This is a genomic window from Marinobacter sp. ST-43, assembly GCF_030541085.1.
GTDB classification, from domain to species: Bacteria; Pseudomonadota; Gammaproteobacteria; order Pseudomonadales; family Oleiphilaceae; genus Marinobacter; species Marinobacter nauticus.
Genome location: NZ_JASSVO010000001.1, coordinates 803,001 through 860,671, shown reverse-complemented (window position 1 = coordinate 860,671; position 57,671 = coordinate 803,001). Strand labels below are relative to the sequence as shown.

Sequence of the window (57,671 nt, the reverse complement as noted above, 5' to 3'; positions counted from 1 at the left end):
CAATTTACCAGGTGTCCAGGAATTACAATCTGTACGGCGATACCAAGGCACTAAACGTGGGTGACGTGCTCACGGTATTGCTGCAGGAATCCACCAGCGCCAGCAAGAACGCTGAAACCTCCATTACCAAGGATCAGGAACTGAGCATTCCTGAACCGAGCATCTTTGGAAAGACAAATATCGGCCTGAACGCTTCTGCCAATTTTGAGCGGGACTTTGAAGGCTCCGCCGAAGCAGACCAGAGCAACAGCCTGGCTGGCAGTATTACCGTAACAGTCACCGAGGTTCTGCCTAATGGTGTGCTTCGTGTCCGCGGCGAGAAGTGGTTGTCTCTCACCAATGGGGATGAATACATCCGGTTGACCGGTCTGGTTCGGCCACAGGATATCCAGCCGGATAATACCGTCGCCTCCAATCGTGTTGCAGATGCCCGGTTTGCCTACGGCGGTACCGGTGATTTTGACCAGGCCAACCAGATGGGCTGGCTGGCTCGCTTCTTTAACAGTGAGTGGTGGCCGCTATGATCCGCAAACTGATTGCTGTTTTTGCCCTTACGGCCCTGTGTGTGGCGCCGGTGATGGCTGACCGCCTGAAAGACCTGGCCAAGGTGAAAGGTGTGCGCAATAACCAGTTGATTGGTTATGGCCTGGTGGTCGGTCTTGACGGTACCGGCGACAAAGCGCCGTTTACCAACCAGACCTTCCGCAACATGATGAACCAGTTCGGAATAACCTTGCCGGATGGTGTGAACCCGAAACTGGCCAATGTGGCGGCCGTAACCGTAAGCGCGACTTTGCCGGCCTTTGCCAAGGCCGGGCAGGAGCTGGACATCACGGTTTCATCCATCGGAAATGCCGATAGCCTGCGTGGTGGAACCTTGTTGATGACACCGTTGAAAGGCGCAGACGGTCAGGTTTATGCCATGGCGCAGGGCAGCCTGGTGGTGGGCGGTTTTGGCGCCCAGGGCCAGGATGGTTCCCGGATTACCGTGAACGTACCCAGCGTCGGCAGAATTCCCAACGGCGCTACCATTGAGCGAGAGGTGGAATCGCCGTTCAACCGGGGCGATACCATCACCTTCAATCTGCTGCGTTCCGACTTTACCACGGCCCGCCGTGTGGTTGAGGCGATTAATGGTCGTCTGGGCCCGGACATGGCTTATGCACACGATGCCACTTCTATATCGGTGCGGGCACCCAGGGACCCATCACAGAGAGTCAGTTTTCTGTCCATTCTGGAGAACATTGAGGTAGATCCGGCTCAGGAAGCCGCAAGAGTGGTGATCAATAGCCGCACCGGTACCATCGTGGTCGGCCAGAATGTAAAAGTGAGCCCGGCTGCCATTACCCATGGCAACCTGACCGTGACTATTCAGGAAAACCCCGAGGTAGTGCAGCCCAATCCTCTGGCTCAGGGTGATACAGCCGTTCAGCAGAATACCCAGATCGCTGTGACGGAAGACCCGGCACGGATGTTCCAGTTCGGCCCGGCAACAACGCTTAACGAAATTGTTCAGGCTGTAAACCAGGTAGGGGCGGCGCCAGGCGATGTGATGGCGGTGCTTGAAGCACTCAAACAGGCTGGCGCGCTTCGTGCCGAATTGATTGTGATCTAGGTATCGCCATGCAGGATCCAAGACTACAGCAAGCCCAGGTCTACACCGATTTCAGTGGTCTGAATGCACTGAAGACCCAGGCTCGAACTGACAAACAGGCTGCACTGGAGCAGGTTGCAAAGCAGTTCGAGAGCCTGTTCCTGTCAGAGATGCTTAAATCCATGCGCAAGGCAGGCGAGGTGTTTGCCGAAGGAAACTACCTGAACAGCAATGAAAGCCAGATGTACCGGGATATGTTCGACAGCCAGATAAGCTTGAGTATGGCCGGTGGCACCGGTACCGGGCTGGCGGAAGCGCTGGTCCGGCAACTGAGTCAACAGATCCCTGGGCTCGGTGAGGATGGAGAGAAACTGGCGGGTCACAAGGGCGCCATTACCGATTACGACCGCAGTATGCCGGCGATTTCCAGGGAGTTGCCGGAGCGAATGGCAGAGGTGGCGGATGTAGCTGCGAAGGTAAAAGCAGAGCCAGCAGAGAACCCCGGCAAGTTGCCGGAGGTATTTGAGTCGCCAGAGCATTTTGTTGAGCAGCTCATGCCGTTCGCAGAGCAGATCGGAAAGGAGACCGGCATTGATCCGCGCCTGATGATTGCCCAGGCGGCGCTCGAAACCGGTTGGGGCAAACACATGATCAAAGGCGATGGTTCGCAGCCGAGTTTCAATCTGTTTGGCATCAAGGCAGACAGTCGTTGGGGCGGTGACGCTGTGAGCATTACCACTACCGAATTCCGGGGTGGCGTGGCGATGAAAGAGCGGGCAGATTTCCGGGCCTATCCGGACTACGAAGCCAGCTTCCGGGACTACGTTGACTTCCTGCAAAACAATCCCCGTTACCGCGATGTTCTGTCATCGGCAGATGAGCCAGAAGTCTTTGCTGAGAAGCTGCAGGAAGCGGGTTATGCAACCGATCCGGAATACGGAGCCAAGATCCGTCGGATCATGAATCGTGATTCTCTGATGACACTGTCGATGAGCAGTGACAGAGTAAAGGAGTAACAGATCATGGCGGGCTTGATCGGTATTGGTCTGAGTGGGGTATTGGGGCACCAGGCGGCGCTCAACACCACTGCAAATAACATAACCAACGCAAATACGCCGGGTTACAGTCGCCAGGAGGTCCAGTTCGAGACCCAGGAAGGTCGGCGTACAGGTGCAGGGACCATCGGCAGTGGCGTATCCGTCGCTAATATCCGCCGGCTGGCAGATGCCTATCTGAGTCAGCAGTTACGTGAGGACAGCACACTGTTTGGCGAGCAGAATGCTTTCAACGCCGAACTCACGCGGCTGGATAACCTGTTAGGCGGCGAAGACACCGGTCTGAACAAAGCTCTGAACAACTTTTTCTCGGCTATGCAGAATGCCGCGGAAGACCCGACGTCGTTGCCCCAACGCCAGCTCGTGCTCAGTGAAGCCCAACAACTGGTGAATCGCTTTCAGGGATTGAACCAGGAGTTCATCCAGCAGCGCGAATCGGTAAAAACCCAGATGCAGCAGGGCGTGAAAGATGCCAATACTCTGCTGAAGAGTATCGCTGAACTGAACCTGGCTATTTCTGAATCTCCGGGCCTGGCCCAGGGCAAGGAGCCCCTGGAGCTGATGGATAAGCGGGACGAGAAGTTGCGCCAGTTGTCTGAGCTGGTGAGCATTCGGGTAACGGAGGTTGAAGGCAGCCAGGTGAATGTGTCCCTGTCTAACGGTCTGGCTTTGGTTACCGGCGCCAACGCCGCAGAATTTGCGACCCGAAGCAGTGCGGAAGATCCCACGCGGCTGGAATTTACGCTCTCCAGTGGTGGGCGCACCCTGCTGGTGGATGAACAGATTCAGGGCGGAAAACTGGGTGGCTTGCGTGCCTTTGATGAAATGGCCCTGAAGCCCGCCTTCGATGAGCTCGGCCGGCTGGCGATTGCCATCTCCTCGGCCATAAACCATCAGCATGAGATCGGGATGGACCTGGAGGGCGATCTGGGGAGCAATTTCTTTACCGATGTAAATGCTCTGGAACTTCAGCGCAGTCGGGTGATTCCAAACGCCAATAATGCAGAGCCCCAGAATGGCCGTTTGGCGGTTGAAATCACTGACAGCAGCAATCTACCTGCCGGTACCTGGTCACTTCAGTTCAGTGGTGACGGTCGCAATTTTGAGTTGATCAATACTGCGACAGGGGACACTGTCAACCAGGGGCGATTGCCGGACCCGGTGCAATCCGAAATCACAATGCCGGGATTTAATATCCGCATTGACGGAGGAGAATTCAATGCCGGTGACAAGTACCTGATTCAGCCCAGCAGAAATGCGGCGGAGAACATCAAGCTGAATGTTCGGCGTGAGGAAGATCTTGCTTTTGCCAGTCCGATCAGGGCAAGCGGCAGTGACGACAACCTAGGCACTGCCGAGATTGGCCAGGGCAATATGCTGAATGTTCGTAACCCGAATACGGGAGCCTTGTTGCCAGGGTTTCAGAGTCGGGGGGAGCTGAGCAATGGCCCCCTGAATATCGAGTTCACGAATTACGATGCGGCAACGGGCACTTACGATTACGAGATCACGGATACCCCGGGTAATAACGTTCTCGAAACCGGCAATTATGATCCGAAAAAGGTCAACGTGTTTTTTAGTGATGACCCCAGCGATGGCAGCCGCTACCAGGGCTTTCAGTTCGAAATGACTGGAGAGCCTGCAGTTGGCGATGAGTTTACCATCGATTTCAATAAGAACGGCGTTTCAGACAACCGCAACGCTGAGCTTCTGGCCGCGCTGGGTACAAAAAATACGCTCAATGGCGGTTCCCAGAACTTTACCGAGGGCTACGCTGGCCTGGTCGAGGATATCGGCGTGAAAACCCGCCAGAGCCAGCTGGATAAAGACGCCGGGGCAACGCTGCTGGAGCAGTCTACCAATCAGCGGGAGTCTGTCTCGGGCGTTAACCTGGACGAAGAGGCCGGCAAATTGATTCAGTACCAGGCAGCCTACAACGCATCGGCCCAGGTGATGTCTGTGGCGCAGGATCTTTTTAACACGTTGCTGCAGAGCTTCCGTTAAGGCGAGGTGATGTCACATGATCAGAATTTCATCACAACAGATTTTTTTCGGCGGCATCAACCGTCTGCAGGACATCAACAGCAACCTGGTTAACACCCAGCAGCAGATCTCTACCGGTAAGAAAGTAAACAAACCGTCGGATGATCCAGTGGCGGCCGCCCGTATTCTGAAGCTTGACCAGGAGCTTCAGCGCTCGGAAACCTACGGCCGGAATGCCAATCTGGCCGATAACCGGCTGAAGCAGGAAGAAAGCACACTCGCCAGCGCTGTGGACATTATCCAGAGGGTGAGGGAGCTGACGGTTCAGGCCGGTAATGGTTCTCTGTCTGCAAATGATCGGCAGTCCATCTCGGCGGAGCTCAAGGAACGTCTTGGCCAGCTCGCCAATATTGCCAATACCCGGGATGCATCCGGGGAGTATATCTTCAGTGGCTTCCAGGGCAGTACGCCTGCATTTGCCAAAAATGATGAAGGCAAATGGGTGTATCAAGGCGATGAGGGGCAGCGGGTATTGGAGATTGATGATGGTGTGACCGTGCCTATTAGCGACCACGGCAAAGGGATCTTTGTGGATGTTCCTAAGTCAATCTCTGTAACTAGCGATGACAATGGATCTGACAATGGTGTTTCCGCCTCTGGTTACATCTCTGGGCTTGAATTGGTCGCCCCGAATGATTTAACGAATTCATTTATTGGAGCCACGCCGTCTGTCCCCGATGACCTGACCGTTTCGGTTGTGAATTTAGATGGTGACCTTAGAATTACAGGGCCGAATGGTTCTCCTGATTTAACTCCAACACCTCCACCTAGGGTTGGTGAAGAGTTTCAAGTGGCCGGTATAAAAATGACGGTCAATGATGCTGTTTATGATCCAAATGGAATTGATCCGGTTACAGGTTTACCAACGGGAGCAGGAGATACTTTCACGATAGGGGTAAATGATAAACAATCCATCTTCGGCACTATCGAAAACCTGATTGCCGGCCTTGATGGTATCTCCAAAACAACGCCCAAGAGCCGTGCCGAGTACGATGCGCTGATCGCCGAAACCCTGGTCAATCTCGATAATGCCCAGGAGTCAATCATTCTCAAGCAAACCGAGCTTGGTGGCCGGCTCAACGCTGTGGAATCCACCACCGCGTTTCTTGAGGATTCGGAACTCTACACCAAAGAGATTCGTTCCCAGCTACAGGATGTCGATTACGCCGAGGCCATCAGCAACCTCAGTTTCCAGAGCTTCGTATTGCAGGCCGCTCAGCAGTCGTTTGCACAGGTTTCCCAGCTGTCCCTGTTCGATCGACTTTAATTCACTGTGCCGGCGGGTGATTTTTGCCTGCCGGCTGGTTGCTTTCGGGCTCTGGCTCAGTATAATCCCTCCCACTCTCCGATGGCGGCGTGGTGAAATTGGTAGACACGACGGATTCAAAATCCGTTGGGGTAAAACCCGTGGCGGTTCGAGTCCGCCCGCCGCTACCACTTATAGGCCGCAACCTGCGGCATCGTGAATAGCCCGGCCCATGAACGTCTCCGATTTTCATTTTGATCTGCCGGACGAGCTTATCGCCCGTTATCCGCTTAAAGAACGCAGTGCCTCGCGTCTGCTCAGTCTTGACGGCCTTTCCGGCCAGACCACTCATCTGAAGTTTACTGACCTTCCGGACCTGCTCCAGCCCGGGGACCTCCTGGTATTCAACAATACCCGTGTTATTCCGGCCCGCTTGTTTGGCCAGAAGGAAACCGGTGGCAAAGTGGAAATACTGGTTGAGCGTTTACTGGGTGAAAAGGAATTGCTCGCCCATACCCGTTCTTCCAAATCTCCCAAGGAAGGCCAGCGACTATTGCTGGAAGATGGAACCGCACTGCGAATGCTGGCGCGGGAAGATGCGCTCTTTCATTTCGTCTATGAAGGGGATGAGGCGTTTCTGGATGTGCTCGAGCGTATCGGTCACATGCCTTTACCGCCTTACATGGAACGGGAAGATGAGCAGTCGGATCGTGAGCGCTATCAGACCGTCTATGCCAAGGAGGCGGGCGCCGTGGCTGCACCCACTGCCGGGCTGCACTTTGATGATGCCGTGCTGTCTGCCCTTGAAGCGAAGGGCGTCGAGTTTGCGTACGTTACGCTGCATGTTGGCGCCGGTACCTTTCAACCGGTACGGGTCGACAAGATCGAAGACCACGTTATGCACAGCGAAATCGCCCATGTGCCGGAAGAGACGGTAAACGCCGTCAATGAGGCCCGCGCTCGGGGTGGCCGGGTCGTTGCCGTGGGTACCACTTCCGTCCGCTCTCTGGAGTCGGCCAGCCGGGCAGGGCGTTTGCAGGAGTTCCGGGGCGATACGGATATCTTCATCTACCCTGGTTACCGTTTCCAGACCGTGGACGCCATGATCACCAACTTCCATTTGCCGGAGTCCACACTGATCATGCTGGTCAGTGCGTTTGCAGGCTATAACAACATCATGTCTGCGTATCGCGAGGCGGTGGAGCAAAAGTACCGGTTTTTCAGTTACGGCGACGCCATGTTTCTTACCGCTCAGGAGCCCAGCCGGGGCATGATGCTGGGAACGGATTCCGCCGAGCCACATCAAACCGAATCCCGTGGAGAATCACAGTGAGTGAATCCTGTTTTATGTCCTTCGAGAAACTCGGAGAAGATGGCAAGGCCCGTCGTGGTCGACTGACCTTTCCCCGAGGCGTGGTGGAGACTCCGGCATTCATGCCGGTAGGCACCTATGGCACTGTAAAGGGAATGCTGCCCCGGGACATCGAGGAAATCGGTGCCCATATTATTCTGGGCAATACGTTTCACCTGATGCTGCGCCCCGGCACGGAAGTGGTCAAAGCCCACGGCGACCTGCACGACTTCACCCAGTGGCAGGGGCCAATTCTGACGGATTCCGGCGGTTTCCAGGTTTTTAGCCTGGGCGAGATGCGCAAGATTACCGAGCAGGGTGTGACTTTCCGGTCTCCGGTTGATGGTTCCAAAGTCGAGCTGTCACCGGAAATCGCGATTCAGGTTCAGCGTGATCTGGGCTCTGACATCGTGATGATTTTCGACGAATGCACGCCGTATCCGGCAACGGAAAAGCAGGCGAAAGAGTCCATGGAGCTCTCGCTGCGCTGGGCCGAGCGCAGTAAGAGGGCCCATGAGGGCAATCCGGCGGCGTTGTTTGGCATCGTGCAGGGCGGCATGTATGAGTCGCTCCGGGACCAGTCCCTGGAGGGTCTGGAAAAGATTGGTTTCGATGGTTATGCCATTGGCGGCCTGTCGGTGGGCGAGCCGAAAGAAGACATGATCCGGATCCTGGATCACCTGCCGCCGAAGATGCCGGAAGACAAGCCACGCTACCTGATGGGCGTTGGTCGCCCTGAGGATATCGTTGAGGCGGTGCGCCGCGGTGTCGATATGTTCGACTGTGTGATGCCAACCCGTAATGCACGCAATGGCTATCTGTTTACCTCCGCCGGTATTGTCAAAATCCGCAATGCCAAAAACCGTCACGACACCGGACCGCTGGACGAGCGTTGTGACTGCTATACCTGTAAGCATTTTTCCAAGAGCTACCTGCATCATCTTGATAAGTGCGGAGAAATGCTCGGGTCGCAGCTCAATACAATTCATAACCTGAGGTTCTATCAGAACCTGATGAGTGGATTGCGTGGGGCCATTGAAGCAGGTACATTGTCGGACTTTGTAAGCGAATTCTATGCCTTACGGGGCGAAACCGTTCCGCCTCTGGGCGATTCCTGAACAAATTTTGCTTTAAATCTGTCAATAAACGGAGAACCTGAATGAAATCAGTCAAATTGCTCATCGCTGGCTTGCTGTCTCTGATGCCTGCTCTGGCCTCGGCTCAGGAAGCGGGTGCCCAGGGAATGAGCGTGATGGGTCAGATCATCTTTTTCGCCGGCTTCATCCTGATTTTCTATTTCCTGATCTGGCGTCCGCAGTCCAAGCGTGCAAAAGAGCATAAGGCCCTGATGTCCGGCCTGAACAAGGGTGATGAAGTGGTTACCTCTGGCGGCGTTGCTGGCAAGATTACCAAAGTGACCGACGACTTCATTGTTCTGGAAGTTGCAGATAACGTTGAAATGAAGGTTCAGAAAGTTGCCGTGGCTGCGGCTCTGCCGAAAGGCACTCTCAAGGACATCTGAGCTGGTTTCCAGGCGCATCCATGATGCGCCTGTTCATTTTCTGACTGGCTGAAACACCAAGACCGGCACGTCTGCCGGCTCGAAGGATTCTCATGCTGAACAAGTATCCTCTCTGGAAAAACCTGGTCATCGTGTTCGCACTGGTGATTGGTTTTATCTATGCCTTACCGAACTTTTTCCCTGACGATTACGCTATCCAGATCACCGGCGCCCGTGGCAGCACCGAAGTTGAGCAGCGAGTGCTTGATCGCGCCCTTGCCAAGCTTGAGCAGGAAGGCATCGAAGTCAAATCAAGCCTGTTGGAAGAGCGGGACGCGCTGATCCGCCTCACCAGCTCCGATGACCAGCTGCGGGCACGCCCCGCTGTTCAGGCGGCCCTTGGCAACGAATACCTGGTGGCCCTGAATATGGCGCCGTCAACGCCGGGCTGGCTGCGTAGCCTTGGAGCAGGCCCAATGAAACTGGGGCTGGATTTACGTGGTGGTGTTCACTTCCTGTTGGAGGTGGATATGGAAACGGCTTTGAATCAGCGTCTGGAAGCGTTGTCTGGTCAGATCAAGCGAGAGCTGAGGGAAGAGCGCATCCGCTACCGCGGTGGCGACATTGAGGATCAGGCCCGCATTGTACTGAGCTTCCGTGACGAAGCTGCACGTAGCGAGGCGTTTGAGCTGGTTCGCGATCAGTACAACGAGTTCCTGTTGGATGAGACAACAGAAGGTGAAGAGTTTCTGCTGACGCTGACACTGTCCGAAGCAGAAGTTCGGAACATCCAGGAATACGCTCTTGAACAGAACCTGACCACCATCCGCAACCGGGTGAATGAACTGGGCGTGGCCGAGCCGCTGGTTCAGCGTCAGGGGGCAGACCGCATTATTGTAGAGCTGCCAGGTGTACAGGATACCGCTCAGGCCAAGCGTGTACTTGGCGCGACGGCTAACCTGGAATTCCGGATGGAAGCTCGGCAGGATGCGCCGTCCGCCGAGACCGAACAGTTTCCTTTCCGGGATAATCCACAGCGTACCGCTCGTCTTGAGCGGGATGTGATTGCCACTGGTAACAACGTTGCCAATGCCCAGCAGGCGTTCGATGAGAATGGCCAGCCGCAGGTCAATATCACCATGGACTCCGTTGGTGGTGACCTGATGAATCGGGCGACTCGCAATAGCATCGGCCGCCGTATGGCAGTGTTGTTCATTGAATACCGCACCGAAACCGAGACCCGGGAAGTTAACGGAGAAATCGTTGAAACTGAAAACCGGGTCGTGGAAAAAGGCATTATCAGCCTGGCGACAGTGCAGTCAGCGCTGGGGAGCAGCTTCCGGATTACTGGTCTGGATTCCATCCCCGAAGCGGCTGAGCTCGCACTGCTGCTGAGGGCCGGTGCTCTGGCTGCGCCCATGTACTTTGTGCAGGAGCGCACCATCGGGCCAAGCCTGGGGCAGAAGAATATCGATGCCGGGATGATGTCGGTGATGCTCGGCTTCGGGCTGGTGTTGCTTTACATGCTGGTGTTCTACCGCGGCTTCGGATTGGTGGCCAATGTTGCGCTGACGCTTAACCTGATGTTGCTGGTTGCATGCATGTCAATCCTATCTGCCACGCTGACGTTGCCGGGTATCGCGGGTATCGTTCTTACGGTGGGTATGGCCGTTGATGCGAACGTTCTGATCTTTGAACGTATCAAGGAAGAGCTGAAGGCGGGTGTGCCGCCACAAAGCGCCATTAATGCCGGTTATGGTCGCGCCTTTGTGTCGATTTTCGATGCCAATATCACAACCCTTCTGGTTGCCGTCATTCTGTTTGCCATGGGCTCCGGACCGGTGAAGGGCTTCGCAGTTACCCTGTGTATCGGTATTCTCACTTCCATGTTCTCGGGCCTGATGGTGAGCCGCGGCATAGTGAATCTGGTTTATGGCGGTCGCAGGGTCGAGAAATTGTCCATCGGGGGGAAGCTTGAAAATGCCTGATATGGAAAAGCAGCCGTTTGATTTCATGGGCTTGCGGAAGATAGCTTCCGTACTTTCTATTGTTTTGGTGGTGGTCTCCATTGCGCTGTTGGGGGTGCGTGGCCTGAATCTGGGTATGGACTTTACCGGGGGAACCTCGGTGGAGCTCGAATACGCTGAAGCTCCTAGCCTGGACGGAATCAGAAACACCCTTACCGAGGCGGGGTACGAGCAGTTTGCGGTTCAGAATTTCGGAGCCGATACTACGGTACTGATCCGGATGGCAGAGGCCGGGAATGACGAACTGGCGCTGGAAGTGGCCGGCGTGCTGGCGGCGGACGGAGCTGACCTTGAGTTGGTCAGCTCTGAATTTGTCGGTTCTCAGGTGGGCGAAGAGCTCAAAGAAGACAGTGGGCTGGGGCTGCTGATCGCCCTCGCGGTGGTACTGATCTACGTGGGTATGCGCTTCCAGTTCAAGTTTGGTATCGCCTCGGTGATTCCTCTGGCGCACGACGTCATCATTGTGCTGGGGGTGTTCGCGCTGTTTCAGTGGACCTTCGACCTGACGGTGCTGGCGGCGTTGCTGGCGGTTATCGGGTATTCCCTGAACGATACCATCGTTGTTGCTGACCGGATTCGGGAGAATTTCAGAAAAATGCGCGTAGGTGAGGCCTGGGACATTATCAACCAGTCGATCCACGAGACCATTACCCGAACCATTAATACTTCTGGTACCACGCTGGTTGTATTGCTGGCGCTGTATTTCCTGGGTGGCGAAGCGATCAATAACTTTGCGCTTGCCCTGATTATCGGTGTTGTTGTCGGTACCTATTCGTCCATCTACGTGTCCGCGAATATGTTGATGGTGATGGGCGTGACCCGCGAAGATCTGATGGTTCCCGCGAAAGAGGGTACCGGTGAGGAAGAAGAGGAGCAGCCGCCGGAGTGGTTGAACCGGATGTAAGCTCCGGGTCTTTTCCAGGCCACAAAAAAAACCGCCATCCGTAAGGAGTGGCGGTTTTTTTGTGGCCCTGTCTTTCTTAACGCGGCAGTCGACCCCGGAAGGGGTGCAGCGTTTTGAGCAGTTCCCGGAACAACTTTGGATTGGCGACGACCAGTTGTCTGGCGGCTCCAACCGCGGGGTTGCCGGAGAAGTCGCCGGTCAGGGCGCCAGACTCCATGGCCAGTGTTACGCCCAGATCAAAATCTGCTGCCTGTGGTCGGAAGATCACGGCCGCATCCAGCAGGCCAGCAGACACTCGCGCGATATCCAGTGTCACGCAGCCCGAGGTGCGGAACATGGCGGTGTCGCGAGCCAGGACGGCTGCCATCTCGCCCCAGATCATGGGGTCATCGCCCTGGCGGGCCTGGTCGAGGAGGTTGGTGGCCAGTGCTGCCTTGGCGGGCACTTTTACTTCGGACGTGCGCACGCGGCGGCTGTTCAGGACAGCGCCGTGGCCTCGGCTGGCAGAGTACTCTTCGCCGGTAATCGGGTTAACCAGTAGCAGGTTTTCGGTGCGGTTGTTCTTTTTCTGGGCCAGGGCAAGAACAAATTCGGGAATGCCTCGCACAAAATTGTCGCGGCCGAGAACCGGGAATATGTGCCAGCTTTTATCGTGGTTGCCGGCGTCGGACTCGCCCAGAGGCGCGATCACATGATCCTTGTAGGCCTTTTCCAGTTGTTCGGTGAAGTTGTCGTAAATGGACTGCTCCACTCGCTCCAGTTGCCGGTGGCGTTCGGACTCATCCTTACCGTTAGGCTCCTGGCGCTCGAAATGAGCTTTCAGGTAGTCAGATCCCTGGCGGGCAACGCGCAGGGCCATTTTAATTGCTGGTTGCATCTGAGTGTTCATTATCCGGGTGTGTGAAGGCCGGCCATGATAGCAAAAACTGCCCCGCCTTGTACGTTTTTTGGCTTAGCAAAAGCACGGATACCACGGGGTTGCGGCATTTCCGGAGAGCAGGTCGGCCGGTAATTCTGGTATCATGCCGCTCTTTTATCACTTTTCTTGAAGTAACAGGCCCGATGACCATGAACAAGCCCGCGCTGCCGGTGGAAAGCACTGATACCTACAATGATCAGGTTCGCATCGTCCTGGTGGAAACTACCCACTCGGGCAATATCGGCGCCGTCGCCCGCGCCATGAAAAACATGGGGCTTGGAAATCTCTGGCTGGTGAATCCAAAGTCGTTTCCGGACGAAGCCTCCTATGCCCGGGCTTCATCGGCGTCGGATGTGCTGGATCGGGCTCAGGTGGTTTCCAGTCTTGACGAGGCGTTGTCAGACTGTGTCCTGGTGATGGGTACCAGCGCACGCGGGCGGAAGGTTCCCTGGCCCGTTATTTCCCCGCCCCAGGCTGCCGTCACCGCGGCGGAAAACAGTGCTCGTGGTCCAGTCGCCCTGGTGTTCGGGCGTGAGAGCAATGGGTTGTCCAATGAAGAGCTTCAGCGCTGCCATTATCACATCCATATTCCCTCGAACCCGGACTACAGCTCACTGAATCTGGCAATGGCGGTGCAGGTGGTTTGTTATGAATTGAGGATGCATTATCTTCGTGGGCTTGAAGAGGTGGAAAGCAGTCCCTACCTTGAGTCCATGGTTCAACCCGGGGATCGCGGCTGGGATGTACCGCCCGCAACGGTGAATGATGTAGAGGGGTTTTTCGGGCACCTTGAACAGGTATTGCAGGATGTGGATTTTCATCGCCGGGAGAACCCCAGGCAGTTGATGACACGGTTGCGCCGGTTGTTTCAGCGGGCAAAGCTGGACCAGATGGAAATCAATATTCTCCGGGGTATTCTGACATCGGTTCAGAAGGCCGCCGGTGCCCGCGAAGGGGTGGGCAGGAAAACGACAGCGGCTGGCGCCGTGGATGAGGGGCAGGAATAACATCATGTTTGAGCGTTTACGGGAAGATGTAAAAAGCGTATTTCACCGGGATCCGGCGGCCAGGAACACCTTTGAAGTGTTGACCAACTACCCGGGATTGCACGCGCTGTTGTTTCACCGCTTCTCCCACTGGCTGTGGAGCATGGGGCTGAAGTGGCTGGCGCGGACGATTTCTACGCTGGCGAGATGGTTTACCGGTATCGAGATTCATCCTGGCGCAACCATTGGTCGCCGCTTCTTTATCGACCATGGCATGGGTGTGGTGATTGGTGAAACCACGGTGATTGGAGACGATGTCACGCTCTACCAGGGCGTGACGCTTGGCGGCACCAGCTGGAACAAGGGCAAGCGGCATCCAACCATCGGTAATGGTGTGGTAGTGGGTGCCGGCGCAAAGATTCTTGGGCCATTTGAAGTGGGTGAGGGTGCGAAGATCGGCTCCAACTCTGTGGTAACTAAGGCGGTTCCGCCTGGCGCAACCGTGGTAGGCATCCCGGGCAGGGTCATCGTCAAGCGTAAAGGTGAAGACGACGTGCGCCGCAAGGAGATGGAGGAGCGTATGGGCTTCGACGCCTACGGCGTAACCGAGGAAATGCCGGACCCGGTCGCAAGGTCCGTCCGAGCTTTGCTGGACCACATGCATGCGGTGGATGATCGGATTGAGAATATGTGCAAGGCGCTTCGCAAGGTGAACGCCGAGTATCAGAATGGCGAGCTGCCTCCCTTGCATGATGAGGATTTCGACTGCGTTCGCGATGAGTCTGATGAGCGGGAGCGTGGCTGAATACTTGACTGTTTTAGTTGGTCAATTCATACTCGCTCCAGTGAATCGAGATTCAATCCCATCATTGGGGCTGAGGTTATGAAACTGACCACGAAAGGCCGCTATGCCGTTACGGCAATGCTGGATCTTGCGCTGCATGCAGGGCAGGGGCCGGTGAGTCTGGCGGATATTTCAGCCCGACAGGAAATATCCCTTTCTTACCTGGAGCAGCTGTTCTCTCGACTGCGCAGGCAGAAATTGGTGGTAAGTGTACGTGGTCCCGGTGGCGGTTATCGCCTGAGCCGCTCCGCAGATGAGGTTTTCGTGGCCGAAGTGGTCGACGCTGTGAGTGAGTCCCTTGATACTACGCGTTGCGGTAACAAAGGTGACTGCCAGAACGGCGAGAAATGCCTCACCCACCATCTCTGGTCTGATCTCAGTGACCAGATTCATCAATTCCTGAGTGAAATCAGTCTCGGGGATCTGATGCGCAAACACGAAATCCGGCAAGTGGCTGATCGTCAGAACCGCAAGCAGTCTGATGAAAGTGCCGACGCTATCAATACCCAAAGACTGACTGACCAGGCCACGGCCTGATAACCCGACCTCTTTTGCCTATGAAAAAGCCCGTCTATCTGGACTATGCGGCGACGACGCCCGTTGATCCCGCCGTTGCTGAAGACATGATGAAGTACCTGACCCTGGATGGGGTGTTTGGCAATCCGGCTTCCCGCTCTCATGGTTATGGCTGGCAGGCCGAAGCCGCCGTTGAAAATGCTCGTCGACAGGTGGCGGATCTGATCCACGCAGACCCCCGGGAGATTGTCTGGACTTCCGGAGCCACGGAATCTGACAATCTTGCCATCAAGGGTGTGGCGGAGCTACGCGATAATCCCCATATCGTGACATCCCGCATTGAGCACAAGGCTGTCATTGATACCTGTAAGTGGCTGGAGCAGCAGGGCATTGAGGTTACCTGGCTGGAACCGGGAGTTGATGGCAGGGTGTCCGTTGAGTCTGTCGAATCCGCCCTTCGGGATAATACGGCCCTGGTCAGCCTGATGATGGTCAACAATGAGCTTGGGTCGCTGACCGACATCCGCGCAATCGGCCGGTGCTTGAGAAAGCGTGGCGTGCTGTTTCATGTTGATGCCGCCCAGGCCGCCGGCAAGCTGCCAGTGGATGTTGCGGATCTTGAGGTGGATTTGCTCTCTCTTTCGGCTCACAAGGTTTATGGCCCGAAAGGCGTAGGGGCGCTGTATGTCCGGCGAGCGTCGGAGGTTCGCATTGCAGCACAGATGCATGGCGGCGGACATGAGCGCGGCATGCGATCGGGCACACTGGCCACGCATCAGATCGTGGGCATGGGGCGGGCCTTCGAGCTGGCACGTACCGGGCTTGATGCCGAAATAAGTAAACTGGAACAGATGCGCGCGGCGTTCCTGGACGGGCTTGAGGGGCTTGACGGAGTTCACTTTAATGGCAGTCGGGAACATCGTGTGCCAGGTATTGTCAATCTGTCGTTTGAGGGTGTTGAAGCCGAGTCGTTGATGCTCGGCCTTCGCAACCTTGCGGTGTCCTCGGGCTCCGCCTGCGCTTCAGCAACGGTCGAGCCTTCTTATGTATTGCGAGGAATAGGCGTCAGCGATGAGCTGGCTCACCGGGCGCTCAGGTTCTCCTTTGGCAGGTTCACCACCGAAGAGGAGGTTGCATTTGCCTGTTCCCAGATTGTTGAAGTTGTGGAGCGACTTCGCTCGGTGCGGTAGGCAGTTGCACCCTGACTGCGTATAATCCCACCTCTGAATTTTCAACCCTGAACTAACTGGAGAAATACCATGGCAAACGAGCGCACGCTCTCCATTATCAAGCCCGACGCAGTCGCCAAGAACGTGATCGGCGAAATCTACAGCCGTTTCGAGAAGGCGGACCTGAAAATCGTTGCTGCCAAGATGATGCACCTTACTCAGGAGCAGGCTGAGGGCTTTTACGCCGAGCACAAAGAGCGCCCGTTCTTTAATGATCTGGTTGCATTTATGACCTCTGGCCCGGTTGTGGTTCAGGTGCTGGAAGGCGAGGGCGCTATCCTGAAGAATCGTGAGCTGATGGGTGCTACCAACCCTAAAGAAGCGGAAGCTGGCACAATTCGTGCGGATTTTGCTTCCTCCATCGACGCTAACGCTGTCCATGGTTCTGACTCTGCTGCCTCCGCTGAGCGTGAAGTGGCTTATTTCTTCAACGACAACGAAATCTGCCCGCGCGGCTGAGGTTGTTGTTTCAGGGGTGCCCGGCAGGGTGCCCCTGAATTGGTTATCTGATCGAGGTTATGTGATGACGGGCGCCGCCGAAAAAGTCAATCTTCTGGGAATGCCCAAGGCAAAACTGGAGGCGTTTTTTGAAACCCTGGGGGAAAAGCGTTTCCGTGCCCAGCAGGTTCTCCAGTGGATGCATCAGCGTGGTGTTGATGACTTCGATCAAATGACCAATATGAGCAAGTCGCTGCGCGAACAGCTCAAGGAAGTTGCCGAGATTCGTGGCCCCGAGGTCGTCTATGATGAGACATCAAAAGACGGTACCCGGAAATGGGTCATGCGCATGGATAACGGCAACAGCGTTGAAACCGTCCTGATTCCGGATGGCGAGCGTGGAACCCTCTGCGTGTCCTCGCAAATCGGTTGCAGTCTCGACTGTACCTTCTGCTCCACCGGCAAGCGTGGTTTTAACCGCAATCTGACGGCCGCCGAGATCATTGGCCAGGTGTGGGTTGCACGACGGGCGTTCATGCCGTTCGATCCCAATGACCGGCCTATCACCAACGTGGTGATGATGGGGATGGGCGAGCCCCTGCTTAATTTTGAGAACGTGGTCGATGCCATGAATCTCATGATGGAGGATCTGGCCTACGGCATTTCAAAGCGTCGGGTAACGCTCAGTACATCGGGTGTGGTGCCCGCACTGGATCGTCTCGGTGAAGTTACCGATGTTTCACTGGCCATCTCACTCCATGCACCTAATGATGAATTGAGGAACCAGCTGGTTCCTCTGAACAAGAAATATCCGATTGCCGAACTGCTGGCTGCGACCCGGCGCTACCTTTCACGGCTGCCGGACAAGCGCAAAGCCACGATTGAGTACACGGTAATTGAAGGCGTGAATGATCAACCCGAACACGCCCGGGAGCTGGTTGTTTTGCTGAAAGGGCTACCGTGCAAGATCAACCTGATTCCGTTTAATCCGTTCCCGGAAAGTGATTTCCGCCGGCCAAGCATGAACGCAACCCGGAGATTCCAGACCGTACTCAACGAGGCCGGTTACGTCACGACGATCCGGACTACCCGCGGTGACGACATTGATGCTGCCTGCGGCCAGTTGGTAGGGCGGGTTGAAGACCGCACGCGCAGAAGCCAGCGTTATATCGCAGTACAACAGGTCAACCCCTGATAACCGTCGGGTGGAGACAACAGGAGAAGGTGTTTGTTGATGGCAAAGGACGTTACCGTGAAACTCGTTTCCACTGTGGTTCTGGTTATCGGGGTCATGTTATCGGGCTGTGTCACCACCACCGATAGCCGGTTCAGCCGTGAAGCCGACCGACAGAAAGCCCTCAACAATTATGTTCAACTGGCGACTGCCTACATTGGTCAGGGGAATCTGGATCGTGCCCGTGACCACCTGGAGCGGGCGTTAGAAATCGACAGCCGAAGCGCACCGGCACTTGCTGCCCGGGGCCTGGTGCTGAGCGCGGAGGGTGAGGAAAGCCTGGCGGAAAAAAGCTTCCGGGATGCCATTGCCTCAGATGGAGACTATACCCGCGGAAGAGTGTATTACGGTGCTTTCCTGTATAGCCTCAAACGGTTTGAGGAGGCCCGGGACCAGTTCCGGATAGCCTCACGTGATACGGAGTACAAAGACCGGGGAGCCGTTTTTTATAACCTCGGGCTGACAGAAGAACGGCTTGGGTCGCTGGAATCGGCCGAAGCTGCCTATCGGCGTGCCGTGGAGCTTACGCGGGGCGAAGCCCGCACCCTGTTGTCCCTCTCTCGGGTGCTGGTTGAGCAGGATAACTTTTCTCAGGCCTCTCGATACTACAGCCGTCTTCAGACCATGATACAGCGCAATACCCGGTTGACGCATTCACCGGAGAGTCTGTATACCGGTATCCGGATTGCCCGGCATTTCCAGGACAGGGATCAGGAAGCCAGCCTGGCACTATTGCTCAGAAACGAGTATCCGGAATCTGTCGAATATCAACAATATAAGGTACTGATTGCCAATGACCGGTGAGGAGCAGTCACAGCCAGCTTCCGAGGCCTCGGTTGGCCAGCAGCTAAGGCGCGCCCGGGAAAAGCTCGGGCTCAGCGTTTCAGACATTGCAGATCAGCAACACCTGCGCCCTTCGGTAATCCAGTCCATCGAGGAAGGTGATTACAGCAAGGTTGATACCGAGTTGTTTCTCAAAGGGTATGTTCGAACCTATGCCCGCCAGGTGCAACTGAATGCAGACGCCCTGATTGCAGAGCTCGACTCGGAACTTGAGCCCCTGCGTCAGCAGCGGGAGCAGGAGCACCAGTCCAATCCTCTGGTTGATATCGAACGCAAGAAAAAACGCAAGCGGCAGATTGCCAAACTGGTTGTGTTGCTGGCATTCCTCGGGGTAGTTGGCTTTCTGGCGTATAGCTATCTCGTAAAACCGATGTCGGAGCCGGTTCAAAGTAATGCCGACGGTATCTCGGAGTCTCTGGAAGCACAGAGTGGCGAGGCCGTTAGCGATGCCAGTCCTGAACCGGAAGATGCGCCCTCCGTTATCGAAGAGGCTGAACAGCCGGCCGAACCGGAACAGATGGATTCAGGCACCAGTTCAGTCGGAAACGTTGAAACAGAGAATGGCGCTGTGACGGATACTGAAGCCCTGAGCGAACCGACCGAGAGTGGAAGCCTCGGCCAGGAAGAGTTGCTGTCAGAGCAGCCTTCGGTGGAACAGCCGCCCGTTGTTGTGCAATCCCCGGATCCCGCTCTGACTGAGTCTGAAGTGATGGAGGCCCCGGTTGAAACCGTGAGGTTGGCCATGACGTTCAGTGACGACTGCTGGATTCAGGTCACAGATGGTGCGGGCAATCGACTGGCCAGTGCGTTACGCCGAGAGGGCGATGCCCTGGACGTGAGCGGACAGCCACCGCTCAGAGTTGTGGTGGGCGCCATGAGCGCGGTGGAGTCCCTGGAATTCCAGGGCGAACCGATGGATCTTGGTAATTTTCGCGTCGTAAACAATCGGTCAGAGTTTACGCTCGAGCCCTGAGCAGAATTTTCTTCCCAAAGATTTCTGGTTGAATCCCATGAAACAAGAGTCTCCGATCAAAAGACGTAAATCCCGTCAGATCATGGTAGGTAATGTTCCCGTTGGCGGCGATGCGCCCATTGCGGTGCAGAGCATGACCAATACCAATACCTGCGATGTAGACGCAACAGTCACACAGATCAAGGCTATCCAGGAGGCCGGAGCTGATATCGTACGGGTGTCGGTTCCGTCCATGGAGGCGGCTGAGGCCTTTGGCAAGATTCGCCAGCAGGTCTCGTTACCGTTGGTGGCCGATATCCATTTTGACTACAAGATAGCGCTCCGAGTTGCAGAGCTTGGTGTGGACTGCCTGCGCATCAATCCCGGTAACATTGGCCGGGACGATCGGGTCAGTGCGGTAATCAGTGCTGCCCGGGACCGCAACATTCCGATCAGGATCGGCGTAAACGCGGGTTCACTGGAAAAAGCGCTTCAACGCAAATACGGCGAGCCCACGCCGGAAGCGCTGGTAGAGTCGGCCATGCGTCATATCGACATCCTGGACAAACACGATTTTCAGGACTTCAAGGTCAGCCTGAAAGCGTCGGAAGTGTTCATGACCGTCGCGGCCTACCGCCTTATCGCCTCCCAGATTGAGCAACCGCTGCACCTTGGTATCACTGAGGCCGGTGGATTCCGTTCCGGCACGGTCAAGTCCTCCATTGGCCTGGGCATGCTGTTGATGGATGGCATTGGGGACACCATTCGGGTTTCCCTTGCCGCCGATCCGGTTCAGGAAATCAAAGTCGGCTTCGACATTCTCAAAAGTCTTCGGTTACGCAGCCGCGGCATTAACTTTATAGCCTGTCCAAGCTGTTCCCGTCAGAACTTTGATGTTATCCAGACCATGAATGATCTGGAAGCCCGGCTTGAGGATGTGAACACCTCTATGGATGTGGCCATTATTGGCTGTATTGTTAATGGTCCCGGTGAGGCAAAGGTAGCGGATATCGGTCTGACCGGTGGCACACCGAAAAACCTGTTTTATATGGCCGGAAAGCCAAACCAGAAGCTGGACAACGCAACGCTGGTGGACGACCTTGAACGCCTGATTCGCGAGGAAGTGTCACGGCGCGAGGACCAGGACAGCGCAGTCATCGCCAAGTCCTCAGACTGATCAGAACCGATTTCAGAAACCTATCAGGATATTATTTTGGCAAAGATTCAGGCAATCCGGGGGATGAACGATATTCTTCCGGACCAGACCCCGGTCTGGCAGTACGTTGAGTCCACCGTTCGACGGGTTCTCGGGCAGTACGGCTATCAGGAAATCCGTATGCCAGTGGTCGAACATACCGAGTTGTTCAAACGATCGATCGGTGAAGTCACTGACATCGTCGAAAAAGAGATGTATACCTTTGAAGACCGCAACGGCGATAGCCTTACTCTGCGGCCCGAAGGCACGGCCGGGTGCGTGCGTGCAGCGGAAGAGCATGGGCTGCTCTTTAATCAGACCCGGCGGCTTTGGTACACGGGTCCGATGTTCCGGCATGAGCGGCCGCAGAAAGGCCGTTACCGCCAGTTTCATCAGATTGGTGTGGAATGCTTCGGTATGGCCGGCCCTGACATTGATGCCGAGCTGTTGATCCTGACGGCGCGCCTGTGGAGCGCCCTGGGGTTGTCCGACCATGCCAGACTCGAGATCAACTCCATCGGTACCAGCGACTCCCGGAAAGTCTACCGTCAGGCCCTGGTTGCCTATCTGGAGCAATATCAGGATAAGCTCGACGATGACAGCAAACGCCGGTTAACCACGAATCCTTTGCGGATACTGGACAGCAAGGATCCGGCCACGAGGGAGATTTTGCAGGGCGCACCGAGCCTGGACGACTATCTGGATGATGAATCGCGCCAGCATTTTGAACAACTGAAAGCGATGCTGGATGCGGCGGGCGTTGCCTACACGGTAAACCCGGCCCTGGTGCGCGGACTGGACTATTACGGCAAAACCGTGTTCGAGTGGATTACCGACAGCCTGGGTGCCCAGGGCACGATCTGTGCCGGTGGCCGTTACGATGGTCTGGTGGAGCAACTTGGAGGCAAACCCACCGTAGCGGTGGGCTTCGCCATGGGGCTGGAGCGACTGATTCTGCTACTGGAAACCCTGGAACTGGTCCCCGAACATGTGAACAATCAAGCCGATGTTTACGTTACAGCCATGGGGGACCAGGCGGTAGCCCCGGCGATGGCGTTGGCAGAAACGCTACGAAATGAATTGCCAGGCCGGATTGTCGTTTCACACTGCGGTGGCGGCAGCTTCAAGAGTCAGATGAAAAAAGCAGACCGCAGTGGCGCACGCTTTGCGGTGATTCTGGGGGAAAACGAAATCGCTCAGGCCACGGCGGGGCTCAAGCCGTTACGTGACGATCAGCCCCAACAGGAAGTCGCTCAGGCAGATCTGGCAGCTGTGCTTGCTGGTTTGTTGTAAGCAGAGTCTATATAAACAGGCAGTTTTAACGAATAACAGGAGTTTTCATGGCGGAGTTGCGCACCGAAGAAGAACAGGTCCAGGCAATCAAGGACTGGTGGAAAAATAACGGAAGCTCGCTGCTCATCGGTATTGGTGCGGCTCTGGCCATCGTATTCGGATGGCAGGCCTGGCAGAACCATCAGGCGCAACAACGCGCCGAAGCCGCTAATCAGTTTGCCAACCTGCTGAACGCGTTCTCCTCTGCAGATGATGAGTCGGCCGACACTGTAGGTTTTGTGGCGGAGACACTGCGAGACGAACACGGCGACAGCGCCTATGCCATCTATGGCAATCTGGTTCTGGCACGGCAGCAGATGGTTGAAGGTGAGGATCCCGCGGCCGCTGTTGAATCACTGAACTGGGCGCTGGAGAAATCAGCGGGTCATCCGGCTCTGGAGCTGGTGATTCGTAACCGTCTTGCCCGAGCCCAGTTTGCCGCTGGCGAACACGATGCCGCGCTTGCCACTCTGGACAATGCAGTAGACGCGGATGCCTTTGCCGCCATCTTCTCCGAGCTGAGAGGCGATGTTCTGTTGGCCAAGGGCGACCGGGACGGTGCGCGTGAGGCGTATCTGGCGGCACGTGAGCAGAGCCAGCAGGGTCGTAGCGGTGTTCTTGAACTGAAGCTGTCAGACCTCGGTGTCGGGGAGGACGCTTGATGTTCGTTGGGCGCGCGCTCAAGGTCGGGCTTGGCTCCGTTTTTTGTGGTCTGTTGGTCGGAATCTCCGGGTGCAGTAGTACAGACACTTTTGAGCAACCTGCTCCGGTACCTGAAATCAGCGAAACTGTTGAGCTGGATACGGTATGGAGCATGTCTGTTGGTGATGGCCACGACGATCAGCTGCTTCAGATTGCGCCTCTCTACGCTGGCGACCTGATTTACGCTGCTTCAGCCGACGGGGTTGTTGCGACGGTCAGGCCGGCGGATGGCGAGGTTATCTGGCAGAAAGACTACGATGAGCAGTTCTTTGCCGGCCCGGGTGCTGATGCCCGTCACCTATATATGGTCACTCGGGATGCCGAGCTGGTGGCTCTGTTATCGGAGGACGGTACCGAGGCCTGGCGGGTACCTCTGCCGACAGAAGTTCTGGCCGCGCCTCAATCCAACGGTAACCTCGTGGTTGTGCAAACCACCGATGGTCGTGTGATTGCCCATGACGCAGCGACGGGTGAGCGCCGCTGGCAATACGAGGCTCAAGTGCCGGTACTGACCGTGCGCACCGCAGCCGCACCTTTGGTGGGCGGTGACATCGTGATCTCCTCGTTTGCCAACGGTCGCGTCATTGCACTTACCGCCGCGGACGGACAGCCAGTGTGGCAGTATGAGGTTGGTCAGCCCCAGGGTCGTACCGAACTGGAACGCCTGGTGGATATCGGCGGCCAGCCGTTGGTTCTGGATTCTGCCATTATGGTCGTCGGTTATCAGGGTAAACTGGCGCTGGTAGATATTCGTTCCGGGCAGGAAATCTGGAGCCGTCGGGCATCAAGCTTCTACTCGCCCGCGATTGGTAACGGCAATATCTTTCTGTCATCCGCCAACGGCGATATCGTAGCGCTCCGTGGCAGCGACCGGCGTGAGCTCTGGGTTCAGGATAGCCTGTCCTGGCGCCAGCTGACCCGTCCGGCTGTTTCAGGTGATTACCTCGTGGTGGGCGACTTTGAAGGCTATCTGCATGTACTGTCGACCGCCGATGGCAGTCTGCAGGGTCAACGTGAGTTCGATAGTGACGGTATCCGCGTACCGGTTCAGGTGATCGAAGATGGTAACCTGTTGGTATATGGAAATGGCGGGAAGATGGCCGTCCTGAGAATTGAGCAGGACGACTGAGCACACCCCGATACGTTTATGCCCGGCCCAGGCTTTAGCCTGCGATGCCGGGTTTCTGGTTTCTTGAATAGCAGATCAATATGACCCCAGTTATCGCCCTTGTAGGCCGCCCCAACGTTGGTAAGTCCACGTTGTTTAACCAGATGACCCGCTCAAGGGATGCCCTTGTGGCGGACTTCCCCGGGCTGACCCGGGACCGAAAATACGGTGAGGGCAACTACGAAGGTCAGAAGTTCATCGTTATCGATACCGGTGGCCTGACCGGCGATGAAGCCGGTATTGACGCCGAAATGGCCCGCCAGTCAATGCAGGCCGTAGAAGAAGCGGACATTGTGCTGTTTCTTGTGGACGGTCGGGCAGGGCTCACCGCCGGCGATGAAATGATCGCGGATTATCTGCGCAAATCCGGCAAACAGGCTCATCTGGTGGTAAACAAGACCGATGGCCAGGATCCGGACGTGGCGGCAGCGGACTTCTACAGTCTGGGGTTCGAGTCCACGTTTCTGATTGCGGCGGCCCATAACCGCGGCATCCTGTCTTTGCTGGAAGCGCTGCTGCCGGAACCGGAAAATCCGGAAGACCAGGACCGGGCGGATCGTTACCCGGGTATCCGGATTGGTGTGGTGGGACGGCCGAATGTGGGCAAGTCTACCCTGGTTAACCGCATGCTCGGTGAAGATCGGGTGGTGGTGTACGACATGCCAGGAACTACCCGTGACAGCGTTTACATTCCCTATGAGCGCCAGGGGCATGAGTATACCTTGATCGACACTGCCGGGGTTCGTCGCCGAAAGAATGTTCGCGAGGCGGTGGAGAAGTTCTCAATTATCAAGACACTGCAGGCGATTGATGACGCCCATGTCGTGATTCTGGTGATCGATGCCCGGGAGGGGCTGGTGGATCAGGATCTGCACCTGATCGGGTTTGTACTGGATGCGGGCCGCTCACTGGTGATCGCCATCAACAAATGGGACGGCATGGATCCGGAAGACCGTGACCGGGTAAAAGAGCAGGTGGCCAGGCGCCTGGATTTCCTGGATTACGCGGACAAGTATTATATCTCGGCATTGCACGGCACGGGCGTGGGAACCATGTATGAGTCGGTCCAGGCCTGCTATGAATCCGCGATGTCAAAGTGGCCAACCAACCGGTTGACTGCAATCCTCCAGGATGCCGTTGCTCAACACCAGCCGCCGATGGTTCATGGTCGCCGCATCAAGCTGCGATACGCTCACCAGGGTGGCTCCAATCCGCCGGTTGTGGTGGTGCATGGTAATCAGGTGGATTCACTGCCCGGTGCTTACAAGCGTTACCTCGAAAACACCTTCAGAAAGGTGCTGAAAGTCGTGGGCGCGCCGATACGGTTTGAATTCAAGTCAGGAGAAAACCCCTTCGCAACCAAGGTCGACCGTCTGACGCCTCGGCAAAAGGTCAAGAAAGACAACGACCTGAAGAAAGGCCGTCGGATCAAGAAGACCCGGCAGAAGAGCGTTAAACGCTGATCTGCCGGGGCTAGTCCCTGCCAGGAGCCCTGATCAGGCGGCTCCTGCATCCGCGACCTGTTTTGCCTGTACGGCCGTCAGGGCAATGGTGAAGACAATGTCTTCCACCAGGGCCCCGCGGGACAGGTCGTTTACCGGTTTTCGCAAGCCCTGGAGCATGGGCCCCACGCTGACGACATTGGCACTGCGCTGCACCGCCTTGTAGGTGGTGTTGCCCGTGTTCAGGTCCGGGAACACAAACACGGTAGCCTTGCCAGCCACCTTGCTGCCCGGGGCTTTGGATTTTGCCACGCTCTCAATCGCCGCAGCATCGTATTGCAGCGGTCCGTCAATGAGCAGATCCGGGCGCCGTTCCCGGGCAATGCGGGTGGCTTCGCGAACTTTGTCGACATCCTCACCGCTGCCGGACTCACCGGTACTGTAGCTGATCATCGCGACCACAGGTTCAATACCAAAGGCTTCAGCAGATTCGGCACTCTGTATGGCAATATCGGCCAGTTCCTCGGCATTCGGGTCTGGGTTGATGGCGCAGTCGCCATATACCAGCACCTGTTGCGGTAACAACATGAAGAATACCGATGACACCACCTTGGCGTTGTCGTGGGTCTTGATCAGCTGGAGGGCAGGGCGCACGGTGTTGGCCGTGGTATGAATAGCGCCGGAGACCAGTCCGTCGGCTTCGTCCATGGCCACCATCATGGTACCCAGAACGACGTTATCCTCTAGCATGGCTTCGGCCATATCCGGTGTCAGGCCCTTGTGTTTCCTCAGCTCCACCATGGGCGCCACATAACGCTCGCGCACCGATTGCGGGTCTATGATTTCCAGGTCATTTGGCAGTTCCACGCCCTGGGAGGCGGCGACTGAGCGAATCTCGTGTGGATCACCGATCAGCGCGCAATGAGCCAGGTTACGTTGATGGCAGATAATGGCTGCCTGAATGGTTCTGGGTTCACTGCCTTCTGGCAAGACGATCCGCTTGGCTGCAGCCCGGGCTCTTTCCGATAGCTGATAACGGAAAGCCGGAGGCGAGAGCCGACGTTGGCGCTGAACTTTCAGATGCTCCTGCAGCCACTGGGTATTGATTCGCCGGGCCACGGATTCCATGGCTTCTTCAATACGCTCAGGGTCGTCAATGGGAATGGCTGAAGACAGATTTGCCAACAGGTGGGCGCTCTCGTAGGTATTGGTTTCCGAGCTCAGCACTGGCAAGCCGGTGTCCAGTGCCCGTCGACACAACTCTATAACCCGTTCGTCCGGCATCAGGCCGCCTGTCAGCATCAGTCCGGCAAGCGGGACACCATTGAGAGCGGCAACGGCCGTGGCCACTACGATATCCTCGCGATCACCAGGGGTGACCATCAGGGTGCCTGGCTTGAGGGTGTCGGTCATGTTGCGGATGGATCTGGCGCACACTGATACCCGCTGCACCCGCCGTGAGTGCATTTGCCCTTCGTGCAGTACCGGAACACCAAGCTCTCGCGCTACATCAGAGACCCGGGGTGCCAGCAGTTGGGGTTGCCAGGGAATCTGTGCCAGCAACTGAAAGCGGCCGTTGGCGAACACTTTGCAGGAGGCGTGATAGTCGGTTTCGATGGTTTCATTGGCCGGGGGATGGTCCAGTGCCATGCCAGATTTCTGCGGTTCCCCTACTTTGTTGAGAATCACCGCAATCACGTCCGGATCCGACGGCGCGGCAAACAGGCGTGAGGAGAAATCCAGCTCGTCATCAAGCTCGCTGGCAGTGCAACTCTTCGGAGTACTTACCAGAATTACCTCGGAACCGAGATTGCGGGCGACTTCCACGTTGAGTCGCGCGATATAGGCTTCCGTTCTGTCCGGCACCAATCCTTCAATGATGACCACATCCGCTTCATTGGCGACTTTCTGGTATTCACCGACCACGTTCTCCATCAGCAGGTCGGCTTTGCCATGGTTCAACAGCTGCTGGGCTTTTTTCAACGGAATCGGGTCGGGTGGTTCCAGGTGGCTGCGGGCACGCACAAAGGCCACCGAAGAATCCTTGCCGTCGTTATGAAGTGCTTCGCCTCTGTGTACGGACTGACTGAATGGCTTGTAAAAGCCGACGCTCACTCCTTCCCGTTCCAGGGCACGCAGAAGACCAAGGCATACGGATGTCAGGCCGGAGTCAAGAGAGGTTGGGGCTATGAAAAGACTTTTTGCCATGATTGTTCCAGGTTTCATTCTTCGGAGTGTTCGGTGTCGGCAGCGGCCAGGCGGGCGGCTTCTCGGGCAATCACCAGTTCTTCATTTGTGGGAATGACCAGCGCCGGATAACGCGAGTCCGGGGAACTGATGCGGCCATCACTCCAGCGGCCGTGATGCTCGTTGAGGTCCGGATCCAGCTCAATCCCAAGCAGGTGCAGATGTCGGGTTGTGTCCTGGCGAATGCGGGCACTGTTTTCACCGATGCCGCCAGTGAAGACCAGAGCGTCGAGTTTTGTCAGGGACGCGGTCATCGCTCCAATATACCGCGCCAGGCGGAAGCAGAATACGTCAATTGCCAGCTGTGAGGGGTCGTGGCCATGGTCAGCCAGCTCACACAAGGTTCGCATGTCGTTGGTCTGGCCTGAGAGTCCCTGTAATCCGCTTTCTTTATTCAGCATCTCGTGGACGTCACCGGCACTCATACCCCGACTTGCCAGGTAGTCGAACAGCCCGGGATCGACATCCCCGCTGCGGGTGCCCATCACGAGTCCCTCAAGCGGAGTCAGACCCATGCTGGTATCGACGCTGAGCCCATTCTGGATCGCTGTAATGCTACAACCGTTACCCAGGTGGGCAGAGATAATTGAGGTGGTGGCCGGTGTCTTGTCCAGCAGACGAGCGGCCTCGTGTGCCATGAAATAATGACTGGTGCCGTGGAAGCCGTAACGACGCACTCCCCAGTCGCTGTAGCACCGTTCCGGTAGTGCGTATCGGTAAGCGCGCTCGGGCAGGGTCTGATGGTAAGCGGTATCGAACACCGCGACCTGTGGAACGTTCGGGAACAGCGCCTGCATGGCGCGAATGCCCGCGAGGTTTACCGGGTTATGCAGGGGGGCCAGCGCGGCGCATGCTTCAATGGCGGATACCGTTTGATCGTCAATTAACGAAGCTTCACGGAAGGTTTCGCCTCCATGCACCACTCGATGGCCAACAGCCATGGGTTCGCCCGTCATCAGAGCCCGGTCTTTAAATGCGTTGACCAGTGCCGCCAGCGCCTGGCTGTGGCTGGCACCGGAAGGTAAGTGAACCGGTGTTTCATCGCCATTGATGCGTGCAAAGGCATTGGATTGATTAAGTCTTTCCGCCAGGGCAGAGGTGATTTTCTGGTGGTCGTGATCAAACAGCGCGAGTTTCAGTGATGAACTGCCGCAGTTTACGACCAGGATTGAGTCGTCCATGGTTGTGCCGTATTGATTACTTTAGATTGGCCCGCTCATTGGTTTCGAGCCAGTGAATGAAGTCCTGCTCGGGCAGGGGGCGACTATAGAAGTAACCCTGGGAGTAGTCGCAATGCTCCGCTTTCAGGAAGTGAGTCTGGTCTTCTTCCTCAACCCCTTCGGCAACCACTTTCAGGCCTAGGCTGTGGGCCATGTTGATGATCGCGCGGACAAGGGAAGCATCTTCGTTTTCTTTCAGGACATCCTGAACAAATGACTTGTCGATTTTCAGGGTATCGAACGGATAGCTTTTCAGATAGCTGAGTGCCGAATAGCCAGTGCCGAAATCGTCGACCGACAAGCGGATTCCAACTTTGTCGAGTTGTTTGAGGATATCAGCGGTTTCGATGGAGTTGTCCAGAATCAGCCGTTCCGTGATTTCCAGTTCCAGCAGTTCCGGCCGTAAATTGCTGTCGTTCAGCGCGCGCATGATGGCGTCGGTAAACCCGGGGTCCCGGAACTGGCGTGGTGATACGTTGACGGCAATGCTGATCTCACGCCCGGTCATCGCCTGCCAGCAGTACGCGGCTTGACAGGCTTCCTTGATTACCCATTCGCCGATCGGAATGATCAGGCCGGTTTCCTCGGCCAGCGGAATAAAGCGATCTGGCATCACCATGCCCATGGCCGGATTGTTCCAGCGAAGCAGGGCTTCAGCCGCCACCAGGCCACCACTGGCGGTGTCGACAATGGGCTGGAAATAGAGCTCGAATTCACCCAGCTCCAGGGCCTTGCGCATGTGAGATTCCATTTGCAGACGCTCGTGAGAAACCTCGCTCATCTCCGGAGTAAAACGGGCATAGGCGCTCTTGCCTTTGTGTTTCGCCTCGTACATGGCCGCATCGGCGTGCTGGAGCAGGATTCCGCTGTTATCCGAGTCGTCCGGGAAGGTGGCGATGCCAATACTGGTGGTGACAAACACTTCCTGGCCGCTGAGCATGAACGGCGGTGCGAAGGTTTTCAGAATACGTTCGGCAACCTGGGAAGAGGCGTCCGGCCCGTTCAGCCCCGGCAGCACCACAAGGAACTCATCACCACCCAGCCGCGCAACGGTACTGGTGCCGCGCAGGCAGCTGGAGATCCGGCGTGCGGCTTCAATCAGCAGTGTGTCACCGGCGTCGTGGCCGAGGGTATCGTTGATGTGCTTGAAGTTGTCCAGATCCAGGAACATCACCCCAACCTTGGACTCATCACGCCTTGCCTGGGCCAGCGCCAGTTTCAGGCGGTCCAGGGCAAGCATACGATTGGGTAGCCCGGTCAGGATGTCATAATTCGCTTGCCGCAACAGCTGTTGCTCGTAACGTTTGCGGATGCTGATGTCTTCCCCGAGTATCAGGTAACCGGTGGTTTCACCGTTATTGTCCTTGATAGGGGTGACCACAAGCTGTTCCCAGTAGCGCTCGCCATTTTTCCGTGTGCTGTTGACTTCGCCTTGCCAAACGCCCACGCGCTGTACCTGAAGCCTGATGGATTTCCAGAGCTGTCTGGCTTCGTGGGAATCCACACCAGGGTCAATGAGTGAGGAGGGATGCTTGCCGATGATTTCAGACGGGCTGTTCCCCGTCAGCTGGCTGAATTTCCGGTTCGCATATTCAATGCGCCATTGCCGGTCACAGATCAGAACCGAAGACGGGCTCTGGTCGATGGCTTTGGAGAATTTACGAATTTCGGCTTCATCCCGTTCCCGCCTTGCCACGTCATAGGTAAGGCGTTCGCGCATCTGGTTAATGGCTTCCGTCACCATACCCAGTTCATCACGCTGGTAAGCCGGCGTATCAGGCCTATCCAGTTCCAGCGGGCGCGCAAGATTCCGCAATGACAGATCGCGGGTGTAGTCAGCCATGTCAGCCAGGTGGCGGGTGACCAGGTGGCGGAAGATCCATAGAATCAGAATGGAAACAAAGAAAACGATCAGGAACTGGGTGCCAAGAATGAACCCCACCCGGCGCCGCAGCTCATCGTACACTCGCTGCAGGCTGGCGGTTATGGTGAGTTCGCCCAGCTGGAACTCGGCATCGTCACGATAGATCAGCTCAAAACTGTGGGTGAGGGTATCGGCTTCTCTTGGGAGCTCTCCCATGACCAGCTCCGAGTCAGGTTCAATCCGGAGCCGAAGGTGTTCGATATCGGGCAGACTAAGGATACCGTCCATTTGGGTTTGCAGGTGCTTTTGATCCAGCGCCCACAGGCTCTGGGCAAGACTGGAACGATAACCGGATTCGATAACCTGCATCCGCTGTTCAATCTTGGACAGATCCTCCCGGTAGTCTGAGTAGATCTGGATGCCGGATGCGAGCAGTGTAAAAGCAGAGCTGAACAGAAGGATCCATGCCACCAGCCGGAAAGATAAAGGAGAGGCTGCACGAAAACGTTTCAAACGCGTCGCAATGTCTGGCATGTCTTTGATTTTTCGACCATCCAAGGAAGTATCGGACATAGCAATTACAGAAGCGATCCCTGACTTTGTTACCTGTATTCCCTTGCCTACGACTATAGCAGCAGTTTATGGCAAATGCGCTGCAAACTCAGGATAAATCGGGAGAAATGGGGGAGAGCGTCTCACTTTGGCAATTATTGCAATGACGAAATGTGCTTGATGCAGATCAATACGGGGTCACCAGTGCAGGCGTAACCTGAGCTTAATCAAGTTTCACAGGTACAGGAGACGTAACCATGTATATGGATGCAGTTGTAATCGCAGGAATCGCAACAGTGCTGCTGATGATCGGCTTCTTTGTGGGTGTCGGCATCTTTGTGATGAAAGACCAGAAGAGCCATGCTGCCAAGGGTGGGAAGCAACATCAGGGTGGTCATGGCAGGTGACGATTGTTGAGCTTTGAAATTGGCGTCCCCTAGGGGGTTCGAACCCCTGTTGCCGCCGTGAAAGGGCGGAGTCCTAGGCCACTAGACGAAGGGGACGCAACGTTTTCAAAAGCTTGCCTCGTCGAGGTGGCGCGTATATTAAGTAAGGCACCCGGGGCTGTCAACGGTTTTTCTGAAAAAAATTACCTGCCGGTACTTTCCCTCAGAGCGACTTCCAGTTCCGGATACCGGAATTCAAAACCCTCACGTTTGAGCCGTTCCGGTACTGCCTTCTGGCCGGTCAGTAACAGGCCAGCCATTTCCCCCAGCATCAGTTTCAGTGCAGGCGCCGGTGCTGGTATAACGGCCGGGCGGTGCAGAACCTGTGCCAGCGTTTTGGTGAACTCCGCATTGGTAACCGGATTCGGGCTGACCATGTTGTAGGGGCCGTTTGCCGTTGGCGTGTCCAGCATCCAGAGCAGACCAGAAACCACATCATCCCGGTGAACCCAGGGCATGTATTGCCGCCCGGAACCCAGCTTGCCGCCAAGTCCGAGCTTGAAAGGCAGCATCATCCGTTGCAAAAAGCCGCCGTTACGGCCGGCCACCACGCCGGTGCGGGACAGGCAAACGCGCACGCCATCAGTTTCAAGCTTCAGTGCCTCCTGTTCCCAGTCCCGGCACAGTTGGTGTGTAAACTCATCATGGGGTTCTGTGTCTTCGGTAACCAGGTGATCCCCCTGGTTGCCATAAAAGCCGACGGCAGAGCCGGATACCAGAACCTCCGGCATGTTGCTCCAGGTTCTGACCACTCCGACCAGGGTGCGGGTAAGATCAATGCGGCTGGCACGCAGTTGTTCCTTGCGGGCATGGTTCCACCGTTTGTCGGCAATGCCTTCCCCTGCCAAGTTGATAACTGCATCGAAGCCCGGGTGTGCGCGCAACTTTTCCAGATCATCCGTGACTTCTACCCGGCCGCAGATGGAGCGCACGGCATCCGGCTTCTGACGGCTGAGAACTGTCAGCCCATAACCGCGTTCAATCAACTCTCGGCATAGTATGTGGCCGATAAACCCTGTGGCACCGGTAACCAATATACGTTTGTCCATGGGTTCCCTCCTGCGATCGGAATCCGTCGTTGGTTCTTTGTCAGTGTTCAGAGCGCTCCAGTTCCTCCTTAACCACATCACGGATGGCCAGTCCAAGCCTCGGATTTTTCCCGATTGGTTCAGCCAGGCGGATAGTAACGCCGTGTTCCGCCTCCAGCCTTTCGATCATGGCCGGGACATCTTTTCGCAAGTGGCGGCCCGCAGCGAGAAATAACGGGACGACCGTGAATTGCTCCACGCCTTGCCCTTTGGCCCGGTTCACAATGGTATCCAGTGAGGGTTCTGCCAGTTCCATGTAGGCAATGGCTGCATTCTCGATTGACTCTACGGTCGGTTCGGCCAGTTTCTCGAAGGTTTCGCACCAGCGTGCGTCGCTGCTGCCGTGGGCCAGTAAAATAATCTGGTGTGGTTGGGTCATAACATCTCCGATCTGGTCGTTTGTGTCGGTGCGACCGTAAACTTGACGACAGTGGGTCGTTTAAAGTGATCCTGACAATCAATGTATCAGGGAGTTGTCAGATGTTCGATTGGAAAGAGCTTCTGGATTTCTGGTTCGGTGAATTAGATGAAAACGGTATTCCTGATCGCGATCATCGCAACCGTTGGTTTCGCAGTGACCGTGCCTTCGATCAGGAAATCCGGCGCAGGTTTCTGTCTCTGGTGCTGTTTGCCTCAGAGCAGGGTTTGGACCATTGGCGTAAAGCCGCCGGAGGCTCGCTAGCTGAGATTATTCTGCTCGATCAGTTCACCCGCAATATTTTTCGCGGGGGTGCCATGGCCTTCGATAACGACCGTCTGGCCCGGCAATTGTGTCGCGGCGCGATGCAGCGAGGGCAGGATCTGGAGTTGCCGCCGGTTCAGCGTGCTTTCCTCTATATGCCGTTACAACATTCCGAAAAGCTGGCGGATCAGGATCTTTCGGTGGAATGCTATCAGCAATTGTCTGCCACCACCGATGGCGTTCTGGGAGACTTTCTGGGCAGTTTTCTTCAGTCGGCTCGCGATCATCGGGATATTATTGCCCGTTTTGGCCGATTTCCTCATCGCAACAAAGCCCTGAAGCGCGCGTCGTCGCAGGATGAGCAGGCTTATCTTGAGGGCGGGCGACGCTTTGGCCAGTAGAGCTTGCCAGTTTGATGATCGGTTCAACGAATTGACTGTCGTTTATGGGCACACTCCCTTATAGCGATAACAAGAAAAGCAGCGGAGTAAGAACAGGATGTCATCTACCAACCCGGCGGTGAGCGATAACCCGGGCGCCAATAAACCTATCTCCAACAATAACAGGGCCCCAGGGCGGGGTGGCAGAACCACTCGTGCGAAAAGTGAAATCCGGCGTCATGCCATTCTCAAAGCAACCATCCGGGTAGCGGCGAAGGACGGTATCAAAGGTATCAAACATCGTTCCGTCGCCAGGGAAGCAGGCGTACCCCTGGCAGCAACCACCTATTATTTCCGAGACATCAACGAGTTGATCAGCGACGCCTTCATGCTGTACGCGAAGGAAGCCGGTGCGGAACTGAAAGCCTTCCACGACACCCTGAATCTGGTGCTCGATGGTGTGCCTGCGGAACAATTGCGCCGCGGCGCTGAGTTCCGTCCGGAGCTGTGTCAGCGCCTGACCGACTTTGCCCGGGCCTGGATGCAGGAGCAGTTTACACGCTGGAGGGAGCAGGTGCTGGCAGAGCAGGTGTTTTTGATGGAGGCCCTCAGAGATGACCGTCTGGCCAGGGTGGCTCGTCGGTATCGGCAGTCCTGGATTGATGGTCTCGAGCAGCTCCTGGTACGACTGGATTCGCCGTGCCCTTGTCAGGACGGTACCCTGATCGTCAATGTAGTGCTGGGTATGAGCTACGATCTGCTGCTGGAAGTGCCCGGCACCGAGGCTGAGGTATTGAGTGCATCCGTGGCCAGAATTGTGCAGTTGGCCCTAGGGGTGGAAACCGAAGACCTGCGAGCACCATGATTATCAGCGGCTGTTAAATTTTTTCACGAAAGTGTTGACGGCCCCCGAGTTATCAGTAGAATACGCAGCCGTTGTCAGGCAACGCCCGGCAGCAATCAGCGGGAATAGCTCAGTTGGTAGAGCACAACCTTGCCAAGGTTGGGGTCGCGAGTTCGAATCTCGTTTCCCGCTCCAGAATTCGGAAACCCGGCCTAAGGCCGGGTTTCTTCGTTTATAGCCTCGCAAAATCACTCACTACCTCTGTCTCGTCAGTTATACTCGGCAGCCATTTCCTGAATAATCCGGCAACTGAGGAAGGCGAAGCCATGAAGGTGAAAACCCTCTATATCTACCCGGTCAAATCGTTGGCTGGAATCGAAGTGTCCCGTTTCAGCTTGGATGATTTCGGCCCGCAAGGTGATCGCCGCTGGATGATTGTTGATGGGGATAACCGCTTCGTCACTCAGCGTCGGTTGCCTCAGCTCGCCAATGTTTACACTGCTCTGCAGGAGGGTGTGGTGGTTATTGATGTGCCTGGCGAGGGGCTTTTCCCGCTTACGGCCGGCACAGACGCCGTGGAAGTAACGGTTTGGAGAGATCAGGTGGTTGCCACTGCCGGAGCTGATCGTGCTGCCGAGGCCTTGAGCCGCTATTGCGGAGAAACGCTCAGGCTGGTTTATATGCCTGATAGCTGTTTCCGGCGGGTGGATCCTGGTCGTGTCAGTGCTGAACGCCGAGTGGGTTTTGCCGATGGCTTCCCGTTGCTGGTGGTTAACCAGTCGTCTCTGGATGAGCTCAATTCCCGTCTCGAATCCCCGGTCGATATGCGTCGCTTCAGGCCGAACATTGTGGTTGAGGGGGCGGGGGCCTGGGCGGAAGACACCTGGCGGAGCGTCAGCGTTGGTGAAAGCCGGCTGGATCTTGTCAAACCCTGCTCCCGTTGTGTGATGACCACGGTCAACCCGGATACTGGCGAGAAAGATTCCGCCACTCAGCCCCTCAAGACTCTGGCCAGCTATCGAAAGACCCGGGACGGCGTTATTTTTGGGCAAAATGCCGTGCACCAGAAGCCCGGCGAGATATCTGTGGGCGATGAGGTAACCGTTTTGAATCAGGAGAATTGATACAGTGCCACTGTTAACGCTAGACAGGATTTCGCTCGCCTATGGCATGCATCCATTGCTGGATGAGGCCAGCCTGACCATCGAGCCCGGTGAACGGGTGTGTCTGTTGGGGCGAAACGGTGAGGGGAAATCCACGCTGCTGAAGATCGTCAGCGGGGAAGTGACGCCGGACGGCGGTGTGGTGCGCATGGAAGATGGCTCAGTGCTGTCGGTGTTGCCTCAGAGTTTGCCATCGGACGACACTCGTACGGCCTATGATGTGGTGGCTTCCGCATTTCCGGAAACCGGTGACCTGTTGGCGGAATTCCACCGGCTGTCTCAAAGGGCGGACGAATCCAGTCTTGAGCGTTTGATGAAGGTTCAGGAACGGCTGGAATCTCTGGATGGCTGGCGGCTTGACCAGAAGGTAACCACGATTCTGGGGCAGTATGGCGTGGATCCGGATCGGGTACTGAATACGCTTTCCGGGGGGTGGCAGCGGCGAGTGCTTCTGGCCAGGGCGTTGGTGGCAGACCCGGATATTCTGTTGCTGGATGAGCCAACCAACCATCTGGATGTGCCCGCCATTGCCTGGCTGGAAGAGGCGTTATCGCAGTTCCGGGGGGCCATGTTGTTTGTCAGTCATGACCGTGCCTTTATCCGGCGAATGGCCACTCGCGTCGTGGAGCTGGACCGGGGGCAGCTGGTGAGTTTTGCGGCCAGTTATGACAGATATCTGGAGCTTAAGGAAAAAGCGCTGGAGGAAGAGGAGCGCCAGAACGCGCTTTTCGACAAGCGCCTGAAACAGGAAGAGGCCTGGATCCGCCAGGGTATCAAGGCTCGCCGCACCCGGAATATGGGGCGGGTGAGAGCGCTCAAAGCGATGCGGGAAGAGCACAGGCAACGCCGGGTGAGGGGTCGCACCGCCAGTTTTGCCGTAGAGCAGGCGGATATTTCGGGCAAGCTGGTTGCGGAAGCGAGCAATGCCGGATTCTCTTATGTCGATGGCGGGCCAGTGGTTCGCAATATGGATCTCACCATTCTCCGGGGCGACAAGATCGGACTGGTTGGTGAGAACGGCACGGGCAAGACGACCCTCGTGCGCCTGTTGTTAGGTGAGCTGACACCCACTGAGGGAAGTATTCGGCTGGGAACGAATCTTCAGGTCGCCTACTTTGACCAGCTTCGGGGAGAGCTGGATCTCCAGAGAAATGCGTTGGATAACCTGGCTGAGGGCCGGGAATTCATCGATATCAATGGTCAGAGCAAGCATGTTTTGGGTTATTTGCAGGAATTTCTGTTTACCCCGGAACGGGCACGCTCTCCTGTGCGTGTGTTCTCCGGTGGTGAGCGGGCGAGACTGTTGCTGGCCAAATTGTTCAGTAAGCCAGCCAATATTCTGGTACTGGACGAACCTACCAACGATCTTGACGTCGAAACCCTGGAATTGCTGGAAGAACAGCTTTCAGAGTTCAAGGGTACCGTGATTGTTATCAGTCACGATCGGGAATTTCTCGATAACGTGGTGACCGATACCATCTTCCTGGACGGTTCCGGGGCGGTGATGGAATACGTGGGTGGATACACCGATTGGCGTCGGCAAGGCGGTCGTTTTCCCTCTGAAACATCGGGAAGCCGACTGGACAAACAGGATAAGCGTGATAAACCCGACAGTTCCGCTAAAAAGCCAGGTCAGGATGGCGGTACTGTGGGGCAGTCGGCAAAATCAAAGCCCGTCAAACTGAGCTACAAGCTTAAACTTGAGCTGGAACAATTGCCCGGCAAAATCGAACAACTGGAGCAGCAGGTAGCTGAGCTTCAGGATAAAATTTCTGCACCGGATTTTTATTCAGGCCCACCGGAAGATGTATCGGCCACTCTGGAACAGCTGGCGGAAACGGAGTCTCGCCTGGAGTCGGTGATTGAACGGTGGATGGAGCTGGAAGAACAGGCGAACCAATGAACATAAATTACAATTTCAAATTTCAGGATGGCCGTGATATCGAGTTCAAGGTAACTGGGGAGTCCTCCTCGCCGCCGCAGGGTCAGTCACTGCCGGCCTGGGTTCGTCTCGAACACTGTCAGTGTTCGAACTGCCCGCTGAAGCCTGGCGAGACCCCGTATTGCCCGGCGGCAACCGAGATTCTGCCGGTCGTAGAGGCGTTTCAGGCGGAAGACGCGTATCAGAAAGTGGATGTAACCGTGACGGATGAGCGCCGCTCCTATTTCAAGCAGACGACGCTGGAAGAAGCGTTGCGTTCTCTGCTGGGGCTCAAGATGGCTACCAGTGGCTGCCCTGTGCTTTCTGAGCTCAAGCCGATGGCGCTCCACCACCTGCCGTTTGCCAACAGTGACGAATTTGTGATGCGCAGTGTGGGGTATTATCTGCTTCAACAGCTTTTCGCAAAGCGGAATCAGCAGGAAGCGGACTGGGAACTGAAAGGTCTGGTGGAGCGTAATCAGCGATTACAGCTGGTGAATCAGGCGCTCTGGCAGCGGATACATGCTGTTTGCAAGGGCGACAGTAATCTGAAGGCACTGCTCAACTTTTTCTCAATGGCCTCGAGTGTCAGCGTTTCTCTGGAAAGCCAGCTCAGGAAGCTTCAGGCCAGGATGAAGGGGGAGGGCTAGGGCCGTCCCCCTTCCATCACGAGTCTCAATGAATACGAATGGCCAGTACATCGCACTCCGTGCCGTGAAGAACGCCGTTGGCAGTTGAGCCAAGCAGTAACTGGAAGCCTTTACGGCCATGGCTTCCCACGATCACCAGGTCAACGTTGTGCTCCTTGGCCAGCCGGTGGATTTCCGATTCTGGCCGGCCGACGGTTACCACCTGGTTGGCCGCCGCAATACCATATTCATCCCCATACTTGCCCAGCTGTTCACGAGCGGCTTTGTCCAACTGATCCTGCAGTTCAGACAGATCCATAGGAATATCGCCACCATAGGCGTAGCCAACCGGCTCAACAACGTGAACCAGCAGCAACTCGGCTCCCTGGGCATCGCACATCGCCTTGGCTTTGTTCAGAACCTGTGGTGCCTCTTCAGTCAGATCAATGGCAACCAGCATTTTCTTATAGGTGGACATAACTTAGCGCTCCTTCGTACTTGGGGAATATGTTCAGAATAGTACCGAGAGTATACCGGGGAAAGTGTTTTGTCATGCTGACCGGTATCAACCGGGGGAGGGATTTGGCTGGGGTGAGCTGGCCGCTCACCCCGGAAGAGCGTCAGGCGCTGGCGCGTAGCAGGTCAATAGCGTTGGTCAGGCCTTCAATGATGCCTTTCGAGTAGCGATCAATCACAAAGCCCACGTTGTTCTCGTTGTAGTTGATGTACGAGCTGCGGATGAATTGCCATTTGGAAGCGACATCGTCCAGGGCAGTCTTGAGTTCGCCGTTTGTTGAGCCGGCCCTGAGTGAGGAAAGGAGTTGATCGAATGTCTTGGCCTGCTCGTCGAGCGGAACTTCGCTGGAAGCTCCCTGGAAGGTCTGGGCGACGGACGAGTGCGTTCTGGCGGCATAACGGGCCATCATCTGGGCCATGACTACAGCGGCTGAACGAGCCGACTCAATACGGGTATCCGCCTTAATTCCGCTGCTTTCCTGTGCTACCGAATAGAGCTCGGTAGCCAGGTTATTCATACTCAGGGCCTGGTTTGCCAGGTCGGCCATCAGGCGAAGATCCGGATAGCCCCGGTCGCGTACCTCATTGATGTTGCCGCGCATCAGATTCTTGAACTGGTCGAAGGCCTGGTTCAGTTCCTCAATCTGCTGTTCAGAAAGAACGCCGCTGGTGCTCGCCACTACGGAATTCATGGCGTCGTTGGAGTTATTGATTCCGACAACGATCCGGTTCAGTGTTTCGGTATCGCCGGTCGCACTGAAGCTGTAAAAGGCATCGAGAGCAAGGTAGTTATTGACCCGGAAATCGTGGAGGTCAGACAGAAACTCTGCCCCGGTTTCCTGGGCCTTTGCGCTCAAAGCCGTCAGGGCGAGTAGAATGAATGCGGCAATCAACGACTGGATCCGCAGGCGGGCGTCTTTCATCGGATGAGTCTCCGTAATGCAGTTTTATTATTGTGGACTAAAGTCGTAACCCGAAGTTAAAGTAAGTCTGCCGGCTAATCAAGTAGTTTCCGGCGCTTACAGAGTCAGCTCCCTTTTTTCTGCAGGTTTCATTCAGAAACAAATTGACAAACGCGTCTTTTTTTTTCATCGTGTGCCCTCACGATTCAAACGACTGTATGAATTTTTGGATCGGAAGATCGGGCAGTGACCGAAATCTCGCTGCACAAACAGCCGGCATGGTGGCCAACGCCCGCCGGTTGTCAGCAGTTCCAAACACAGACTGGAGATCAGTTGATGATTTACGAAGGTAAAGCCATCACGGTTAAAGAGATCGAAGGCGGGATCGCTCAGTTGGACTTCGACTTGCAAGGCGAGTCAGTCAACAAGTTCAACCGTCTCACCATCGAAGAACTGGGCGCCGCAGCTGAAGCACTCAAATCCCAGAAGAACCTGAAAGGCCTGGTAGTAACCAGCTCCAAGGACAGCTTCATTGTCGGTGCCGATATCACCGAGTTTACCGAGCTGTTTGCTGGTTCCGAGGAAGACCTCGTGGCCAACAACCTCAGGGCCAACGAAGTATTTAACGCCATTGAAGACCTGCCGTTCCCGACGGTTACCGCTATCAACGGTATCGCTCTGGGCGGTGGTTTCGAAATGTGTCTGGCGACCGACTATCGTGTCATGGCTCCCAAGGCCAAGGTAGGTCTGCCGGAAGTGAAGCTGGGTATCTTCCCGGGCTTTGGCGGTACGGTTCGCCTGTCCCGCCTGGTTGGTGTCGACAATGCGGTTGAGTGGATTGCTGGTGGTACTGAAAACCGCGCTGATGCCGCTCTGAAAACCGGTGCTGTTGACGCTGTTGTTGGCGCTGACAAGTTGGTTGAAGCTGCCGTTGCGATCATCAAGCAGTGCAATGAAGGCAAGCTGGACCACATGGCTCGCCGTGAAGAAAAGAAAGGCAAGATCAAGCTCAATGCCATGGAAAGCATGATGGCATTCGAGATTTCCAAGGCGTTCGTGGCCGGCAAGGCTGGCAAGAACTACCCGGCGCCGGTGGAAGCGATCAAGACCATGCAGAAGCATGCCGGCATGACCCGCGACAAGGCGATTGAGGTAGAGGCCAAAGGCTTTGCCAAGATGGCCAAGACCAACGTTGCCGCGTGTCTGGTTGGTCTGTTCCTGAACGACCAGGCCCTGAAGAAGAAAGCCAGTGCCTGGGAAAAAGAAGCTTCTGATGTGAATCTGGCCGCCGTACTGGGTGCCGGAATCATGGGTGGCGGTGTTGCGTTCCAGTCTGCACTGAAGGGCACACCGATCATTATGAAGGACATCAATCAGGACGGCATCAAGCTGGGTCTGAATGAAGCCAAGAAGCTGCTGTCCAAGCGTGTTGCCAAAGGCAAGATGGACGCCGGCCAGATGGGCGACGTGCTGAACGCGATCACTCCGACCCTCAACTACGGCGACTTCAAGAACGTCGACCTGGTGGTTGAAGCGGTTGTTGAGAATCCGAAGGTCAAAGATGCTGTTCTGCGTGAAACTGAAGATGCAGTTCGCGAAGACACCATTCTTACCTCTAACACCTCCACTATCTCCATCAACCTTCTGGCCAAAAACCTGAAGCGTCCGGAGAACTTCTGTGGCATGCACTTCTTCAACCCGGTGCACATGATGCCGCTGGTTGAGGTTATCCGTGGCGAGAAGACCAGTGACCGGGCTATCGCGACTACGGTTGCCTACGCCAAAGCGATGGGCAAGACCCCGATTGTCGTCAACGACTGCCCGGGCTTCCTGGTTAACCGTGTTCTGTTCCCGTACTTCGGTGGTTTTGCCGCGCTGGTACGTGACGGCGCCGATTTCCAGAAGATCGACAAGGTGATGGAAAAGTTCGGCTGGCCCATGGGCCCGGCTTATCTGCTGGACGTTGTCGGCATGGATACCGCCAAGCACGCCAACGAAGTGATGGCTGACGGTTTCCCAGAGCGCATGAAGGCCGACTTCAAGTCTGCCATTGACGTGATGTTCGAGAACAACCGTTACGGTCAGAAGAACGACAAAGGCTTCTACAAGTACGAAGAAGACAAGAAGGGCAAGCCGAAGAAGGTTGTTGACGAAGAAACCTACAAGCTGATCGAGCCTGTGGTTGACGGCAGCAAAGACTTCGACGAAGAAGAAATCATCGCCCGCATGATGATTCCCCTGTGCCTGGAAACCGTTCGCTGCCTGGAAGACAACATTGTTGAAGACCCGGCCGATGCAGACATGGGCCTGATCTACGGTATCGGCTTCCCTCCGTTCCGTGGTGGTGCATTGCGCTACATCGACGACATGGGCGTCGACAAGTTCGTCGAACTGGCAGACAAGTACGCAGATCTTGGCCCGCTGTACGCGCCGACCGAGAAGCTGCGTGAAATGGCCAAGACTGGCAAGAAGTTCTTTGGCTAACCCTAACGAGATTTCCGAACGGAGAAAGATCTATGAGCCTTAATCCGAGAGACGTTGTCGTCGTCGATTGCGTGCGGACTCCGATGGGTCGTGCCAAAAACGGCTGTTTCCGCAACGTACGTGCCGAGACTTTGTCGGCTGCGCTGATTGAAGCACTGTTTGAGCGCAACCCGAAGCTCGACCCGAAAGAAGTAGAAGATGTGATCTGGGGCTGTGTAAACCAGACCAAGGAGCAGGGCTTTAACGTGGCGCGGCAGATTTCCCTGCTGACCCGTATCCCCCACGAGTCTGCTGCCCAGACCGTAAACCGTCTGTGTGGTTCCGCCATGAGCGCTATCCACACCGCGGCGCAGGCTATCCAGACTGGTAACGGTGATGTGTTCCTGGTCGGTGGTGTTGAGCACATGGGCCACGTACCCATGACTGAGGGTTTCGACCACAACCCGGCTGCTTCCAAGTACTCCGCCAAGGCGTCCAACATGATGGGCCTGACCGCGGAAATGCTGGCCAAGATGCACGGTATCACCCGTGAGCAGCAGGACGAGTTCGGCGCCCGCTCCCATCGCCTCGCCCATGAAGCCACTCAGGAAGGTCGTTTCAAGAACGAAATCGTTCCGATTGAAGGTCACGACGAGAACGGCTTTGTGAAGCTGATCGAAGAAGACGAGACCATTCGTCCGGAAACCACAGCTGAGTCCCTTGGCCAGCTGCGCCCCGCGTTCGATCCGAAAAATGGTACGGTGACTGCCGGTACCTCTTCCCAGTTGACCGATGGTGCGTCTGCCATGGTGCTGATGTCCGCCGAGCGGGCAGAAGCTCTGGGTCTGACCCCGATTGCCAAGATCCGCAGCATGGCCGTGGCTGGTTGCGATCCCGCGATCATGGGTTACGGCCCGGTACCGGCCACCAAGAAGGCCCTGAAGCGTGCAGGCCTGAAAGTTGAAGATATCGACTTCTGGGAACTGAACGAGGCCTTTGCTGGCCAGTCCCTGCCGGTTCTGAAAGACCTGAAACTGCTGGGCGTCATGGAAGAGAAGGTGAACCTGAACGGCGGCGCGATTGCTCTTGGCCATCCGCTGGGCTGCTCCGGTGCCCGTATCTCCACCACACTGCTGAATATCATGCAGGCCAAAGGCGGTAAGCTTGGTGTATCCACCATGTGTATCGGTCTTGGTCAGGGCATTGCCACTGTGTGGGAGCGTATCTGATCAGGAGTATCTGATTAGTGAGCTCAGTCAGGAGGCCCGGCATATGCCGGGCCTTCCTGTTTCCGGACGCGCAAAATGCGACGGAACCCGGAAAAAAGGCTGATTGAAATCAAAGAATGGGTTGTCTTGCCAATCTTGACCCTGTAAAACAGTGAGCCTATACAGAATGGCAGCCTTTGTGTTTTCCAGTTGCCTGATTTTTATGCGAGTTTACGGTTCTGTTCAGATATTGACCGATTGATCGCCAAGGATACAGATCTCCGATATGGGTAAAAGTCTCGTTATTGTCGAGTCGCCAGCGAAAGCGAAGACCATCAACAAGTACCTGGGCTCGGATTTTATCGTGAAGTCCAGTGTTGGCCACATCCGTGACCTGCCCGTAAGTGGCAGCGGCAGCCAGTCAGACCCGAAAGAACGGGCGAAACAGGCGGCGGCCACGCGCAAGATGAGCCCGGACGAGAAGGCCGAGCACAAGAAGCGTAAGGCCCGGGAGCAACTGGTAGCCCGCATGGGTGTTGATCCCGACCATGACTGGAGCGCCCGTTACGAGATTCTGCCTGGCAAGGAAAAGGTGGTCAGCGAGCTCAAGCGTTTGGCCAAGTCTGCCGACCACATCTATCTGGCAACGGATTTGGATAGAGAAGGGGAGGCGATTGCCTGGCATCTTCAGGAGACCATTGGCGGCGAGCCGGACAAATACCGTCGTGTGGTGTTCAACGAGATTACCAAACGGGCGATTCAGGAAGCTTTCAAGGATCCGGGCAACCTCGATAACAACCGGGTTAACGCTCAGCAGGCCCGACGGTTCCTGGACCGCGTTGTGGGTTATATGGTCTCGCCGCTGTTGTGGGCAAAGATTGCCCGCGGTCTGTCAGCGGGCCGTGTGCAATCCGTCGCCGTACGACTGATTGTGGAACGGGAGCGGGAGATCCGTAAATTTGTGCCGGAAGAGTTCTGGCAATTGCATGCAGACCTTGCTGCCGAGGGCGCCAAAGACCCGGTCCGGTTCGAAGTAACCCGTTATATCGACAAGCCCTACCGCCCTGTCAACGAAGCTCAGAGCAAGGAGCACGTTGAGCGGCTCAAGGCTGGCGGCTTCAAGGTGGCCAAGCGCGAAGACAAGCCGACCCGATCCCGTCCGTCTGCACCCTTTATTACCTCTACGCTGCAGCAGGCGGCCAGTAACCGCATGGGTTTCAGCGTCAAGAAAACCATGATGCTGGCCCAGCGATTGTACGAGGCCGGTTTTATTACCTACATGCGTACGGATTCCACCAATCTCAGCCAGGATGCCGTAGTCAGCTGTCGAGAGTTCGTCCAGAAGCAGTTCGGCGAACGTTATTTGCCTGAGAAGCCGCGGGTCTACGGCAGCAAGGAAGGCGCTCAGGAAGCTCACGAAGCCATTCGCCCGACGGATGTTGCTCTCAGGCCAACGGATATTACCGGCCTGGAAAAAGACGCAGAGAAGCTCTACGACCTGATCTGGCGCCAGTTTATTGCCTGTCAGATGGCAGATGCCGAATTCCTGAGTACGTCTATTGTGGTGGCCAACGGCGACTACGAGCTGCGCACCCGGGGGCGAATCGTCAAGTTTGACGGCTTCCTGAAGGCTGCGCCGCAGTCCACCAAGAAAGATGAAGACGTGGCATTGCCAGATATCAAGGTGGATCAGCCCCTGGATCTCAAGAAACTGGATCCAACCCAGCATTTTACCAAGCCGGCGCCCCGGTACACCGAAGCCAGCCTGGTCAAAGAGCTCGAAAAGCAGGGGATCGGCCGGCCGTCCACCTATGCCTCCATCATTTCTACTATTCAGGATCGGGGCTACGTAAAGCTTCAGAATCGCCGCTTCTACGCGGAGAAGATGGGGGAGATAGTGACCGAGCGACTGGCGGAATCCTTCCCGAATCTGATGGATTACGATTTTACCGCGCGCCTCGAAGATGAGCTGGACGAGATCGCCGAGGGTGAGGTTCAGTGGAAAAAAGTGCTGAACGACTTCTATGCCAAATTCCGTAATCAGCTGGAAAGCGCTGAAAAGACGGATGGCGGTATGCGCGCCAATACTCCCACGGAAACCGATATACCGTGTCCGAGCTGTGGCCGGAATATGCAGATCCGGGTGGCCAGTACCGGGGTATTCCTGGGCTGCTCCGGCTACTCGTTGCCACCCAAGGAACGCTGCAAGACCACCATTAACCTGGTGTCTGGCGACGAAGTGGTGAGTGCTGATGACGATGTGGAAGGGGAGGGTGAAACCCGGCTGCTCCGGAAAAAACGCCGCTGTCCGAAATGCGGCACCGCCATGGACAGCTACCTGATCGACGAGAAGCGCAAGCTGCACGTGTGTGGTAACAATCCGGACTGCTCAGGGTACGAGGTTGAAGAGGGTACGTTCCGTATCAAAGGTTACGATGGGCCGACGCTGGAATGTGACAAGTGTGGCTCCGAGATGCAGCTCAAGACCGGCCGATTCGGCAAGTACTTCGGTTGCACCAACAGTGAATGCAAGAACACCCGTAAGTTGCTGAAAAATGGTGAGCCGGCACCCCCTAAAATGGACCCGGTGCCAATGCCAGAGCTCAAGTGCGATAAGGTGGACGATACCTACGTACTGCGTGATGGGGCGTCCGGCCTGTTTTTGGCAGCCAGTAAATTCCCGAAAAATCGGGAAACGCGGCCGCCATTAGTGATGGAAATCAAGCCACACCGTAAGGAAATCGATCCGAAATACGATTACCTGATGGATGCCCCTGAAAAGGACCCTGAAGGCAATCCGACGGTGATACGTTACAGCCGAAAATCAAAAGAGCAGTACGTCATGTCGGAGAAAGACGGCAAGGCTACGGGGTGGTCAGCGTGGTTTGAAAATGGTCGCTGGGTCCCGCGCGACAAGAAAAAGTAAGATGGTCGGTGGCGCCCCATCGCCTTTGAGAAGGCGAGGGGGCGTTATTCTCGTATACGCTGGCGCGTTAACGGAACTTGCGTAGTCGCTGTATGAGAGACGATGTGTCCCAGCGTCGTCCGCCCATGGATTGCACATCCGCGTAGAACTGGTCTACCAGTGCGGTAACCGGCAGCGATGCATTCACTTTTCTCGCTTCCTCCAGGCAGATTCCCAGATCCTTTCGCATCCAGTCAACCGCGAACCCGTGATCGAACTCACCGTCAATCATGGTTCCCGAACGATTTTCCATCTGCCAGGACTGGGCTGCACCTTTGGAAATCACATCCACCACTTTGCGTACATCCAGCTCTGCCTGTTCGGCAAAGTGCAGCGCCTCTGAAAGCCCCTGAACCAACCCGGCAATAGCAATCTGGTTAACCATCTTGGTTTTCTGTCCGCTGCCCGCCGGGCCCATCAGGTTGAGCGCACGAGCGTAGTGCGCCATGACCGGCCTGGCTTTTTCGAACGCCTGCTCGGGGCCGCCGCACATGATGGTGAGTGCGCCATTCTGGGCGCCTTGCTGACCGCCCGAAACCGGCGCATCGATAAAAGCAAGTTTGCGGGCGCCAGCGGACTCGGCCAGGCGTTCGGCAATCCCCGCAGATGCCGTCGTGTGGTCAATCAGGATGGCGCCCTCTGGAGCGTTTGCGATGATTCCCCCGTCGCCTTCAAATACTTCGATCAGATCTTTGTCAGCGCCAACGCAGGTCATTACGAAATCTGCGTCCCTGACCGCATCAGAAATGCTCTGGCAGGCGGTTCCGGTATGTTCTCCGGCCCATTGCTGCGCCTTGTCAGCGGTCCTGTTCCACACCTTTACGGTGTGCCCGGCGGCGGCAAGGTGTCCTGCCATGGGGTAGCCCATAACGCCAAGGCCGATAAAGGTCACATTAGCCATTGCTCACTCCTGCACTCTGTTGTCTTTGATGTTGTCTGCCCATGATACGAAAAAAGCCGCTGGAATCAGCGGCTTTTTTCTGGTTGAAGGCAAACGGTGTGCTTACTTCTTCAGGTAGTCGCGCTTCGGCGAGCCGGTGTACAGCTGGCGCGGACGGCCGATGCGGTTGGCACCGCTGACCATTTCGTTCCAGTGGGAGAACCAGCCGATGGTACGGGACATGGCGAAGATAACGGTAAACATGGAGGTCGGAATACCGATGGCCTTCAGGATGATGCCGGAGTAGAAGTCGACGTTCGGATACAGCTGGCGCTGAACGAAGTATTCGTCTTCCAGGGCGATCTTTTCCAGGCGCTGGGCAATTTTCAGCAGCGGATCGTTTTCCAGGCCGAGTTCGCTCAATACTTCGTGGGCGGTCTGAGCCATGACCTTGGCGCGTGGATCGAAGTTCTTGTAAACCCGGTGGCCAAAGCCCATCAGGCGGAACGGATCGTCCTTGTCTTTTGCCTTGGCAATGAACTTCTCGATGTTGGACTCGTCGCCGATCTCGGCCAGCATGTCCAGTACCGCTTCGTTCGCGCCGCCGTGAGCCGGGCCCCAGAGTGCGGCAATGCCGGACGCAATACAGGCGTATGGGTTGGCGCCGGTAGAGCCTGCAAGGCGAACGGTGGAGGTGGACGCGTTCTGTTCGTGGTCAGCGTGCAGAATGAAGATCTTGTCCATGGCGTTGGCCAGAACAGGATTTGGCTTGTACTCTTCGCACGGAGTGCCAAACATCATGTGCAGGAAGTTCTCTGCGTAGGACAGGTCGTTCCGTGGATACATGAACGGCTGTCCCATGGAATACTTGTAGCACCATGCCGCAATGGTCGGCATTTTCGCGATCAGGCGATGGCCGGTAATTTCACGTTGCTTGGGATCGGAAACGTCCATCTGGTCGTGATAGAACGCAGACAGCGCGCCCACAACGCCACACATGATGGCCATTGGATGCGCGTCACGGCGGAAGCCGTTGAAGAAGTTGCGCATCTGGTCGTGTAGCATGGTGTGGTTTTTGATGGTGTCGTGGAACCGCTTGTTTTCTTCTTCGCTGGGCAGTTCGCCGTTCAGCAGCAGGTAGCAGACTTCCAGGAAGTCGGAGTGCTCGGCCAGCTGGTCAATGGGGTAGCCGCGGTGCAGCAACACGCCGTTGGCGCCATCGATGTATGTGATGGCCGATTCGCAGGCTGCGGTGGATACAAATCCGGGGTCGTAAGTGAAAACGCCTTCCTGTACCAGGCCGCGTACGTCAATAACGTCAGGGCCGACGGTGCCGGAATAAACCGGTAGCTCAATGGACTTATCTCCCACCGAGAGCGTGGCTTTCCTGTCGGTCATGGTGCTCTCCTGTCTGATTAGCTATAACAGCTTTTCTGCATGTGTAGATGCGCCAGAAAGCGCGTATTATCGCAAAACTGGCGGCAAAATATAGGGCGTCAGCTTTTTTTGTCAATGCACTGGCGGAGAAAACGGCAAATTTCTTCCCGTTTGTAAATGAGGGATATCCGGAATATCGGGCCCCTGGGGCGGAAATTGGTTTTGTCAATAAGCCTTATAGATGGGTAGAGGCTGCAAGCTGCAAGGCCTGGAGGGCGATTGCAAGTTTGTAATTACCGGGGTGTCTCCTTATAATCCGTAGCCCGGAATCGGGGATGCACCGGCTTATGGGCTTGAGTATAGCAAGCTACCGGGTAGTCATCCGCCCTCCTGAACCAATCGGTTATCGGTATCGTACCGATTCTCCGGTCCCAACATACCAACCATCCGCCACCGTTTTGCGGTCCCGCGGAACCAAGAGAGAGTGTGAGAGCGCTGTGAATAGCAAACGACCAGTAAATCTCGATCTCGGCAAGTTTCATTTCCCGCTGCCAGCCATTACTTCGATCCTGCATCGCATCAGCGGCATCATCATCTTCGTAGGTGTTGCCTTCCTGATGTACGGCCTGGATCTCTCCCTTTCCGGAGAAGATGGCTTTAACCGGGTGAATGAGCTGCTGGACAGCTTCCTGGCGAAGCTGATCATCTGGGGCATCCTGTCTGCTCTGCTGTACCACCTGGTTGCAGGTATCAAACACCTGTTGATGGACGCTGGTATTGGCGAAGAGCTTGAAAGCGGGCGCCTCGCCGCGAAAGCCACGATTGCGGTTTCCGTTGTTCTCATCGTTCTGGCAGGAGTCTGGGTATGGGCATGAACAGTGTAACGAATATTGGTCGTAACGGTATTCAGGACTGGATCATCCAGCGCGTAACAGCCTACGTATTAGCTCTTTACACGCTGTTCCTGCTTGGCTTCTTTGTGACCACCGATGTTGACTACCAGGCGTGGTCTGCCTTGTTTGCTCAGGGATGGTTCAAGATCTTCAGTCTGCTTGCGCTGCTGTCCATTGCCGGGCACGCGTGGGTTGGCTTGTGGACAGTTTCTACCGACTACATCAAATCCGCGATGCCGCGTTTTCTGCTTCAGGCAGCCTGTGTGCTCGTAATGTTTGTATATGTCGTGTGGGGCATTCAGATTCTTTGGGGGCTTTAATCGATGGCTAACATCAAGACCATGTCGTTCGACGCGATTGTTATCGGTGGTGGCGGTGCCGGTATGCGAGCCGCCCTCCAGCTGACCGAATCCGGTCTCGATACCGCGTGTATCACGAAAGTATTTCCGACCCGTTCGCACACGGTATCCGCCCAGGGCGGTATTACCTGTGCGATCGCAAGTGCTGATCCCAACGACGATTGGCGCTGGCACATGTACGACACTGTGAAAGGTTCTGACTACATCGGTGACCAGGACGCGATTGAGTATATGTGCTCCGTCGGTCCGCAGGCAGTGTTCGAGCTCGAGCACATGGGCCTCCCGTTCTCCCGTACCGAGCAGGGTCGTATCTATCAGCGTCCGTTCGGTGGTCAGTCCAAGGACTACGGTAAGGGCGGTCAGGCTGCCCGTACCTGTGCCGCAGCCGACCGTACCGGTCATGCTCTGCTGCACACGCTATACCAGGCTAACCTCAAAGGCGGCACTTCGTTCCTGAACGAGTGGTACGCCGTGGACCTGGTCAAGAACAGTAAAGATGAAGTGGTCGGCGTTGTCGGTATCGAAATTGAGACCGGTGAAGTCTGCTACATCAAGGCCAAGGCGACCGTTCTGGCAACCGGTGGCGCCGGTCGTATCTATGCGTCAACCACCAATGCCCTGATCAACACCGGTGACGGTATCGGTATGGCCCTGCGTGCAGGCTTCCCGGTTCAGGACATGGAAATGTGGCAGTTCCACCCGACCGGTATCCACGGTGCCGGTGTGCTGGTAACTGAGGGTTGCCGGGGTGAGGGTGGTTACCTGATCAACTCCGAAGGTGAGCGTTTCATGGAGCGTTATGCTCCGAACGCCAAAGATCTCGCTGGTCGTGACGTTGTTGCTCGCTCCATGGTTCTGGAGATTCTGGAAGGCCGCGGCTGTGGTCCCGACAAGGATCACGTACTGCTGAAGCTGGATCACCTGGGCGAAGAAACCCTGAACCTGCGTCTGCCGGGTATCTGTGAGCTGTCCCGTACCTTTGCTCACGTTGATCCGGTCAAAGAGCCGGTGCCTGTGGTTCCGACCTGTCACTACATGATGGGCGGTATTCCGACCAACGTTGGTGGTCAGGCGCTGACTCAGGACGAAAACGGTAATGACAAGCCGATTCCGGGCCTGTTTGCCTGTGGTGAAGCCGCCTGTGTATCCGTGCACGGCGCCAACCGTCTGGGCGGCAACTCTCTGCTGGATCTGGTGGTCTTTGGTCGTGCAGCTGGCCTGCACATTGAAGAGCAGCTGCGCGGTGGCTTCGAGGTTGACGGCGCCAGTGACGAAGACATCAAGCGTGCCATGGCTCGCCTGGAGCGTCTGGATACGGCTTCCGAAGGTGAAGATGTAGCTCAGGTCCGTAAGGATCTGCAGAACTGCATGCAGCTCTACTTCGGTGTGTTCCGTGACGGAGAGAGCATGGAGAAGGGCCTGAAGCTTCTGGAAGAGATCGGTGAGCGGGTTCGCAAGACCAAGCTGACCGATACCAGCAAGGCATTCAACACTGCCCGTATCGAAGCACTGGAGCTGGACAACCTGTATGAGGTTGCCTACGCGACCGCCAAGTCTGCGATTGAGCGTAAAGAAAGCCGTGGCGCCCATGCCCGTAACGATTTCACCGAGCGTGACGACGAGAACTGGCTGAAGCACTCCATGTACTTCCCGCTGGACAAGCGCGTTGGCAAGCGTGACGTGAACTTTGCACCGAAAACGGTTCCGACCTTCGAGCCGAAGATCCGGACCTACTAAGGGGGTATCCTGAAAATGTTGGTAAGTCTGTACCGTTATAATCCGGAAACTGACAACGCCCCTTACATGCAGGACGTTGAGATCGAGTTGCCGGAAGGCAAAGATCTGATGGTTCTGGATGTGTTGGCGCTGGCCAAGGAAAAGGACCCGACTGTCGCATTCCGCCGTTCCTGTCGTGAGGGGGTTTGCGGCTCTGATGGCATGAACATGAATGGTAAGAACGGCCTGGCTTGTATCACTCCGGTTTCCGATGTGGTCAAGAACAACAAGCTGGTTCTGCGCCCGCTGCCTGGTCTTCCGGTCATCCGGGACCTGGTGGTGGATATGGGTCTGTTCTACAAGCAGTACGAAAAAGTGATGCCGTACCTTGTGAATGACAACCCTGCGCCTGCCATTGAGCGCCTGCAGTCTCCGGAAGATCGTGAGAAGCTGGACGGCCTGTACGAGTGTATTCTCTGTGCCTGCTGCTCCACCGCTTGCCCGTCTTTCTGGTGGAATCCAGACAAGTTCATTGGCCCGTCCGGTCTGCTGCAGGCCTATCGCTTCCTGGCCGACAGTCGTGATACGGCTCAGGCAGAGCGTTTGGCGAACCTGGATGACCCGTTCAGCGTGTTCCGCTGCCGGGGCATCATGAACTGTGTCAGTGTGTGTCCGAAAGGCCTGAACCCGACAAAGGCGATTGGTCATATCCGGAATCTGCTGCTGCAAAGAGCCACCTGACCGGCAAATTTCGCAGCACCAGCTATACTGGTGTTCTGACACCAGATAGTACCCCTGAAGGCCTCGCTATATGCGGGGCCTTCAACCAAAGGCTTATAGTCAAAAGTCTTACCGGGGTGCAAACTTATGCACGCTGTTTCGGTGCGCTTATCCAGTCACCGGGCAGTATTGCTGAGTATAAAAATCACTGGGGACGGAAAACATCCTTGCCGGGTGTGGTGGCCAAAGTCATGCCGTAATAACCCGTATTGACTGAGAATTACCCCTGGCCGACCATACTGGCTCCCCCGCACCAGCCCAAGGTGAGCTATTCAAAATGCACGAAAGCATCATGGAGCAGTTATGGCAGACTTCCCACCTGCAGGGTGGAAATCTTGCCTATGTTGAACAGCTTTTTGAAACCTACCTGACAGACCCCAACGCAGTTCCAGAAGAGTGGCGGAGTTACTTCGATAAACTTCCGAGTGTCGATGGCTATCAGGGCCGCGACATTGTTCACTCCACCATCCGCGAGCAGTTTGAGCACATCTCCCGCAATCAGCGTTTTCTGGCAACCAATGGCGTGCCTGCCAGTGCCACATCCGATGCTGATAAAAAGCAGATCCGTGTTCTGCAGCTGATCAACGCTTTTCGTTTCCGCGGTCACCAGGAAGCAAAGCTTGATCCTCTGGGTGTCTGGCAACGTCCTCAGGTAGAAGATCTGGACCCGCGATTCCACGAATTGGGCGAATCCGATCTTGATCTGGAGTTTCAGACAGGTTCTCTGAACTTTGGTTCCGAGAGCATGAAACTCGGCGATATTGTCCAGGGCCTGCGCCAGACATACTGCGAGAGCATCGGCGCTGAATACATGCATGTGGTAGACACGCGCATCAAGCGTTGGTTCCAGCAACGTATGGAGCCGGTTCGTTCCCGTCCCGAATACGAGACCGAAACCCGCAAGCATATCCTTGAGCGCCTGACGGCTGCTGAAGGGCTGGAAAAATACCTGGGTTCCCGTTATCCGGGCGTCAAGCGTTTTGGTCTTGAGGGCGGTGAAAGTCTGATCCCCTGCCTGGACGAGCTGATTCAGCGTGCGGGCTCCTATGGCGCCAAAGAGATCGTGCTGGGCATGGCCCACCGCGGTCGACTGAACGTGCTGGTCAACACCCTGGGCAAAAATCCGAAAGAACTGTTTGATGAATTCGAGGGCAAGAAGCTCGCGGATTCCGGCTCCGGCGACGTGAAATATCACCAGGGCTTCTCCTCAAACGTAATGACGCCAGGCGGCGAGGTTCACCTGGCCATGGCCTTCAACCCGTCTCACCTGGAAATCGTATCCCCGGTAGTGGAAGGCTCGGTACGCGCCCGTCAGGACCGTCGTGGCGATACCGATGGCAGTACCGTGGTACCCATTGTGATGCACGGCGACGCTGCGTTTGCCGGGCAGGGCGTAGTGATGGAAACCTTCCAGATGTCCCAGACCCGGGGCTTTGGTGTTGGCGGCACCATTCACATCGTGATCAACAACCAGGTTGGCTTCACCACCAGCAAACAGGAAGATGCTCGTTCCACCGAGTATTGCACCGACGTTGCCAAGATGGTTCAGGCGCCGATTCTGCATGTGAACGCAGACGATCCTGAAGCGGTGATGTTTGCCACCCAGATGGCGATGGACTACCGCAACGAATTCAAGCGCGATGTAGTGATTGATCTGGTTTGCTACCGTCGTCGTGGCCACAACGAGGCGGATGAGCCGGCAGCGACCCAGCCGCTGATGTACGACAAGATCCGCAAGCTGAAGACCACTCGTGCGATCTACGCGGATCAGCTGGTTGAAGCCGGTGTGATCACCGAAGATGAAGCCAAGCAGATGGAGACGGATTACCGGGACGCCCTGGACAAGGGTGATCACGTGGTCAAGTCCCTGGTTAAAGAGCCTAACAAAGAGCTTTACGTGGACTGGGCTCCGTATCTGGGCCATGAGTGGACTGCGAAGTGCAAGACCAGCGTTGCGCTGAAAACCGTCCAGAAACTGGGCAAGAAGCTGACTGAAGTGCCGGAAGGGTTCAGCATCCAGCGCCAGGTTTCCAAGATTGTTAACGATCGCGAGAAGATGACGGCCGGCGCGCTGTCCCTGAACTGGGGCTACGGCGAAATGATGGCCTACGCCACATTGCTGAACGAAGGGCACCCGATCCGCCTGACCGGCCAGGACGTGGGCCGGGGAACCTTCTCGCACCGTCATGCTGTTCTGCATAACCAGAAAGATGGGTCTACTCATATTTCCCTGCAGAATCTGAAAGACGATCAGCCGAAGTTCGACATCTATGACTCACTGCTGTCTGAAGAAGCGGTGATGGCGTTCGAATACGGTTATTCCACCACAACGCCGAACGCGCTGATTGTCTGGGAAGCCCAGTTTGGTGACTTCGCCAACGGTGCCCAGGTGGTGATTGATCAGTTCCTGACCAGTGGTGAGCATAAGTGGGGTCGACTGTGTGGCCTGACACTGCTGCTGCCACACGGTTATGAAGGGCAGGGGCCGGAACACAGTTCCGCCCGTTTGGAGCGTTTCCTGCAGCTGTGTGCCGAACACAATATTCAGGTCTGTGTACCGACTACACCGTCTCAGGTATTCCACATGTTGCGTCGGCAGGTGAAGCGTCCGTTGCGCAAGCCGTTGGTTGCCATTACGCCCAAGAGCCTGCTGCGCCATAAGGAAGCCATTTCGGGTCTGGACGACCTGACATCCGGCACATTCCAGACAATTCTGCCGGAGAAAGAGCCGTCCGATCCGAAAAAAGTGACTCGCCTGATCCTCTGCAGTGGCAAGGTCTACTATGATCTTCTGGAGAAGAAGAAGGCGGATGAGCGGGACGATGTCGCGATTGTTCGTATCGAACAATTGTACCCGTTCCCGAGCGATGACCTGGACGAACTGCTGAGCCAGTACAGCAAGCTCAAGCATGTGGTCTGGTGTCAGGAAGAGCCGATGAACCAGGGAGCCTGGTATTGCAGTCAGCATCACATGCGGAACGCACTGCAGCGCCTGAATCCCAAGCTATATCTCCAGTATGCCGGTCGTGAGGCTTCTGCTGCTCCTGCCTGTGGACACATGTCTGTTCACATTGAAGAGCAGAAGAAACTGGTTAACGACGCGTTTGAAATCTGACGAGCTACCGAACTAAGGATCCGTAATGTCAACAGAGATTAAAGCCCCCGTTTTCCCTGAGTCGGTTGCCGAAGGCACCGTCGCGACCTGGCACAAGCAGCCGGGTGAGGCCTGTTCCCGTGACGAGCTGATTGTCGATATCGAAACCGACAAGGTTGTGCTCGAAGTGGTTGCGCCGGCGGATGGTGTGATCGAAGAAGTTCTCAAGAACGAAGGCGACACCGTGGAAAGCGGTGAGGTGATCGGCAAGTTCAAAGAAGGCGCGGCAGGTGAATCCAAGCCAGCTGAGAGCAAGTCCGAAGCGAAAGCCGAAGCGCCGAGAGCCGAAGAGAAATCCGAAGCTGCTTCCGGTGATGCCATTCTGAGCCCGGCTGCCCGCAAGCTGGCCGAAGAAAACAACGTGGACCCGAGCGCGGTAAAGGGCACTGGTAAAGATGGCCGTGTTACCAAGGAAGACGTTCAGAACTACGTGGACAGCAACAAGTCTTCCGGTGGAGCGGCTGCCGCCAAGCCGGCAGCGATGCCAGAGGTGAACGTTGGCCAGGGCGAGCGCGCCGAGAAGCGGGTTCCGATGACCCGCCTGCGTGCCAGCATCGCCAAGCGTCTGGTTGATGCCCAGCAGACAGCAGCCATGCTGACCACCTTTAACGAGGTGAACATGGCGCCGATCATGGAACTGCGTAAGCAGTACCAGGACAGCTTCGTGAAGCGCCACGGCATCAAGCTGGGCTTCATGTCGTTTTTCACCAAAGCGGCTACCGAAGCTTTGAAGCGCTTCCCGGCAGTAAACGCCTCCATTGACGGCAACGACATGGTGTACCACGGCTACCAGGACGTAGGTGTAGCTGTATCCACCGACCGTGGCCTGGTGGTACCGGTTCTGCGTGATACCGACGCCATGGGTCTGGCCGACATCGAGAAGAAGATCGTCGAGTACGGTACCAAGGCGAAGGAAGGCAAGCTGGCCATTGAAGATATGACCGGCGGCACCTTCACTATCACCAACGGCGGTATTTTCGGGTCTCTGATTTCCACGCCGATCCTGAACCCGCCCCAGACTGCCATTCTGGGTATGCACAAGATCCAGGAGCGCCCGATGGCGGTGAATGGCAAGGTTGAGATTCTGCCGATGATGTACCTGGCGCTGTCATACGATCACCGTATGATCGATGGCAAGGAAGCGGTGCAGTTCCTGGTGGCCATCAAGGAAATGCTGGAAGACCCGGCACGTATCCTGCTGGATGTGTAATCTGACACTCAACGAATTCGATAACAGGAAAGATTATGTCCGATAAGTTCGACGTTATTGTCATTGGTGCAGGCCCCGGTGGTTACGTTGCTGCCATTAAAGCCGCTCAGCTGGGTCTTAAGACCGCCTGTGTAGAGTCCTGGACTGGTAAAGACGGCAAGAGCCAGGTGCTCGGTGGTACCTGCCTGAACGTAGGCTGTATCCCGTCCAAGGCCCTGCTGGAAGTGACTCACAAGTTTGAGGAAGCGAGCCACGATTACGATTCCATGGGCATCCTGGCCAAGGACGTGAAAATCGACGTTGCCAAGATGATGGAGCGCAAGGCTGGTATCGTTAAGCAGCTGACCGGTGGCATTGCTGGCCTGTTCAAGGCCAACGGCGTCACTTCTATCCACGGCCACGGTAAGCTGCTGGCCGGTCGCAAGGTTGAAGTCACCGACAAGGATGGCAAAACCAAGACCTACGAAGCCGACAACGTCATCATCGCCACCGGTTCCCGGCCGATCGAGATTCCGCCGGCGCCGTTCGACGGTGAATACATCGTCGATTCCGAGGGTGCGCTGGAGTTTACCGAAGTTCCCAAGCGTCTTGGTGTGATCGGTGCCGGTGTTATTGGTCTGGAGCTGGGTAGCGTCTGGGCCCGCCTGGGTTCAGAAGTAACCGTGATCGAAGCGCAGGACAGTTTCCTGCC

General features: G+C 56.1%; 49 protein-coding genes, 3 tRNA genes and 1 pseudogene (2 of these 53 cut by a window edge). 42 read left to right on the top strand and 11 right to left on the bottom strand.

Annotated features, from left to right (window positions below; genetic code table 11):
• From flgH to secF, 11 genes are all read left to right on the top strand, one after another.
• A protein-coding gene (flgH, locus tag QPL98_RS04060) for a flagellar basal body L-ring protein FlgH (RefSeq protein ID WP_113879653.1) crosses the window boundary here: on the top strand, positions 1-524 show its 3' portion. The gene continues 178 nt to the left of window position 1, outside the view; only the last 524 of its 702 coding nucleotides appear in the window; its start codon lies off the left edge, out of view; the stop codon is at positions 522-524.
• The gene (locus QPL98_RS04055; protein WP_153741115.1) at positions 521-1,615 is read left to right on the top strand and encodes a flagellar basal body P-ring protein FlgI; all 1,095 of its coding nucleotides are present in this window, start codon (positions 521-523) and stop codon (positions 1,613-1,615) included. The genes flgH and QPL98_RS04055 overlap by 4 nt, the downstream gene beginning before the upstream one ends.
• 8 nt (positions 1,616-1,623) lie before the next feature.
• The gene (gene flgJ, locus QPL98_RS04050) at positions 1,624-2,610 is read left to right on the top strand and encodes a flagellar assembly peptidoglycan hydrolase FlgJ (protein ID WP_023008196.1); all 987 of its coding nucleotides are present in this window, start codon (positions 1,624-1,626) and stop codon (positions 2,608-2,610) included.
• A gap of 6 nt (positions 2,611-2,616) precedes the next feature.
• Complete coding sequence (gene flgK, locus QPL98_RS04045) at positions 2,617-4,653, top strand: flagellar hook-associated protein FlgK (RefSeq protein ID WP_022992500.1); 2,037 nt, start codon at positions 2,617-2,619, stop codon at positions 4,651-4,653.
• Between the two features lie 16 nt (positions 4,654-4,669).
• Positions 4,670-5,959 carry a flagellar hook-associated protein FlgL gene (gene flgL, locus QPL98_RS04040; protein ID WP_303292716.1) on the top strand — a complete coding sequence of 430 codons (1,290 nt, stop codon included), beginning with the start codon at positions 4,670-4,672 and terminating at the stop codon, positions 5,957-5,959.
• 83 nt (positions 5,960-6,042) lie between these two features.
• Positions 6,043-6,129: transfer RNA gene (locus QPL98_RS04035), tRNA-Leu, on the top strand.
• A 41-nt stretch (positions 6,130-6,170) separates the two neighbouring features.
• A complete protein-coding gene (gene queA / locus QPL98_RS04030) occupies positions 6,171-7,271 on the top strand; it encodes a tRNA preQ1(34) S-adenosylmethionine ribosyltransferase-isomerase QueA (protein WP_022992498.1) in 1,101 nt (366 codons plus the stop codon).
• A 14-nt stretch (positions 7,272-7,285) separates the two neighbouring features.
• Positions 7,286-8,407 (top strand): tRNA guanosine(34) transglycosylase Tgt, encoded by a 1,122-nt coding sequence (tgt, locus tag QPL98_RS04025; RefSeq protein ID WP_011784623.1) that lies wholly within the window; start codon positions 7,286-7,288, stop codon positions 8,405-8,407.
• A gap of 41 nt (positions 8,408-8,448) precedes the next feature.
• On the top strand, positions 8,449-8,811 hold the full coding sequence (gene yajC, locus QPL98_RS04020) for a preprotein translocase subunit YajC (protein ID WP_011784624.1): 363 nt from the start codon (positions 8,449-8,451) through the stop codon (positions 8,809-8,811).
• A gap of 92 nt (positions 8,812-8,903) precedes the next feature.
• On the top strand, positions 8,904-10,778 hold the full coding sequence (gene secD, locus QPL98_RS04015; RefSeq protein WP_014421744.1) for a protein translocase subunit SecD: 1,875 nt from the start codon (positions 8,904-8,906) through the stop codon (positions 10,776-10,778).
• Positions 10,771-11,721 (top strand): protein translocase subunit SecF, encoded by a 951-nt coding sequence (secF, locus tag QPL98_RS04010; protein ID WP_011784626.1) that lies wholly within the window; start codon positions 10,771-10,773, stop codon positions 11,719-11,721. Before secD ends, secF begins: the two co-directional genes overlap by 8 nt.
• A gap of 76 nt (positions 11,722-11,797) precedes the next feature.
• Here secF and QPL98_RS04005 read toward each other — a convergent pair whose 3' ends face one another.
• On the bottom strand, positions 11,798-12,598 hold the full coding sequence (locus QPL98_RS04005; protein ID WP_041654773.1) for an inositol monophosphatase family protein: 801 nt from the start codon (positions 12,596-12,598) through the stop codon (positions 11,798-11,800).
• Positions 12,599-12,789: 191 nt separating this feature from the next.
• Between QPL98_RS04005 and trmJ the strand changes: the two genes are divergently transcribed.
• From trmJ to der, 13 genes are all read left to right on the top strand, one after another.
• Positions 12,790-13,647: a tRNA (cytosine(32)/uridine(32)-2'-O)-methyltransferase TrmJ gene (gene trmJ / locus QPL98_RS04000; RefSeq protein WP_199451814.1), complete on the top strand. Its 858-nt coding sequence runs from the start codon at positions 12,790-12,792 to the stop codon at positions 13,645-13,647.
• Between the two features lie 4 nt (positions 13,648-13,651).
• Positions 13,652-14,431: a serine O-acetyltransferase gene (cysE, locus tag QPL98_RS03995; RefSeq protein ID WP_014421741.1), complete on the top strand. Its 780-nt coding sequence runs from the start codon at positions 13,652-13,654 to the stop codon at positions 14,429-14,431.
• 78 nt (positions 14,432-14,509) lie between these two features.
• Complete coding sequence (iscR, locus tag QPL98_RS03990) at positions 14,510-15,007, top strand: Fe-S cluster assembly transcriptional regulator IscR (protein ID WP_011784630.1); 498 nt, start codon at positions 14,510-14,512, stop codon at positions 15,005-15,007.
• Between the two features lie 20 nt (positions 15,008-15,027).
• Positions 15,028-16,176: an IscS subfamily cysteine desulfurase gene (locus QPL98_RS03985; protein WP_011784631.1), complete on the top strand. Its 1,149-nt coding sequence runs from the start codon at positions 15,028-15,030 to the stop codon at positions 16,174-16,176.
• Between the two features lie 69 nt (positions 16,177-16,245).
• Positions 16,246-16,674 carry a nucleoside-diphosphate kinase gene (ndk, locus tag QPL98_RS03980; protein WP_011784632.1) on the top strand — a complete coding sequence of 143 codons (429 nt, stop codon included), beginning with the start codon at positions 16,246-16,248 and terminating at the stop codon, positions 16,672-16,674.
• Positions 16,675-16,738: 64 nt separating this feature from the next.
• Positions 16,739-17,848, top strand: a complete 1,110-nt coding sequence (gene rlmN, locus QPL98_RS03975; RefSeq protein WP_011784633.1) for a 23S rRNA (adenine(2503)-C(2))-methyltransferase RlmN — start codon at positions 16,739-16,741, stop codon at positions 17,846-17,848.
• A gap of 39 nt (positions 17,849-17,887) precedes the next feature.
• Positions 17,888-18,691 carry a type IV pilus biogenesis/stability protein PilW gene (pilW, locus tag QPL98_RS03970; protein ID WP_011784634.1) on the top strand — a complete coding sequence of 268 codons (804 nt, stop codon included), beginning with the start codon at positions 17,888-17,890 and terminating at the stop codon, positions 18,689-18,691.
• The gene (locus tag QPL98_RS03965; RefSeq protein ID WP_303292715.1) at positions 18,681-19,703 is read left to right on the top strand and encodes a RodZ domain-containing protein; all 1,023 of its coding nucleotides are present in this window, start codon (positions 18,681-18,683) and stop codon (positions 19,701-19,703) included. Before pilW ends, QPL98_RS03965 begins: the two co-directional genes overlap by 11 nt.
• A gap of 37 nt (positions 19,704-19,740) precedes the next feature.
• Positions 19,741-20,859: a flavodoxin-dependent (E)-4-hydroxy-3-methylbut-2-enyl-diphosphate synthase gene (gene ispG, locus QPL98_RS03960; RefSeq protein ID WP_011784636.1), complete on the top strand. Its 1,119-nt coding sequence runs from the start codon at positions 19,741-19,743 to the stop codon at positions 20,857-20,859.
• A 33-nt stretch (positions 20,860-20,892) separates the two neighbouring features.
• Positions 20,893-22,170 carry a histidine--tRNA ligase gene (hisS, locus tag QPL98_RS03955; protein WP_200861803.1) on the top strand — a complete coding sequence of 426 codons (1,278 nt, stop codon included), beginning with the start codon at positions 20,893-20,895 and terminating at the stop codon, positions 22,168-22,170.
• A gap of 47 nt (positions 22,171-22,217) precedes the next feature.
• A complete protein-coding gene (locus QPL98_RS03950) occupies positions 22,218-22,871 on the top strand; it encodes a tetratricopeptide repeat protein (protein ID WP_141067669.1) in 654 nt (217 codons plus the stop codon).
• A complete protein-coding gene (gene bamB, locus QPL98_RS03945; RefSeq protein ID WP_303292714.1) occupies positions 22,871-24,040 on the top strand; it encodes an outer membrane protein assembly factor BamB in 1,170 nt (389 codons plus the stop codon). Before QPL98_RS03950 ends, bamB begins: the two co-directional genes overlap by 1 nt.
• Before the next feature lie 80 nt (positions 24,041-24,120).
• Positions 24,121-25,542, top strand: coding sequence for a ribosome biogenesis GTPase Der (gene der / locus QPL98_RS03940; protein WP_011784640.1), 1,422 nt, complete (start codon positions 24,121-24,123; stop codon positions 25,540-25,542).
• A 33-nt stretch (positions 25,543-25,575) separates the two neighbouring features.
• Here the strand turns inward: der and pta are convergent, their stop codons facing one another.
• The 3 genes from pta to QPL98_RS03925 are packed head-to-tail and all read right to left on the bottom strand — an operon-like array spanning position 25,576 to position 31,386.
• Positions 25,576-27,729, bottom strand: a complete 2,154-nt coding sequence (gene pta / locus QPL98_RS03935) for a phosphate acetyltransferase (protein ID WP_113879662.1) — start codon at positions 27,727-27,729, stop codon at positions 25,576-25,578.
• Between the two features lie 14 nt (positions 27,730-27,743).
• Positions 27,744-28,949, bottom strand: coding sequence for an acetate/propionate family kinase (locus tag QPL98_RS03930; RefSeq protein ID WP_303292713.1), 1,206 nt, complete (start codon positions 28,947-28,949; stop codon positions 27,744-27,746).
• A 16-nt stretch (positions 28,950-28,965) separates the two neighbouring features.
• Positions 28,966-31,386 (bottom strand): EAL domain-containing protein, encoded by a 2,421-nt coding sequence (locus tag QPL98_RS03925; RefSeq protein WP_303292746.1) that lies wholly within the window; start codon positions 31,384-31,386, stop codon positions 28,966-28,968.
• 275 nt (positions 31,387-31,661) lie between these two features.
• Here QPL98_RS03925 and ccoM point away from each other — a divergent pair.
• Positions 31,662-31,754: pseudogene (ccoM, locus tag QPL98_RS19435) on the top strand (cytochrome c oxidase subunit CcoM); the annotation flags it as partial.
• A 77-nt stretch (positions 31,755-31,831) separates the two neighbouring features.
• On the opposite strand, the gene QPL98_RS03915 reads toward ccoM, so the two are convergent.
• The 3 genes from QPL98_RS03915 to QPL98_RS03905 form a co-directional block, all read right to left on the bottom strand.
• A tRNA-Glu gene (locus QPL98_RS03915) sits at positions 31,832-31,907 on the bottom strand.
• An 86-nt stretch (positions 31,908-31,993) separates the two neighbouring features.
• Complete coding sequence (locus tag QPL98_RS03910) at positions 31,994-32,899, bottom strand: TIGR01777 family oxidoreductase (protein WP_303292711.1); 906 nt, start codon at positions 32,897-32,899, stop codon at positions 31,994-31,996.
• A 40-nt stretch (positions 32,900-32,939) separates the two neighbouring features.
• The gene (locus QPL98_RS03905; RefSeq protein ID WP_011784645.1) at positions 32,940-33,317 is read right to left on the bottom strand and encodes a sirohydrochlorin chelatase; all 378 of its coding nucleotides are present in this window, start codon (positions 33,315-33,317) and stop codon (positions 32,940-32,942) included.
• Positions 33,318-33,418: 101 nt separating this feature from the next.
• On the opposite strand from QPL98_RS03905, the gene QPL98_RS03900 reads away from it, so the two are divergent.
• The 6 genes from QPL98_RS03900 (at position 33,419) to QPL98_RS03875 (ending at position 38,578) form a co-directional block, all read left to right on the top strand.
• Complete coding sequence (locus QPL98_RS03900) at positions 33,419-34,021, top strand: DUF924 family protein (protein WP_114434898.1); 603 nt, start codon at positions 33,419-33,421, stop codon at positions 34,019-34,021.
• Positions 34,022-34,118: 97 nt separating this feature from the next.
• Positions 34,119-34,865 carry a TetR/AcrR family transcriptional regulator gene (locus QPL98_RS03895; protein WP_303292710.1) on the top strand — a complete coding sequence of 249 codons (747 nt, stop codon included), beginning with the start codon at positions 34,119-34,121 and terminating at the stop codon, positions 34,863-34,865.
• A 98-nt stretch (positions 34,866-34,963) separates the two neighbouring features.
• Positions 34,964-35,039 (top strand) — tRNA-Gly (locus tag QPL98_RS03890).
• 131 nt (positions 35,040-35,170) lie between these two features.
• A complete protein-coding gene (locus tag QPL98_RS03885; RefSeq protein WP_022992477.1) occupies positions 35,171-35,968 on the top strand; it encodes an MOSC domain-containing protein in 798 nt (265 codons plus the stop codon).
• Between the two features lie 4 nt (positions 35,969-35,972).
• A complete protein-coding gene (locus QPL98_RS03880; protein WP_303292709.1) occupies positions 35,973-37,910 on the top strand; it encodes an ATP-binding cassette domain-containing protein in 1,938 nt (645 codons plus the stop codon).
• A complete protein-coding gene (locus tag QPL98_RS03875; RefSeq protein ID WP_022992475.1) occupies positions 37,907-38,578 on the top strand; it encodes a hypothetical protein in 672 nt (223 codons plus the stop codon). The genes QPL98_RS03880 and QPL98_RS03875 overlap by 4 nt, the downstream gene beginning before the upstream one ends.
• 25 nt (positions 38,579-38,603) lie before the next feature.
• Here the strand turns inward: QPL98_RS03875 and QPL98_RS03870 are convergent, their stop codons facing one another.
• Together QPL98_RS03870 and QPL98_RS03865 are read right to left on the bottom strand one after the other, a co-directional pair.
• Positions 38,604-39,035, bottom strand: a complete 432-nt coding sequence (locus QPL98_RS03870) for a universal stress protein (RefSeq protein WP_011784651.1) — start codon at positions 39,033-39,035, stop codon at positions 38,604-38,606.
• A 142-nt stretch (positions 39,036-39,177) separates the two neighbouring features.
• Positions 39,178-39,996, bottom strand: coding sequence for a hypothetical protein (locus tag QPL98_RS03865; RefSeq protein WP_121206361.1), 819 nt, complete (start codon positions 39,994-39,996; stop codon positions 39,178-39,180).
• 315 nt (positions 39,997-40,311) lie between these two features.
• On the opposite strand from QPL98_RS03865, the gene fadB reads away from it, so the two are divergent.
• The 3 genes from fadB to topA all read left to right on the top strand — a co-directional run bounded on the left by fadB (position 40,312) and on the right by topA (position 46,572).
• On the top strand, positions 40,312-42,459 hold the full coding sequence (gene fadB / locus QPL98_RS03860; protein WP_014421724.1) for a fatty acid oxidation complex subunit alpha FadB: 2,148 nt from the start codon (positions 40,312-40,314) through the stop codon (positions 42,457-42,459).
• A gap of 32 nt (positions 42,460-42,491) precedes the next feature.
• A complete protein-coding gene (gene fadA / locus QPL98_RS03855; RefSeq protein WP_011784654.1) occupies positions 42,492-43,667 on the top strand; it encodes an acetyl-CoA C-acyltransferase FadA in 1,176 nt (391 codons plus the stop codon).
• Between the two features lie 265 nt (positions 43,668-43,932).
• Complete coding sequence (topA, locus tag QPL98_RS03850) at positions 43,933-46,572, top strand: type I DNA topoisomerase (RefSeq protein WP_303292708.1); 2,640 nt, start codon at positions 43,933-43,935, stop codon at positions 46,570-46,572.
• A gap of 67 nt (positions 46,573-46,639) precedes the next feature.
• Here the strand turns inward: topA and QPL98_RS03845 are convergent, their stop codons facing one another.
• Complete coding sequence (locus tag QPL98_RS03845; RefSeq protein ID WP_303292707.1) at positions 46,640-47,512, bottom strand: NAD(P)-dependent oxidoreductase; 873 nt, start codon at positions 47,510-47,512, stop codon at positions 46,640-46,642.
• Positions 47,513-47,614: 102 nt separating this feature from the next.
• Entirely contained in the window at positions 47,615-48,889 is a 1,275-nt protein-coding gene (gene gltA / locus QPL98_RS03840) for a citrate synthase (protein ID WP_113879670.1), read from the bottom strand.
• A gap of 47 nt (positions 48,890-48,936) precedes the next feature.
• On the opposite strand from gltA, the gene QPL98_RS03835 reads away from it, so the two are divergent.
• The 8 genes from QPL98_RS03835 to lpdA form a co-directional block, all read left to right on the top strand.
• On the top strand, positions 48,937-49,161 hold the full coding sequence (locus QPL98_RS03835) for a hypothetical protein (RefSeq protein ID WP_014421719.1): 225 nt from the start codon (positions 48,937-48,939) through the stop codon (positions 49,159-49,161).
• A 204-nt stretch (positions 49,162-49,365) separates the two neighbouring features.
• Positions 49,366-49,743, top strand: coding sequence for a succinate dehydrogenase, cytochrome b556 subunit (sdhC, locus tag QPL98_RS03830; protein ID WP_011784658.1), 378 nt, complete (start codon positions 49,366-49,368; stop codon positions 49,741-49,743).
• Complete coding sequence (sdhD, locus tag QPL98_RS03825) at positions 49,734-50,081, top strand: succinate dehydrogenase, hydrophobic membrane anchor protein (protein ID WP_022992471.1); 348 nt, start codon at positions 49,734-49,736, stop codon at positions 50,079-50,081. Before sdhC ends, sdhD begins: the two co-directional genes overlap by 10 nt.
• 3 nt (positions 50,082-50,084) lie before the next feature.
• The gene (gene sdhA, locus QPL98_RS03820; protein WP_303292706.1) at positions 50,085-51,857 is read left to right on the top strand and encodes a succinate dehydrogenase flavoprotein subunit; all 1,773 of its coding nucleotides are present in this window, start codon (positions 50,085-50,087) and stop codon (positions 51,855-51,857) included.
• A 15-nt stretch (positions 51,858-51,872) separates the two neighbouring features.
• Positions 51,873-52,577, top strand: coding sequence for a succinate dehydrogenase iron-sulfur subunit (locus QPL98_RS03815; protein ID WP_011784661.1), 705 nt, complete (start codon positions 51,873-51,875; stop codon positions 52,575-52,577).
• A gap of 316 nt (positions 52,578-52,893) precedes the next feature.
• Positions 52,894-55,731: a 2-oxoglutarate dehydrogenase E1 component gene (locus QPL98_RS03810; protein WP_011784662.1), complete on the top strand. Its 2,838-nt coding sequence runs from the start codon at positions 52,894-52,896 to the stop codon at positions 55,729-55,731.
• Positions 55,732-55,756: 25 nt separating this feature from the next.
• Positions 55,757-56,980 (top strand): 2-oxoglutarate dehydrogenase complex dihydrolipoyllysine-residue succinyltransferase, encoded by a 1,224-nt coding sequence (odhB, locus tag QPL98_RS03805; RefSeq protein WP_303292705.1) that lies wholly within the window; start codon positions 55,757-55,759, stop codon positions 56,978-56,980.
• A gap of 35 nt (positions 56,981-57,015) precedes the next feature.
• On the top strand, positions 57,016-57,671 hold the 5' portion of the coding sequence (gene lpdA, locus QPL98_RS03800; RefSeq protein ID WP_011784664.1) for a dihydrolipoyl dehydrogenase. It continues 787 nt past the right edge of the window; the window shows 656 of its 1,443 coding nt (coding positions 1-656); the start codon lies at positions 57,016-57,018; the stop codon falls past the right edge of the window.

Bases quoted from the DNA above. Each gene is read 5' to 3' on its own strand.
- QPL98_RS04055 (WP_153741115.1), top strand. From the start codon at position 521: ATGATCCGCAAACTGATTGCTGTTTTTGCCCTTACGGCCCTGTGTGTG.
- flgJ (WP_023008196.1), top strand. From the start codon at position 1,624: ATGCAGGATCCAAGACTACAGCAAGCCCAGGTCTACACCGATTTCAGT.
- flgK (WP_022992500.1), top strand. From the start codon at position 2,617: ATGGCGGGCTTGATCGGTATTGGTCTGAGTGGGGTATTGGGGCACCAG.
- flgL (WP_303292716.1), top strand. From the start codon at position 4,670: ATGATCAGAATTTCATCACAACAGATTTTTTTCGGCGGCATCAACCGT.
- queA (WP_022992498.1), top strand. From the start codon at position 6,171: ATGAACGTCTCCGATTTTCATTTTGATCTGCCGGACGAGCTTATCGCC.
- tgt (WP_011784623.1), top strand. From the start codon at position 7,286: ATGTCCTTCGAGAAACTCGGAGAAGATGGCAAGGCCCGTCGTGGTCGA.
- yajC (WP_011784624.1), top strand. From the start codon at position 8,449: ATGAAATCAGTCAAATTGCTCATCGCTGGCTTGCTGTCTCTGATGCCT.
- secD (WP_014421744.1), top strand. From the start codon at position 8,904: ATGCTGAACAAGTATCCTCTCTGGAAAAACCTGGTCATCGTGTTCGCA.
- secF (WP_011784626.1), top strand. From the start codon at position 10,771: ATGCCTGATATGGAAAAGCAGCCGTTTGATTTCATGGGCTTGCGGAAG.
- QPL98_RS04005 (WP_041654773.1), bottom strand. From the start codon at position 12,598: ATGCAACCAGCAATTAAAATGGCCCTGCGCGTTGCCCGCCAGGGATCT.
- trmJ (WP_199451814.1), top strand. From the start codon at position 12,790: ATGAACAAGCCCGCGCTGCCGGTGGAAAGCACTGATACCTACAATGAT.
- cysE (WP_014421741.1), top strand. From the start codon at position 13,652: ATGTTTGAGCGTTTACGGGAAGATGTAAAAAGCGTATTTCACCGGGAT.
- iscR (WP_011784630.1), top strand. From the start codon at position 14,510: ATGAAACTGACCACGAAAGGCCGCTATGCCGTTACGGCAATGCTGGAT.
- QPL98_RS03985 (WP_011784631.1), top strand. From the start codon at position 15,028: ATGAAAAAGCCCGTCTATCTGGACTATGCGGCGACGACGCCCGTTGAT.
- ndk (WP_011784632.1), top strand. From the start codon at position 16,246: ATGGCAAACGAGCGCACGCTCTCCATTATCAAGCCCGACGCAGTCGCC.
- rlmN (WP_011784633.1), top strand. From the start codon at position 16,739: ATGACGGGCGCCGCCGAAAAAGTCAATCTTCTGGGAATGCCCAAGGCA.
- pilW (WP_011784634.1), top strand. From the start codon at position 17,888: ATGGCAAAGGACGTTACCGTGAAACTCGTTTCCACTGTGGTTCTGGTT.
- QPL98_RS03965 (WP_303292715.1), top strand. From the start codon at position 18,681: ATGACCGGTGAGGAGCAGTCACAGCCAGCTTCCGAGGCCTCGGTTGGC.
- ispG (WP_011784636.1), top strand. From the start codon at position 19,741: ATGAAACAAGAGTCTCCGATCAAAAGACGTAAATCCCGTCAGATCATG.
- QPL98_RS03950 (WP_141067669.1), top strand. From the start codon at position 22,218: ATGGCGGAGTTGCGCACCGAAGAAGAACAGGTCCAGGCAATCAAGGAC.
- bamB (WP_303292714.1), top strand. From the start codon at position 22,871: ATGTTCGTTGGGCGCGCGCTCAAGGTCGGGCTTGGCTCCGTTTTTTGT.
- der (WP_011784640.1), top strand. From the start codon at position 24,121: ATGACCCCAGTTATCGCCCTTGTAGGCCGCCCCAACGTTGGTAAGTCC.
- pta (WP_113879662.1), bottom strand. From the start codon at position 27,729: ATGGCAAAAAGTCTTTTCATAGCCCCAACCTCTCTTGACTCCGGCCTG.
- QPL98_RS03930 (WP_303292713.1), bottom strand. From the start codon at position 28,949: ATGGACGACTCAATCCTGGTCGTAAACTGCGGCAGTTCATCACTGAAA.
- QPL98_RS03925 (WP_303292746.1), bottom strand. From the start codon at position 31,386: ATGCCAGACATTGCGACGCGTTTGAAACGTTTTCGTGCAGCCTCTCCT.
- QPL98_RS03910 (WP_303292711.1), bottom strand. From the start codon at position 32,899: ATGGACAAACGTATATTGGTTACCGGTGCCACAGGGTTTATCGGCCAC.
- QPL98_RS03905 (WP_011784645.1), bottom strand. From the start codon at position 33,317: ATGACCCAACCACACCAGATTATTTTACTGGCCCACGGCAGCAGCGAC.
- QPL98_RS03900 (WP_114434898.1), top strand. From the start codon at position 33,419: ATGTTCGATTGGAAAGAGCTTCTGGATTTCTGGTTCGGTGAATTAGAT.
- QPL98_RS03895 (WP_303292710.1), top strand. From the start codon at position 34,119: ATGTCATCTACCAACCCGGCGGTGAGCGATAACCCGGGCGCCAATAAA.
- QPL98_RS03885 (WP_022992477.1), top strand. From the start codon at position 35,171: ATGAAGGTGAAAACCCTCTATATCTACCCGGTCAAATCGTTGGCTGGA.
- QPL98_RS03875 (WP_022992475.1), top strand. From the start codon at position 37,907: ATGAACATAAATTACAATTTCAAATTTCAGGATGGCCGTGATATCGAG.
- QPL98_RS03870 (WP_011784651.1), bottom strand. From the start codon at position 39,035: ATGTCCACCTATAAGAAAATGCTGGTTGCCATTGATCTGACTGAAGAG.
- QPL98_RS03865 (WP_121206361.1), bottom strand. From the start codon at position 39,996: ATGAAAGACGCCCGCCTGCGGATCCAGTCGTTGATTGCCGCATTCATT.
- fadB (WP_014421724.1), top strand. From the start codon at position 40,312: ATGATTTACGAAGGTAAAGCCATCACGGTTAAAGAGATCGAAGGCGGG.
- fadA (WP_011784654.1), top strand. From the start codon at position 42,492: ATGAGCCTTAATCCGAGAGACGTTGTCGTCGTCGATTGCGTGCGGACT.
- topA (WP_303292708.1), top strand. From the start codon at position 43,933: ATGGGTAAAAGTCTCGTTATTGTCGAGTCGCCAGCGAAAGCGAAGACC.
- QPL98_RS03845 (WP_303292707.1), bottom strand. From the start codon at position 47,512: ATGGCTAATGTGACCTTTATCGGCCTTGGCGTTATGGGCTACCCCATG.
- gltA (WP_113879670.1), bottom strand. From the start codon at position 48,889: ATGACCGACAGGAAAGCCACGCTCTCGGTGGGAGATAAGTCCATTGAG.
- QPL98_RS03835 (WP_014421719.1), top strand. From the start codon at position 48,937: ATGCGCCAGAAAGCGCGTATTATCGCAAAACTGGCGGCAAAATATAGG.
- sdhD (WP_022992471.1), top strand. From the start codon at position 49,734: ATGGGCATGAACAGTGTAACGAATATTGGTCGTAACGGTATTCAGGAC.
- sdhA (WP_303292706.1), top strand. From the start codon at position 50,085: ATGGCTAACATCAAGACCATGTCGTTCGACGCGATTGTTATCGGTGGT.
- QPL98_RS03815 (WP_011784661.1), top strand. From the start codon at position 51,873: ATGTTGGTAAGTCTGTACCGTTATAATCCGGAAACTGACAACGCCCCT.
- QPL98_RS03810 (WP_011784662.1), top strand. From the start codon at position 52,894: ATGCACGAAAGCATCATGGAGCAGTTATGGCAGACTTCCCACCTGCAG.
- odhB (WP_303292705.1), top strand. From the start codon at position 55,757: ATGTCAACAGAGATTAAAGCCCCCGTTTTCCCTGAGTCGGTTGCCGAA.